51 protein-coding genes (2 of these 51 running past the window's edge) are annotated in these 56,789 nt (G+C 59.8%); 21 read left to right on the top strand and 30 right to left on the bottom strand.

Features of this window, described 5'->3' with window-relative positions; all coding sequences use genetic code 11:
• The 11 genes from atpB to rpmH all read right to left on the bottom strand — a co-directional run.
• On the bottom strand, positions 1 to 610 hold the 5' portion of the coding sequence (gene atpB, locus ACLEJQ_RS10355) for a F0F1 ATP synthase subunit A (protein WP_047703951.1). 260 nt of this gene lie to the left of the window's left edge; only the first 610 of its 870 coding nucleotides appear in the window; the start codon lies at positions 608 to 610; its stop codon lies beyond the left edge, outside the window.
• Positions 611 to 626: 16 nt separating this feature from the next.
• The gene (locus ACLEJQ_RS10350; protein ID WP_440794602.1) at positions 627 to 1,034 is read right to left on the bottom strand and encodes a F0F1 ATP synthase subunit I; all 408 of its coding nucleotides are present in this window, start codon (positions 1,032 to 1,034) and stop codon (positions 627 to 629) included.
• Between the two features lie 148 nt (positions 1,035 to 1,182).
• On the bottom strand, positions 1,183 to 2,055 hold the full coding sequence (locus ACLEJQ_RS10345) for a ParB/RepB/Spo0J family partition protein (RefSeq protein WP_440794600.1): 873 nt from the start codon (positions 2,053 to 2,055) through the stop codon (positions 1,183 to 1,185).
• A 9-nt stretch (positions 2,056 to 2,064) separates the two neighbouring features.
• On the bottom strand, positions 2,065 to 2,862 hold the full coding sequence (locus ACLEJQ_RS10340) for a ParA family protein (RefSeq protein WP_245145415.1): 798 nt from the start codon (positions 2,860 to 2,862) through the stop codon (positions 2,065 to 2,067).
• 18 nt (positions 2,863 to 2,880) lie between these two features.
• Positions 2,881 to 3,516, bottom strand: coding sequence for a 16S rRNA (guanine(527)-N(7))-methyltransferase RsmG (rsmG, locus tag ACLEJQ_RS10335; protein WP_440794790.1), 636 nt, complete (start codon positions 3,514 to 3,516; stop codon positions 2,881 to 2,883).
• 5 nt (positions 3,517 to 3,521) lie between these two features.
• On the bottom strand, positions 3,522 to 5,414 hold the full coding sequence (mnmG, locus tag ACLEJQ_RS10330; protein ID WP_440794598.1) for a tRNA uridine-5-carboxymethylaminomethyl(34) synthesis enzyme MnmG: 1,893 nt from the start codon (positions 5,412 to 5,414) through the stop codon (positions 3,522 to 3,524).
• A 542-nt stretch (positions 5,415 to 5,956) separates the two neighbouring features.
• Positions 5,957 to 7,327, bottom strand: a complete 1,371-nt coding sequence (gene mnmE, locus ACLEJQ_RS10325; RefSeq protein ID WP_440794596.1) for a tRNA uridine-5-carboxymethylaminomethyl(34) synthesis GTPase MnmE — start codon at positions 7,325 to 7,327, stop codon at positions 5,957 to 5,959.
• 79 nt (positions 7,328 to 7,406) lie between these two features.
• Positions 7,407 to 9,089, bottom strand: coding sequence for a membrane protein insertase YidC (gene yidC, locus ACLEJQ_RS10320; protein ID WP_440794594.1), 1,683 nt, complete (start codon positions 9,087 to 9,089; stop codon positions 7,407 to 7,409).
• 2 nt (positions 9,090 to 9,091) lie between these two features.
• The gene (gene yidD / locus ACLEJQ_RS10315) at positions 9,092 to 9,337 is read right to left on the bottom strand and encodes a membrane protein insertion efficiency factor YidD (RefSeq protein WP_010465488.1); all 246 of its coding nucleotides are present in this window, start codon (positions 9,335 to 9,337) and stop codon (positions 9,092 to 9,094) included.
• The gene (rnpA, locus tag ACLEJQ_RS10310; RefSeq protein ID WP_440794788.1) at positions 9,330 to 9,737 is read right to left on the bottom strand and encodes a ribonuclease P protein component; all 408 of its coding nucleotides are present in this window, start codon (positions 9,735 to 9,737) and stop codon (positions 9,330 to 9,332) included. The genes yidD and rnpA overlap by 8 nt, the downstream gene beginning before the upstream one ends.
• A 16-nt stretch (positions 9,738 to 9,753) precedes the next feature.
• Positions 9,754 to 9,888, bottom strand: a complete 135-nt coding sequence (gene rpmH, locus ACLEJQ_RS10305; RefSeq protein ID WP_003213577.1) for a 50S ribosomal protein L34 — start codon at positions 9,886 to 9,888, stop codon at positions 9,754 to 9,756.
• Between the two features lie 564 nt (positions 9,889 to 10,452).
• Here rpmH and dnaA point away from each other — a divergent pair.
• The 5 genes from dnaA to gabP all read left to right on the top strand — a co-directional run bounded on the left by dnaA (position 10,453) and on the right by gabP (position 18,361).
• Positions 10,453 to 11,976, top strand: a complete 1,524-nt coding sequence (gene dnaA / locus ACLEJQ_RS10300) for a chromosomal replication initiator protein DnaA (RefSeq protein WP_440794593.1) — start codon at positions 10,453 to 10,455, stop codon at positions 11,974 to 11,976.
• 39 nt (positions 11,977 to 12,015) lie between these two features.
• Entirely contained in the window at positions 12,016 to 13,119 is a 1,104-nt protein-coding gene (dnaN, locus tag ACLEJQ_RS10295; protein ID WP_030132563.1) for a DNA polymerase III subunit beta, read from the top strand.
• A gap of 20 nt (positions 13,120 to 13,139) precedes the next feature.
• Positions 13,140 to 14,243, top strand: coding sequence for a DNA replication/repair protein RecF (gene recF / locus ACLEJQ_RS10290; protein ID WP_440794590.1), 1,104 nt, complete (start codon positions 13,140 to 13,142; stop codon positions 14,241 to 14,243).
• Between the two features lie 5 nt (positions 14,244 to 14,248).
• Positions 14,249 to 16,666, top strand: a complete 2,418-nt coding sequence (gene gyrB, locus ACLEJQ_RS10285; protein WP_440794588.1) for a DNA topoisomerase (ATP-hydrolyzing) subunit B — start codon at positions 14,249 to 14,251, stop codon at positions 16,664 to 16,666.
• A gap of 300 nt (positions 16,667 to 16,966) precedes the next feature.
• Entirely contained in the window at positions 16,967 to 18,361 is a 1,395-nt protein-coding gene (gene gabP / locus ACLEJQ_RS10280) for a GABA permease (protein WP_440794586.1), read from the top strand.
• A gap of 134 nt (positions 18,362 to 18,495) precedes the next feature.
• Here the strand turns inward: gabP and ACLEJQ_RS10275 are convergent, their stop codons facing one another.
• Positions 18,496 to 19,230, bottom strand: coding sequence for a response regulator transcription factor (locus ACLEJQ_RS10275; protein ID WP_440794584.1), 735 nt, complete (start codon positions 19,228 to 19,230; stop codon positions 18,496 to 18,498).
• A 198-nt stretch (positions 19,231 to 19,428) separates the two neighbouring features.
• Between ACLEJQ_RS10275 and ACLEJQ_RS10270 the strand changes: the two genes are divergently transcribed.
• On the top strand, positions 19,429 to 20,943 hold the full coding sequence (locus tag ACLEJQ_RS10270) for an ATP-binding protein (RefSeq protein ID WP_440794786.1): 1,515 nt from the start codon (positions 19,429 to 19,431) through the stop codon (positions 20,941 to 20,943).
• A 159-nt stretch (positions 20,944 to 21,102) separates the two neighbouring features.
• Here the strand turns inward: ACLEJQ_RS10270 and ACLEJQ_RS10265 are convergent, their stop codons facing one another.
• From ACLEJQ_RS10265 to glyQ, 4 genes are all read right to left on the bottom strand, one after another.
• A complete protein-coding gene (locus ACLEJQ_RS10265) occupies positions 21,103 to 21,882 on the bottom strand; it encodes a lysophospholipid acyltransferase family protein (protein ID WP_440794582.1) in 780 nt (259 codons plus the stop codon).
• Positions 21,883 to 21,962: 80 nt separating this feature from the next.
• Positions 21,963 to 22,496 carry a D-glycero-beta-D-manno-heptose 1,7-bisphosphate 7-phosphatase gene (gene gmhB, locus ACLEJQ_RS10260; RefSeq protein WP_440794580.1) on the bottom strand — a complete coding sequence of 178 codons (534 nt, stop codon included), beginning with the start codon at positions 22,494 to 22,496 and terminating at the stop codon, positions 21,963 to 21,965.
• 3 nt (positions 22,497 to 22,499) lie between these two features.
• A complete protein-coding gene (gene glyS / locus ACLEJQ_RS10255; protein WP_440794578.1) occupies positions 22,500 to 24,554 on the bottom strand; it encodes a glycine--tRNA ligase subunit beta in 2,055 nt (684 codons plus the stop codon).
• Positions 24,551 to 25,504 carry a glycine--tRNA ligase subunit alpha gene (glyQ, locus tag ACLEJQ_RS10250; RefSeq protein ID WP_022641565.1) on the bottom strand — a complete coding sequence of 318 codons (954 nt, stop codon included), beginning with the start codon at positions 25,502 to 25,504 and terminating at the stop codon, positions 24,551 to 24,553. The genes glyS and glyQ overlap by 4 nt, the downstream gene beginning before the upstream one ends.
• 81 nt (positions 25,505 to 25,585) lie before the next feature.
• Between glyQ and ACLEJQ_RS10245 the strand changes: the two genes are divergently transcribed.
• The 4 genes from ACLEJQ_RS10245 (at position 25,586) to ACLEJQ_RS10230 (ending at position 29,059) form a co-directional block, all read left to right on the top strand.
• Positions 25,586 to 26,143: a DNA-3-methyladenine glycosylase I gene (locus tag ACLEJQ_RS10245; RefSeq protein ID WP_440794576.1), complete on the top strand. Its 558-nt coding sequence runs from the start codon at positions 25,586 to 25,588 to the stop codon at positions 26,141 to 26,143.
• Between the two features lie 42 nt (positions 26,144 to 26,185).
• On the top strand, positions 26,186 to 27,073 hold the full coding sequence (locus ACLEJQ_RS10240; RefSeq protein WP_440794574.1) for a lysophospholipid acyltransferase: 888 nt from the start codon (positions 26,186 to 26,188) through the stop codon (positions 27,071 to 27,073).
• Between the two features lie 576 nt (positions 27,074 to 27,649).
• The gene (locus ACLEJQ_RS10235; protein ID WP_440794572.1) at positions 27,650 to 28,009 is read left to right on the top strand and encodes a DUF6124 family protein; all 360 of its coding nucleotides are present in this window, start codon (positions 27,650 to 27,652) and stop codon (positions 28,007 to 28,009) included.
• A 261-nt stretch (positions 28,010 to 28,270) separates the two neighbouring features.
• Positions 28,271 to 29,059, top strand: a complete 789-nt coding sequence (locus ACLEJQ_RS10230; RefSeq protein ID WP_440794570.1) for an SDR family NAD(P)-dependent oxidoreductase — start codon at positions 28,271 to 28,273, stop codon at positions 29,057 to 29,059.
• 218 nt (positions 29,060 to 29,277) lie between these two features.
• Here ACLEJQ_RS10230 and ACLEJQ_RS10225 read toward each other — a convergent pair whose 3' ends face one another.
• Together ACLEJQ_RS10225 and ACLEJQ_RS10220 are read right to left on the bottom strand one after the other, a co-directional pair.
• Entirely contained in the window at positions 29,278 to 30,405 is a 1,128-nt protein-coding gene (locus tag ACLEJQ_RS10225; protein WP_440794568.1) for a diguanylate cyclase, read from the bottom strand.
• Positions 30,406 to 30,669: 264 nt separating this feature from the next.
• Positions 30,670 to 30,984 carry a lysozyme inhibitor LprI family protein gene (locus ACLEJQ_RS10220; RefSeq protein ID WP_440794566.1) on the bottom strand — a complete coding sequence of 105 codons (315 nt, stop codon included), beginning with the start codon at positions 30,982 to 30,984 and terminating at the stop codon, positions 30,670 to 30,672.
• A gap of 679 nt (positions 30,985 to 31,663) precedes the next feature.
• On the opposite strand from ACLEJQ_RS10220, the gene ACLEJQ_RS10215 reads away from it, so the two are divergent.
• Positions 31,664 to 32,431 carry a sulfite exporter TauE/SafE family protein gene (locus tag ACLEJQ_RS10215; RefSeq protein ID WP_440794564.1) on the top strand — a complete coding sequence of 256 codons (768 nt, stop codon included), beginning with the start codon at positions 31,664 to 31,666 and terminating at the stop codon, positions 32,429 to 32,431.
• 87 nt (positions 32,432 to 32,518) lie between these two features.
• Here the strand turns inward: ACLEJQ_RS10215 and ACLEJQ_RS10210 are convergent, their stop codons facing one another.
• From ACLEJQ_RS10210 to ACLEJQ_RS10200, 3 genes are all read right to left on the bottom strand, one after another.
• Positions 32,519 to 33,289, bottom strand: coding sequence for a MetQ/NlpA family ABC transporter substrate-binding protein (locus ACLEJQ_RS10210; RefSeq protein WP_440794563.1), 771 nt, complete (start codon positions 33,287 to 33,289; stop codon positions 32,519 to 32,521).
• 76 nt (positions 33,290 to 33,365) lie between these two features.
• Positions 33,366 to 34,028 carry a methionine ABC transporter permease gene (locus ACLEJQ_RS10205; RefSeq protein WP_440794561.1) on the bottom strand — a complete coding sequence of 221 codons (663 nt, stop codon included), beginning with the start codon at positions 34,026 to 34,028 and terminating at the stop codon, positions 33,366 to 33,368.
• Positions 34,028 to 35,035 (bottom strand): methionine ABC transporter ATP-binding protein, encoded by a 1,008-nt coding sequence (locus tag ACLEJQ_RS10200; protein ID WP_440794559.1) that lies wholly within the window; start codon positions 35,033 to 35,035, stop codon positions 34,028 to 34,030. The genes ACLEJQ_RS10205 and ACLEJQ_RS10200 overlap by 1 nt, the downstream gene beginning before the upstream one ends.
• A 171-nt stretch (positions 35,036 to 35,206) precedes the next feature.
• Here ACLEJQ_RS10200 and katE point away from each other — a divergent pair, with 171 nt between their 5' ends.
• Complete coding sequence (gene katE, locus ACLEJQ_RS10195) at positions 35,207 to 37,402, top strand: catalase HPII (RefSeq protein ID WP_440794784.1); 2,196 nt, start codon at positions 35,207 to 35,209, stop codon at positions 37,400 to 37,402.
• A gap of 252 nt (positions 37,403 to 37,654) precedes the next feature.
• Here the strand turns inward: katE and ACLEJQ_RS10190 are convergent, their stop codons facing one another.
• The 4 genes from ACLEJQ_RS10190 to zur are packed head-to-tail and all read right to left on the bottom strand — an operon-like array spanning position 37,655 to position 40,451.
• Positions 37,655 to 38,368: a PA5502 family lipoprotein gene (locus ACLEJQ_RS10190; RefSeq protein ID WP_440794557.1), complete on the bottom strand. Its 714-nt coding sequence runs from the start codon at positions 38,366 to 38,368 to the stop codon at positions 37,655 to 37,657.
• Between the two features lie 37 nt (positions 38,369 to 38,405).
• Positions 38,406 to 39,194: a zinc ABC transporter permease subunit ZnuB gene (gene znuB, locus ACLEJQ_RS10185; RefSeq protein ID WP_440794555.1), complete on the bottom strand. Its 789-nt coding sequence runs from the start codon at positions 39,192 to 39,194 to the stop codon at positions 38,406 to 38,408.
• On the bottom strand, positions 39,187 to 39,969 hold the full coding sequence (znuC, locus tag ACLEJQ_RS10180) for a zinc ABC transporter ATP-binding protein ZnuC (protein WP_440794553.1): 783 nt from the start codon (positions 39,967 to 39,969) through the stop codon (positions 39,187 to 39,189). Before znuC ends, znuB begins: the two co-directional genes overlap by 8 nt.
• A complete protein-coding gene (gene zur, locus ACLEJQ_RS10175) occupies positions 39,969 to 40,451 on the bottom strand; it encodes a zinc uptake transcriptional repressor Zur (protein WP_440794551.1) in 483 nt (160 codons plus the stop codon). The genes znuC and zur overlap by 1 nt, the downstream gene beginning before the upstream one ends.
• Positions 40,452 to 40,517: 66 nt before the next feature.
• On the opposite strand from zur, the gene ACLEJQ_RS10170 reads away from it, so the two are divergent.
• Positions 40,518 to 41,441, top strand: coding sequence for a zinc ABC transporter substrate-binding protein (locus ACLEJQ_RS10170; protein ID WP_440794549.1), 924 nt, complete (start codon positions 40,518 to 40,520; stop codon positions 41,439 to 41,441).
• A gap of 133 nt (positions 41,442 to 41,574) precedes the next feature.
• On the opposite strand, the gene ACLEJQ_RS10165 is transcribed toward ACLEJQ_RS10170, so the two are convergent.
• Positions 41,575 to 42,525, bottom strand: coding sequence for a homoserine kinase (locus ACLEJQ_RS10165; protein WP_440794547.1), 951 nt, complete (start codon positions 42,523 to 42,525; stop codon positions 41,575 to 41,577).
• Between the two features lie 59 nt (positions 42,526 to 42,584).
• Positions 42,585 to 42,872 (bottom strand): DUF2782 domain-containing protein, encoded by a 288-nt coding sequence (locus tag ACLEJQ_RS10160; RefSeq protein ID WP_025211087.1) that lies wholly within the window; start codon positions 42,870 to 42,872, stop codon positions 42,585 to 42,587.
• Between the two features lie 74 nt (positions 42,873 to 42,946).
• On the opposite strand from ACLEJQ_RS10160, the gene polA reads away from it, so the two are divergent.
• Positions 42,947 to 45,712 (top strand): DNA polymerase I, encoded by a 2,766-nt coding sequence (polA, locus tag ACLEJQ_RS10155; RefSeq protein WP_440794545.1) that lies wholly within the window; start codon positions 42,947 to 42,949, stop codon positions 45,710 to 45,712.
• Positions 45,713 to 46,071: 359 nt separating this feature from the next.
• Here polA and yihA read toward each other — a convergent pair whose 3' ends face one another.
• The gene (yihA, locus tag ACLEJQ_RS10150) at positions 46,072 to 46,713 is read right to left on the bottom strand and encodes a ribosome biogenesis GTP-binding protein YihA/YsxC (protein ID WP_440794543.1); all 642 of its coding nucleotides are present in this window, start codon (positions 46,711 to 46,713) and stop codon (positions 46,072 to 46,074) included.
• A gap of 191 nt (positions 46,714 to 46,904) precedes the next feature.
• On the opposite strand from yihA, the gene ACLEJQ_RS10145 reads away from it, so the two are divergent.
• The 7 genes from ACLEJQ_RS10145 (at position 46,905) to ACLEJQ_RS10115 (ending at position 54,223) form a co-directional block, all read left to right on the top strand.
• The gene (locus ACLEJQ_RS10145) at positions 46,905 to 47,195 is read left to right on the top strand and encodes a c-type cytochrome (RefSeq protein ID WP_440794541.1); all 291 of its coding nucleotides are present in this window, start codon (positions 46,905 to 46,907) and stop codon (positions 47,193 to 47,195) included.
• Positions 47,196 to 47,241: 46 nt separating this feature from the next.
• The gene (locus tag ACLEJQ_RS10140; RefSeq protein WP_440794539.1) at positions 47,242 to 47,853 is read left to right on the top strand and encodes a c-type cytochrome; all 612 of its coding nucleotides are present in this window, start codon (positions 47,242 to 47,244) and stop codon (positions 47,851 to 47,853) included.
• A gap of 215 nt (positions 47,854 to 48,068) precedes the next feature.
• A complete protein-coding gene (locus tag ACLEJQ_RS10135; protein ID WP_440794537.1) occupies positions 48,069 to 48,713 on the top strand; it encodes a thiol:disulfide interchange protein DsbA/DsbL in 645 nt (214 codons plus the stop codon).
• Positions 48,714 to 48,727: 14 nt separating this feature from the next.
• The gene (locus ACLEJQ_RS10130; RefSeq protein ID WP_440794536.1) at positions 48,728 to 49,606 is read left to right on the top strand and encodes an endonuclease/exonuclease/phosphatase family protein; all 879 of its coding nucleotides are present in this window, start codon (positions 48,728 to 48,730) and stop codon (positions 49,604 to 49,606) included.
• Positions 49,603 to 51,651, top strand: a complete 2,049-nt coding sequence (locus ACLEJQ_RS10125) for a diguanylate cyclase (RefSeq protein WP_440794534.1) — start codon at positions 49,603 to 49,605, stop codon at positions 51,649 to 51,651. The genes ACLEJQ_RS10130 and ACLEJQ_RS10125 overlap by 4 nt, the downstream gene beginning before the upstream one ends.
• A 103-nt stretch (positions 51,652 to 51,754) precedes the next feature.
• Positions 51,755 to 52,534 carry an N-acetylmuramoyl-L-alanine amidase gene (locus ACLEJQ_RS10120; protein ID WP_440794532.1) on the top strand — a complete coding sequence of 260 codons (780 nt, stop codon included), beginning with the start codon at positions 51,755 to 51,757 and terminating at the stop codon, positions 52,532 to 52,534.
• 75 nt (positions 52,535 to 52,609) lie between these two features.
• The gene (locus ACLEJQ_RS10115) at positions 52,610 to 54,223 is read left to right on the top strand and encodes an EAL domain-containing protein (RefSeq protein WP_440794530.1); all 1,614 of its coding nucleotides are present in this window, start codon (positions 52,610 to 52,612) and stop codon (positions 54,221 to 54,223) included.
• Positions 54,224 to 54,229: 6 nt separating this feature from the next.
• Here the strand turns inward: ACLEJQ_RS10115 and ACLEJQ_RS10110 are convergent, their stop codons facing one another.
• Both ACLEJQ_RS10110 and algB read right to left on the bottom strand, forming a co-directional pair.
• Positions 54,230 to 56,020 (bottom strand): ATP-binding protein, encoded by a 1,791-nt coding sequence (locus ACLEJQ_RS10110; RefSeq protein WP_440794528.1) that lies wholly within the window; start codon positions 56,018 to 56,020, stop codon positions 54,230 to 54,232.
• Between the two features lie 10 nt (positions 56,021 to 56,030).
• A protein-coding gene (gene algB, locus ACLEJQ_RS10105) for a sigma-54-dependent response regulator transcription factor AlgB (RefSeq protein ID WP_245145367.1) crosses the window boundary here: on the bottom strand, positions 56,031 to 56,789 show its 3' portion. 588 nt of this gene lie beyond the right edge of the window; the window shows 759 of its 1,347 coding nt (coding positions 589–1,347); the start codon falls outside the window, past its right edge; it ends in the stop codon at positions 56,031 to 56,033.

The raw sequence follows: 56,789 nt of genomic DNA, 5'->3' as shown, positions 1-56,789 counted from the left end.
AGTTCACCGGGATCAGCAGGGCTTGAACCAGGATGTTCTTGCTGCCGAACGGATGCAGGGTCAGTTCGCCGATGAAGCCGCCGATGCCCTTGACCTTGATGCTATAGAAAATGATCAGTGCGAAAACCGAGAATGCCATGCCCAGGGTCGCGTTCGGGTCGGTGGTCGACACGGCGCGGAATGGGATGTGGTGATCACCGGAGATCAGGATGGCCAGTTGAGGAATCCAGTCGACCGGTACCAGGTCGACGGCGTTCATCAGGAACACCCAGACGAAGATGGTCAGGGCCAGCGGTGCGATCACCGGGCTACGGCCATGGAAGCTGTCCTTCACGCTGCCATCGACGAACTCGACCAGTACTTCCACGAAGTTCTGCAGTGCGCCAGGCTGACCGGAGGTCGCTTTCTTCGCCGCCATGCGGAAAAGGAAGACAAAGATCAGGCCCAACGCGACCGACCAACCGAGGGTATCGACGTGGAAAGCCCAGAAGCCCATTTCCTTGGCCTCTGCTGCGGAGTGGGCAAAGCCCCAGCCGCCGTTGGGTAGCTGACCGAAAGTCAGGTTCTGCAAGTGGTGCTGGATATAGCCCGAAGCGGTTGTCTCTGCCATGGTTGCCTCAAACGCCCTAAGGTCTCGAAAGTCTTGTTCTCATCAGCAGGGGAGCGAACCAGCTGACCAGTTGGGTCAGCACGAAGACGCCGAATACAACCAGCGGCGCCAATGGCTTCACACCTGCAAACGTCAGTGCAAACAGCACTGCCGTCAAAATCAGTTTCCCCGCCTCGCCGGCATAAAAAGACCGGACGATAGCCTGGGCTGCTCGGGCGCCGGAAAACCGAAAGGCCCTGTGAGCAAAGTAAATATTGGGAAGCAAGGCTATCAGGCCTCCGCAAAGACCTGAGTATCCGGCGACGACGCCTTTCCATTGCCAGAGCGCCAACGTGGCGATCAGAACAACGATGAGCTGAGTCATCAAAACCGGGAAAACTGCCAGACGATGGAACGGCAAGCGGTTTGGCGTGCGGGTTTCCATCGCTTTTGCTCTCCAAGGGTCGGCTGCCATATTTCAATAACTTGGCATAATTTGTGCCGACAAAATGCGCGCAGAGTATAGGGGCGGTTCTGCCCCTATTCAACTGTCAGGTAGTGATTTCCGACTGGGCGCTACAAGCGCAATTGTTTCAGCGAATGTGTGCAAGGACACCTTGCAGCTCATCAAGGGAGTTATAACCGATCACCAGTTGCCCCTTGCCCTTCTTGCCGTGACGAATCTGCACCGCAGAGCCCAGGCGCTCGGCCAAACGCTGTTCCAGGCGAGCGATATCCGGATCAGGTTTGGGGGCTTCGACAGGGGCCGGTTTCCCACCGAGCCACTGACGAACCAATGCCTCAGTCTGGCGCACGGTCAGACCGCGTGCGACAACATGTCGCGCCCCTTCAACCTGTTGATTTTCCGGCAAACCGAGCAGCGCACGGGCGTGCCCCATTTCCAGGTCACCGTGGGACAGCATGGTCTTGATGACTTCCGGCAGCGCGATCAACCGCAAGAGGTTAGCGACGGTCACGCGGGATTTGCCCACCGCCTCGGCCACCTGTTGCTGGGTCAGCTGGAACTCCTGCTGCAAACGCTGCAGGGCCACCGCCTCTTCGATCGGGTTGAGATCTTCGCGCTGGATATTCTCGATCAGCGCCATGGCAATGGCGGTTTCATCCGGCACATCACGCACCATCGCCGGGATGGTTTCCTGACCGGCCTGCTGGCTGGCGCGCCAGCGGCGTTCGCCGGCAATGATCTCGAAACGTCCGCTGCCGATGGGACGCACCACGATCGGCTGCATGACGCCCTGGGTCTTGATCGACTGGGCCAGTTCTTCCAGCGCCTGCGGATCCATGTCGCGGCGCGGTTGGTATTTGCCACGCTGGATCAGGTCCAGCGGCAAGTGCTGCAGCTCACGCTCATCGGCCTGCACCGCCTGCTCTTCCAGGGAGCTGACGGTCGGACCACTGAGCAGTGCATCCAGTCCACGTCCGAGACCTCGTTTCTTGACGGCCATCAGGTTTCCTTAAGTTGGCTGGGCTGCAGCGATGCGTGGATTGCGGCGCTGGCGGCGAACCATCTCGCCCGCCAGGGCCAGATAGGCCAGTGCACCACGCGATTGTTTATCGTAGGCCAGGGCAGGCATGCCGTAGCTCGGCGCTTCGGCCAGGCGGATGTTACGCGGGATGACCGTGTCGTAGAGCTGCTCGCCGAAGTGTTCCTTGAGCTGGGCCGAGACGTCGTTCATCAGGCTCAGGCGCGGGTCGTACATGGTCCGCAGCAGGCCTTCGACCTTCAGGTCCGGATTCAGCAGTTCGGCGATGCGCTTGATGTTATCCACAAGGTCGCTCAAACCTTCCAATGCAAAGTACTCGCACTGCATGGGGATAATCACCCCATCGGCGGCCACCAGGGCATTGAGGGTGAGCATCGACAATGACGGCGGACAGTCAATCAGGATGTAGTCGTAGTTTTCCCGGATCGGCGCCAGGGCGCTGCGCAAGCGGCTTTCCTTCATCTGCATTTCCAGCAGCACCACTTCGGCCGCCGTCAAGTCACGGTTGGCCGGCAGCAGCTGATAACCGCCGTGTTCGGAAAAATGCATGGCCTGACCCAGATCGCATTCACCGATCAGTACGTCGTAGATGGAGTTTTCCAGGCCATGTTTATCCACACCGCTACCCATGGTGGCGTTGCCCTGTGGATCGAGGTCGATCAGCAGCACCCGACGCTTGGTCGCGACCAGGGATGCTGCGAGGTTGATGCAGGTGGTGGTCTTGCCCACGCCGCCTTTCTGGTTCGCTATCGCGAATACCTTAGCCATTCTTGCTTGTGTTCCCAATCATGCCGTGCGGCGCAGTATCAGCAGATGGCGTTGGCCTTGGCAACCGGGTACGGCCAAGGCGTGTTCGCTATCGAGGTGGAAGTCTGCCGGCAATGCTACCAGCTCATCGGCCGGATGAACGCCCTTCATTGCCAGCCAGCGCGTATCGGCGTCACCCAGGTGGCGAGTCCAGTTGCTGAAATTTTCCATGCTGCTGAACGCACGGGAAATAATCCCGGTGAACGGTTGCGTCGGCTGGAACGCTTCGACGCGACTGTGGATAACTTGCAGGTTATCCAACTGCAGCTCGAGTTTGACCTGAGTCAGGAAACGGGTTTTCTTGCCGTTGCTGTCCAGGCATGTCACTTGCGACTCGGGAAACAGGATCGCCAGAGGAATGCCCGGCATCCCGCCGCCACTGCCCACATCCAGCCAGCGACCGTTCTCGATGAAAGACATCACACTGAGGCTGTCGAGCAAATGCCGCGAGACCATTTCATCCGGATCGCGCACGGCGGTCAGGTTGTAGGCCTTGTTCCATTTGATCAACAGCGCCAGATAACCCAGCAATTGCGCATGCTGGGCTTCGCTCAGGCTGACGCCAAGTTGACGAGCTCCTGTGGATAACTCTTCAGCGTGTTGCGAGGTGACCATCGAACTCAAGCGCTTTGCTCCAGCTGGCGGCCGGCGCCGCGTTTTTTCAAATGAATCATCAACAGGGAAATCGCCGCCGGGGTCACGCCCGGGATGCGCGAAGCCTGGCCCAGAGTCTCCGGTCGGGTAGCACCGAGTTTGCTCTGGATCTCCTTCGACAAACCGGAGATACCCGTGTAATCGATATCCACAGGCAGCTTCGTATCTTCACTGGCGCGCAGCCGGGCGATCTCGTCCTGTTGGCGGTCGATGTAACCGGCGTACTTGGTCTTGATCTCGACCTGTTCTGCCACCTGCGGATCTTCTGCGCCCTGCCCGGTGACATCCACCAATCCGGCGTAATCGATTTCCGGGCGGCTCAACAGATTGAGCAGGTTGTATTCGTGGGTCAGAGGCGTACCGAATCTTGCGGCGATTGCATCGCCCTGCTCGGTACCGGGACGAACCCAGGTGCTTTTCAGGCGCTGCTCTTCCAGCTCGATGCCTTCACGTTTCTTGCAGAAGGCGGCCCAACGCACATCGTCCACCAGCCCCAGTTCGCGACCTTTCTCGGTCAGGCGCAGATCGGCGTTGTCTTCACGCAGGATCAGGCGATATTCCGCACGGGAAGTGAACATCCGATACGGTTCCTGGGTACCCAGGGTGATCAAGTCATCCACAAGCACACCGATGTAGGCTTCATCGCGCCGCGGGCACCAGCTGTCCTTGCCTTGAGCACGCAGCGCGGCGTTGGCACCGGCCAGCAGACCTTGGGCGCCGGCCTCTTCATACCCCGTGGTGCCGTTGATCTGTCCGGCGAAGAACAGACCACCGATGACCTTGGTCTCGAGGCTGTATTTCAGGTCACGCGGGTCGAAATAATCGTATTCGATGGCGTAGCCCGGGCGAACGATGTGGGCATTCTCCATACCGCGGATCGATTGCACGATCTGCAATTGCACATCGAACGGCAGGGAGGTGGAAATCCCGTTCGGGTACAGCTCGTGGGTGGTCAGGCCTTCCGGTTCGATGAAGACCTGATGGCTTTCCTTGTCGGCAAACCGATGGATCTTGTCTTCGATCGACGGGCAATAGCGTGGGCCGACCCCTTCGATCACGCCGGAATACATCGGCGAACGATCAAGGTTGGCCGCAATGATCTCGTGGGTGCGGGCATTGGTGTGGGTGATCCAGCAGCTTACCTGTTGCGGGTGTTGCTCTTTCGATCCCAGGAACGACATGACCGGGATCGGCGTATCGCCGGGTTGCTCGGTCATCACCGAGAAATCCACAGACCGGCCGTCGATGCGCGGTGGCGTACCGGTTTTCAGGCGACCGACACGCAGCGGCAACTCTCGCAGGCGCTGGGCCAGTGCGATCGAGGGCGGATCACCGGCGCGGCCACCGGAATAGTTCTGCATGCCGATGTGGATAAGTCCGCCGAGGAAGGTCCCGGTGGTCAATACCACGGAATCTGCGAAGAAACGCAGGCCCATCTGGGTAACGACGCCGCGTACCTGGTCTTGCTCGACGATCAGATCATCGGCCGCTTGTTGAAATATCCACAGGTTCGGCTGGTTTTCCAGGATTTCGCGCACAGCAGCCTTGTACAAGACCCGGTCGGCCTGGGCGCGAGTAGCGCGCACGGCAGGGCCTTTGCGGCTGTTCAATACGCGGAACTGGATACCACCCTTATCGGTGGCCATGGCCATCGCGCCACCCAGGGCATCGATTTCCTTGACCAGATGGCTCTTGCCGATCCCACCAATGGCGGGGTTGCAGCTCATGGCGCCGAGGGTTTCCACGTTATGCGTCAGCAATAGGGTCTTGGCCCCCATGCGCGCTGATGCAAGTGCTGCCTCGGTACCGGCATGACCGCCGCCGATGACGATCACTTCAAAACGGGAAGGGAAATCCACCACGCACCTCGTGCCTGCTTAATTCAGGTAATTCGGAAAATAGGTTTGGCTCTGGCCTTGGGGCGTTTTTGGAGCCAGGTCGGCAAGTATAGGGACTTCGCCCTTTCTAAAGAACCCTTTGCACAAAATTTAACCAGCTGTGGAGAACTGGGGGTAAAAAAAATAAAAAAGAAAGAAATTTATAAAACCTTTGTTTTTATGTTTATTCTTAGGCCGCGACCAATCTGTGGATAAAGCTTTGCAGGCCTTTTATTTCAATATGTACAGCGATCCAAAAGCCTGTGGTCATCTGGCAATGAGGGGCTTGGATAACCGGTGTAAGCCTGTGGATGAATGACGCTGTTATCCACAGAGGCAATTATCTTCAGTTTTGAAGGCCGTTTATCAACCGACCTCAGCGGCAGTTATTCACAGGGCTTACCCTCAAGAAATCATCGTCCACAGGCCAACCGCCATGTTGGGCAATCAGCGAAAAAGAGGGTGGGCCGGGTTCGCACTGACTCGATGCGCTTTCGAGTGCTCCCCCGGCTGGGTGGATGGGGTTATTTACCGATGCAGAAGCTGGAAAATATCCGCCCCAGCAGGTCGTCCGAGCTAAACGCCCCAGTGATTTCCCCTAAGGAATGCTGCGCCTGGCGCAAATCTTCGGCCAGCAGCTCTCCAGCTCCCGCCAACGTCAGCTGCGCACGACCGTGTTCCAAGGCGGCACTGGCATCGCGCAGCGCCTCAAGGTGCCGGCGGCGGGCACTGAAGCTGCTTTCCGAAGTTTGTTCGTAGCCCATGCAGGCCTTGAGGTGTTCACGCAGCAATTCCAGCCCTTCACCCGCCGATTTCGCGCTCAGGCTGATGGTCACGTGACCGTCATCACTGACTTCGAGGGCAATCGCTTCCCCGGTCAGGTCGGCCTTGTTGCGAATCAGGGTGACTTTCGCAGGATCGGGGCGGACCTCAAGGAATTCGGGCCACAAGGCAAAGGGATCATCTGCTTCAGGCGCAGTGGCATCCACCACCAGCAAAACCCGATCAGCTTCACCGATGGCCTTGAGTGCCCGTTCGACGCCGATTTTTTCCACCTGGTCATCGGTATCGCGCAAACCGGCAGTATCCACTACGTGCAGGGGCATACCATCGATGTGGATATGTTCACGGAGGATGTCCCGAGTGGTGCCAGCAATCTCAGTGACGATCGCCGCTTCGCGGCCGGCCAAGGCATTCAGCAGGCTGGATTTGCCGGCATTCGGTCGTCCAGCGATGACCACGGTCATTCCATCGCGCAGCAAGGCCCCTTGTCCTGCTTCACGCAGTACTGTGGATAACTGTTCGCGGACTTTATCAAGCATGCTCAGAACGTGGCCGTCGGCGAGAAAGTCGATTTCTTCTTCCGGGAAATCGATCGCGGCCTCGACATAGATCCGCAGGGCGATCAATTGTTCGGTGAGGTTATGCACACGCTGGGAAAAAGCCCCCTGCAAGGAGCGCAATGCGTTGCGAGCGGCTTGGGCGGAACTGGCTTCGATCAGATCGGCAATCGCCTCGGCCTGGGCCAGGTCGAGCTTGTCATTGAGAAAGGCCCGTTCGCTGAATTCCCCCGGCCGGGCCAAGCGGCAACCCAGTTCAAGGCAACGTTTGAGCAACATGTCCAGCACGATGGGGCCGCCGTGTCCTTGCAACTCCAGCACGTCTTCGCCGGTGAATGAATTCGGGCCCGGGAAATACAAGGCCAGACCTTCATCCAGAACTTGCTGGTCGTCGCTGAAAAACGGGCCGTAATGCGCGTATCGCGGCTTGAGTTCACGACCGCTGATAGCCTTGGCCGCGACACTGGCCAACGGCCCGGAAATACGGACGATGCCGACACCACCGCGACCTTGGGCGGTGGCAACGGCAGCGATGGTTTCACGCGGTGTGCTCATAAACCGATATCCAGACAAAAGTGACAGATAGCAAAACGCCCCACTAGGGGGCGTTTTGTGTGGTTATCCACAGAGCAAGTTACGCCTCGGCTTTTTTCGTCGCCGCTTCGATCTTACGCGTGATGTACCACTGCTGAGTGATGGACAACACGTTGTTCACAACCCAGTACAGCACAAGACCGGCCGGGAACCACAGGAAGAAGAAGGTGAAGATGATTGGCATCATTTTCATGACCTTCGCCTGCATCGGGTCCGGAGGGGTCGGGTTCAATTGCTGCTGGATAAACATGGTCGCGCCCATGATGATCGGCAGTATGAAGAACGGATCCTTGATCGACAGGTCGGTAATCCACAGCATGAACGGTGCCTGGCGCATCTCCACGCTTTCCAGCAGAACCCAGTACAGCGACAGGAACACCGGCATCTGTACCAGAATCGGCAAGCATCCACCCAGCGGGTTGATCTTTTCTTTCTTGTACAGCTCCATCATGGCCTGGGACATTTTCTGCCGGTCATCGCCATGCTGTTCTTTCAGGGCGGCCAGCTTCGGTGCCACTGCGCGCATGCGGGCCATGGACTTGTAGCTGGCAGCCGACAATGGGAAGAACAAGCCCTTGATCAGCATGGTCAGGAAGATGATCGACCAGCCCCAGTTACCGACGATGCTGTGGATATGTTGCAGCAACCAGAAGATCGGTTGGGCAATGAACCACAGGAAACCGTAGTCCACAGTCAGTTCCAGACCTGGGGACAACTCTTTCAGCACGGCCTGGCTCTTCGGACCGGCGTACAGGATCGCGCTGGTTTCGACTTTTCCACCGGGTGCAGCGGTCAATGTCGGACCGGTATAACCGATGATGAAATTGCCTTTGCTGTCTTTACGCGTCTGGACGATGTTGCTGTCGCCCTTCTGCGGAATCCAGGCAGTTACAAAATAATGCTGCAACCAGGCAACCCAACCGCCTTGGACGGTTTCCTTGAGCTGCCCCTTGTCCATGTCTTTCATGGACACTTTCTTGTACGGCTCCGAACTTGTCCACAGGGCGGCGCCCAGGTAGGTCGCGGTACCGGTGGCGGTGCTGGACGACGGATCATCACTGGCGTCGCGCTTGAGTTGCGCAAACATCGCGCCCGACCAAGGCTGGGCGCTCTGGTTGTCGATCAGGTAGGAGACCGTCACGTCATACAGGCCACGTTTCAAAGTGAAACGCTTGATGTAGTTGACGCCGTCCTTGCTGAACTTCAGGTCGACGACCAATTGATCCTGGCCGTCAGCCAGTTGATAGGTCTTCTTCTCGGCAGAGTAAACCGGGCGTCCAGCCGGGTTGGAGTCCGGGCCATTGGTGCCGATCAGGCCGCTTTGGGCCAGATAGGTCCGCTCGTTCCCGTTGTCGAACAACTGGAACGGGATTTCCGGATGATCCTGGCGACGCGGGTACAGCGGTAGCTTCAACTGCGCAACGTCACCACCTTGTGGATCGATTGCCAGTTCGAGCACATCCGTCTTGACCTGGATAAGGTCTTTGCTTGCAGCCGCGGGGGCTTCGGCGGGAGCGCTGGTTTCGCTTGCGGCGCGCGGAATGTCGTCGTTGCTGGCAGCGGCGTTGCCGGCAGGTACATCCGGCAGGCTCGGTGCTGTATTGCTGGCTGCAACATTCTGAGTCGGCAGGGCAGCCTGGCCATAGTCCTGGTTCCATTTAAGGACCATGACATAGGACACGATTGCCAGGGCGACGATCAGGATCGTGCGTTTGATATCCATGATTACTCGGCCATCGAAGAAGAACGGGAGGTAGGGATAGGCGGAACCGGGTCATAACCGCCGGGGTTCCACGGATGACAGCGACCTAAACGACGAAAGGTCAGCCAGCCACCGCGCAGGAGACCATGATTTTCTATGGCTTCATACGCGTAGCAGGAACAACTGGGGTAGAAACGACAGTGGCTGGCCATCAAAGGACTAATGGCGTAGCGATAAAACTGGATCGGAACGAGTGCCAGTTTACGCATCGGGACTGTCTACCCCTACAGTTTCGGTGCTGGCAGCTGGAGCGGATACCGGCTTGTTACGTGCCAGACGCTTCCAGAGCTTGCCGAAATGCTGAATCAATTCGGGGTTTTCTACGTCACCCAAACCTTTGCGCGCGACGATAACGATGTCCCACCCGACCAGGGCTTGCTGGTTCAGGCGAAACGATTCGCGCATCAGACGTTTGAGGCGATTGCGCTGAACGGAGAGCTTGACGCTCTTTTTCCCGATAACCAACCCAAGTCGGGGGTAATCGAGATCATTGTTGCGCGCAAGGAGCAGGAGATTTTTCCCCGGAACCTTGCCGGTAGGGGAGTCAAAGACTGCCTTGAAATGCCGGGGAGTAAGCAGACGCTTTTCCCGACTGAAGTCCTGACTCACCTCCAGTGCCGGATTATCAAACTGCCAGACGCGCACGACCTTTGGCGCGACGACGCGACAGGACGGCACGACCGTTCTTGGTAGCCATGCGAGCACGGAAACCGTGGGTACGAGCGCGTTTGATAGTGCTTGGTTGGAAAGTACGTTTCATGTCGTGTTACCTGGTTCGTCCACAACGGGCCGGAATGGCCCCCGTTTTAAGAGACCGGGGATTCTAGAGAAAGCAAGCCTCTAGGTCAATTTCCAACCAACGTTTCCTTTAAATAGATATCCGGCCTCAGGACGGCTTCCTCATCGGAGCCAGATATAGAAATAAAGAAGGGAATTATTTAAAGCTTTTCTGTAAAGCTTATAAAAGCTAGGTGGCCTGCCGTCTGTGGATAACCCCCTGCAGACCTTTGGATTCAAGCTGTACAGAGAATGACAACTACAGGGGAAAGCAGTGACAAGCCTGTGCTGCGCCCTCGGATAAGCTGTGAGCTGAAAGATCAGTTATCCACAGGCGGGTTATCCACCGGGTTTGACCCGGACTTGTACAAAGACCTCAAGCTTGGTTATCCACAGAGCTTATCCACTGACCGCCGGTCGCCTTTCTTGTCCGTAAGACATTGATAAATACTGGGCGAACAGCAACCTGCGTGTGGATAAGTGACCGACTGATCGCTACAATGGCCGCTTGTTTTTGCCTCACCGGCTTTCAACTTAGGGGATATCCGTGTCAGTGGAACTTTGGCAGCAGTGCGTAGATCTTTTGCGCGATGAGCTGCCTGCCCAACAATTCAACACTTGGATCCGTCCACTACAGGTCGAAGCCGAAGGCGACGAGTTGCGTGTCTATGCACCGAATCGTTTCGTTCTCGATTGGGTCAACGAAAAGTACCTGGGCCGGGTCATGGAGCTCCTCGACGAGCACGGCAATGGCATGGCGCCTGCGTTGTCCTTATTGATAGGCAGCAAGCGCAGCTCTGCACCGCGAGCCGCCCCCAATGCGCCGCTGGCGGCGGCGGCCTCCCAGGCTCAGGCGGCTGCGGCACCTGTCAATAACCATGCCGCGCCTGCCTCGACGCCTGCGCCGAACAAGCGCAACGCACAAAAGGTAGAAGAGGTCAGCGAAGAGCCATCTCGGGATAGCTTCGACCCCATGGCCGGCGCCAGCAGCCAGCAGGCACCGGTACGGGCCGAACAGCGCACCGTCCAGGTCGAAGGCGCACTCAAGCACACCAGCTACCTGAACCGGACCTTCACTTTCGAGAACTTCGTCGAAGGTAAATCCAACCAACTGGCCCGAGCGGCCGCCTGGCAGGTCGCGGACAATCCCAAGCACGGCTATAACCCGCTCTTCCTTTATGGCGGCGTGGGCTTGGGTAAGACCCACTTGATGCATGCCGTGGGCAACCATCTATTAAAGAAGAACCCGAATGCCAAGGTCGTGTACCTGCATTCCGAGCGCTTCGTAGCCGACATGGTCAAGGCGTTGCAACTGAACGCGATCAATGAATTCAAGCGCTTCTACCGTTCGGTAGACGCCCTGCTGATCGACGATATTCAGTTCTTCGCTCGCAAGGAGCGCTCCCAAGAAGAGTTTTTCCACACCTTCAACGCCTTGCTTGAAGGTGGGCAGCAGGTCATTCTCACCAGCGACCGTTACCCCAAGGAAATCGAGGGCCTCGAAGAACGCCTCAAGTCGCGTTTCGGTTGGGGCTTGACGGTGGCCGTCGAGCCACCGGAGCTGGAAACCCGGGTCGCGATCCTGATGAAGAAGGCCGACCAGGCCAAGGTCGAGCTTCCCCACGACGCTGCGTTTTTCATCGCTCAGCGGATCCGCTCCAACGTGCGTGAGCTCGAAGGTGCCCTCAAGCGGGTGATTGCCCACTCCCACTTCATGGGGCGCGACATCACCATCGAGCTGATTCGTGAGTCGCTGAAAGATCTTCTGGCCCTCCAGGACAAGCTGGTGTCTGTGGATAACATCCAGCGAACTGTTGCCGAGTACTACAAGATCAAGATTTCCGACCTGTTATCCAAGCGCCGTTCGCGCTCGGTAGCCCGTCCGCGCCAGGTGGCCATGGCATTGTCCAAGGAACTGACCAACCACAGCCTGCCGGAAATCGGCGATGTGTTCGGCGGCCGCGACCATACCACCGTGCTGCACGCCTGCCGCAAGATCAACGAACTTAAGGAATCCGACGCGGACATCCGCGAGGACTACAAGAACCTGCTGCGTACACTGACCACTTGATGACCACCAGCGCAGCTTATTAAGGCAAGGGACTAGACCATGCATTTCACCATTCAACGCGAAGCCCTGTTGAAACCCCTGCAACTGGTCGCAGGCGTCGTCGAACGCCGCCAGACCTTGCCGGTACTTTCCAACGTGCTGCTGGTTGTCGAAGGCCAGCAACTGTCGCTGACCGGTACCGACCTGGAAGTCGAGCTGGTCGGTCGCGTGCAGCTTGAAGAACCTGCCGATCCGGGTTCCATAACCGTGCCTGCGCGTAAGCTGATGGACATCTGCAAAAGCCTGCCCAACGACGCGCTGATCGACATCAAGGTCGATGAGCAGAAGCTCGTGGTCAAGGCCGGCCGCAGCCGTTTCACCTTGTCGACCCTGCCGGCCAATGACTTCCCGACCGTGGAAGAAGGCCCGGGCTCGCTGACCTGCAGCCTGGAACAAAGCAAGTTGCGTCGTCTGATTGAACGCACCAGCTTCGCCATGGCCCAGCAGGACGTGCGCTATTACCTCAATGGGATGCTCCTGGAAGTATCCGCTGGCGTTATCCGCGCAGTTGCTACCGACGGACACCGCCTGGCGATGTGCTCGATGCAGGCCGATATCGGTCAGCCAGATCGCCATCAGGTGATCGTGCCGCGCAAAGGTATTCTAGAACTGGCGCGCCTGCTGACCGAGCCGGACGGCAACGTCAGCATCGTGCTGGGCCAGCACCATATCCGGGCCACCACCGGTGAATTCACGTTCACGTCGAAACTGGTGGACGGCAAATTCCCGGATTACGAACGCGTGCTGCCCAAAGGTGGCGACAAGCTGGTATTGGGCGATCGCCAAGCCCTGCGCGAAGCTTTCAGTCGTACCGCGATCCTGTCCAACGAGAAGTATCGCGGTATTCGTTTGCAACTGGCCAATGGTCAACTGAAGATCCAAGCGAACAACCCGGAGCAGGAAGAAGCGGAAGAAGAAGTGGGCGTTGAATACAACGGCGGCTCTCTGGAGATCGGCTTCAACGTCAGCTATTTGCTTGATGTGCTGGGCGTAATGACCACGGAGCAAGTGCGTCTGATCCTGTCTGACTCCAACAGCAGTGCGCTGGTGCAGGAGTCCGATAACGACGATTCGGCTTACGTTGTCATGCCGATGCGTCTGTAATCATGCCCAGCAGAAGCTAGATGTCTCTAAGTCGCGTCTCGGTCACCGCGGTGCGCAATCTGCACCCGGTGACCTTCTCCCCCTCCCCTCGCATCAATATTCTTTACGGCGCCAACGGCAGCGGAAAAACCAGCGTCCTGGAAGCCGTGCACCTGCTCGGGCTTGCCCGTTCGTTTCGCAGCACCCGCTTGTTACCAGTGATCCAGTACGATCAATTGGCGTGTACGGTGTTTGGGCAGGTGGAACTGGCGGAAGGCGGTCATAGTGCGTTGGGGATATCCCGTGACCGGCAGGGCGAGTTCCAGATCCGCATCGACGGGCAGAATGCGCGCAGCGCCGCGCAACTGGCGGAAATCCTGCCGCTGCAGTTGATCAACCCGGACAGCTTCCGCCTGTTGGAAGGCGCGCCGAAGATTCGTCGACAATTTCTCGACTGGGGCGTGTTCCACGTGGAACCGCGTTTCATGAGCACCTGGCAGCGCTTGCAGAAGGCGCTGCGCCAGCGAAACTCTTGGCTGCGGCATGGTACACTTGACGCCGTTTCGCAAGCGGTTTGGGACAGGGAGCTGTGCCAGGCCAGCGCTGAAATCGATGAATACCGCCGCGCTTATATCAAAGCCTTGAAACCGGTCTTCGAGCAGACCTTGAGCGAGCTGGTTGAGCTTGAAGGTCTGACGCTCAGCTACTACCGAGGCTGGGACAAGGATCGGGAACTGAGCACCGTGTTGGCTGGCTCGCTGCAGCGGGACCAGCAGATGGGCCACACCCAGGCCGGACCACAACGCGCTGACTTGCGCCTCAGATTGGGCGCAAACAATGCCGCGGACATCTTGTCCCGGGGGCAGCAGAAGTTGGTAGTGTGCGCCCTGCGTATCGCCCAGGGGCACTTGGTCAGCCAGGCCCGTCGCGGTCAGTGTATTTATCTGGTGGATGACTTGCCGTCCGAGCTGGACGAAGCCCACCGCCGCGCATTGTGCCGCTTGCTGGAAGACTTACGCTGCCAGGTTTTTATCACCTGTGTAGATCACGAATTACTGAGGGAAGGCTGGCAAATGGAAACGCCGGTCGCTCTGTTCCACGTGGAACAGGGCCGTATCACCCAGACCCACGACCATCGGGAGTGAAGGCATTGAGCGAAGAAAATACGTACGACTCAACGAGCATTAAAGTGCTGAAAGGCCTGGATGCCGTACGCAAACGTCCCGGTATGTACATTGGTGACACCGACGATGGCAGCGGTCTGCACCACATGGTGTTCGAAGTCGTCGACAACTCCATCGACGAAGCTCTCGCCGGATACTGTGACGACATCAGTATTACCATTCACCCGGATGAATCCATCACCGTACGTGACAACGGTCGTGGCATCCCGGTAGACGTGCATAAAGAGGAAGGTGTCTCCGCCGCCGAGGTCATCATGACCGTACTGCACGCTGGCGGTAAGTTCGACGACAACTCCTACAAGGTCTCCGGCGGTCTGCACGGTGTAGGTGTCTCGGTGGTGAATGCGCTGTCCGAGGAATTGGTGCTGACGGTTCGCCGCAGCGGCAAGATCTGGGAACAGACCTATGTCCACGGCGTACCACAGGCGCCCATGGCGATCGTTGGCGACAGCGAAACCACCGGCACCCAGATTCACTTCAAGGCTTCCAGCGAAACCTTCAAGAACATCCACTTCAGCTGGGACATTCTGGCCAAGCGGATTCGTGAGTTGTCCTTCCTTAACTCCGGCGTTGGCATCGTCCTCAAGGACGAGCGCAGCGGCAAGGAAGAGCTGTTCAAGTACGAAGGAGGCCTGCGGGCGTTCGTCGAATATCTGAACACCAACAAGACTGCGGTCAACCAGGTGTTCCACTTCAACATCCAGCGTGACGACGGCATCGGCGTGGAAATCGCCCTGCAGTGGAATGACAGCTTCAACGAGAACCTGTTGTGCTTCACCAACAACATTCCGCAGCGTGACGGCGGCACCCATCTGGTGGGCTTCCGTTCGGCGCTGACCCGTAACTTGAACAACTATATCGAGCAGGAAGGCCTGGCGAAGAAGCATAAGGTCGCCACCACCGGTGACGATGCCCGTGAAGGCTTGACGGCCATCATTTCGGTGAAGGTTCCGGATCCGAAGTTCAGCTCCCAGACCAAGGACAAGCTGGTATCTTCCGAAGTGAAGACCGCGGTCGAACAGGAAATGGGCAAGTACTTCTCCGACTTCCTGCTGGAGAACCCGAACGAAGCCAAACTGGTGGTCGGCAAGATGATCGACGCCGCCCGCGCCCGTGAAGCGGCGCGCAAGGCCCGTGAGATGACCCGCCGCAAAGGCGCCTTGGACATCGCCGGCCTGCCGGGCAAACTGGCTGACTGCCAGGAAAAGGACCCTGCCCTCTCCGAGCTTTACCTGGTGGAAGGTGACTCCGCTGGTGGCTCCGCCAAGCAGGGTCGCAACCGTCGCACCCAGGCCATCCTGCCGCTCAAGGGTAAGATCCTGAACGTCGAGAAGGCGCGCTTCGACAAGATGATCTCCTCTGCCGAAGTCGGCACGCTCATCACCGCGCTGGGCTGTGGCATCGGCCGCGAAGAGTACAACATCGACAAGCTGCGCTATCACAACATCATCATCATGACCGACGCCGACGTCGACGGTTCGCACATCCGCACCCTGTTGCTGACCTTCTTCTTCCGTCAGTTGCCCGAGCTGATCGAGCGTGGCTACATCTATATCGCCCAACCGCCGCTGTACAAGGTCAAGAAAGGCAAGCAAGAGCAATACATCAAAGACGACGACGCCATGGAAGAGTACATGACGCAGTCGGCGCTGGAAGATGCGAGCCTGCACCTGAACGAAGACGCCCCCGGTATCTCTGGCGAAGCCCTCGAGCGCCTGGTCAACGACTTCCGGCTGGTGATGAAGACCCTCAAGCGCCTGTCGCGTCTTTATCCACAGGAGCTGACCGAGCACTTCATCTACCTGCCGGCCGTCAGCATGGAGCAGCTGTCCGATCACGCCGCGATGCAGGATTGGCTGGCCCAGTACGAAGCCCGCCTGCGTACCGTCGAGAAATCCGGGCTGGTCTACAAAGCCAGCTTGCGTGAAGACCGCGAACGTAACGTCTGGCTGCCAGAGGTCGAACTGATCTCCCACGGCCTGTCGAACTACGTCACCTTCAACCGCGACTTCTTCGGCAGCAACGACTACAAGACCGTGGTCTCCCTCGGTGCGCAACTGAGCACCCTGTTGGATGAAGGCGCTTATATCCAGCGCGGCGAACGCAAAAAATCGGTCACCGAATTCAAGGAAGCCCTTGAGTGGCTGATGGCTGAAAGCACCAAGCGCCACACCATCCAGCGATATAAAGGGTTGGGCGAAATGAACCCGGACCAACTGTGGGAAACCACCATGGACCCAGGCTCGCGCCGGATGTTGAAGGTAACCATCGAAGACGCCATTGGCGCGGATCAGATCTTCAACACCCTGATGGGTGATGCGGTCGAGCCACGCCGAGACTTCATCGAGAGCAATGCGTTGGCGGTGTCCAACCTGGACTTCTAATTCCTCGCCAGCACGTGCGATAAAAAAGCCAACGCCTAAAGCGTTGGCTTTTTTTTACGTCTTTATTCAATGCACCGTTCTGAAACCGAACGGTCAAAAACCGGGTAACCCGGTAACACTTTGGAACAAAGCCTTCATCCTCAACGACTTGCAAATCTTAGTAAACCCCCGGAACCACGGGATCTCAGTTTTTCTGGCGTAAAACTTGCGTGCTGAATAAACAACACATCGTTTTTTTAAATTTACAGAAGACGATGGCAAGAGGCGGTACGAATAAATCCAATTCCAAGGGTAGTCTCAATGAGTGGTACGCAAGCTTCCAACAACCTGGAGCAAGGGCTTAAGCCCCGTCATGTGACGATGCTCTCCATTGCCGGCGTGATTGGCGCTGGTCTTTTCGTGGGTTCCGGCCACGCAATCGCAGCGGCCGGGCCGGCTGTGCTGCTGGCCTATGCGGCAGCCGGTGCGCTGGTGGTGTTGGTGATGCGCATGCTCGGCGAAATGGCCGTAGCCTCGCCGGACACCGGTTCTTTCTCGACTTACGCGGATCGGGCGATCGGGCATTGGGCCGGTTTCACCATCGGCTGGCTCTACTGGTGGTTCTGGGTGTTGGTGATTCCGTTGGAAGCCAACGCGGCCGCGACCATCCTGCATGCCTGGTTCCCGAACGTGACGATCTGGGTTTTCACCCTGGTGATCACCCTTCTGCTGACGGTTACCAACCTGTTCAGCGTGAAGAACTACGGCGAGTTTGAATTCTGGTTCGCTCTGGTCAAGGTCATCGCAATCATTGGTTTCGTGGCCCTGGGCGCGCTGGCGATCTTCGGTTTGCTGCCGACCAGCCAGGTCAGCGGTGTTTCGCACCTGTTCGATACCCAAGGCTTCCTGCCAAACGGCATGGGTGCGGTACTGGGCGCGATCCTGACCACCATGTTCTCGTTCATGGGCACCGAGATCGTGACCATTGCGGCTGCCGAATCGAAGAATCCGGGCCAGCAGATTTCCACGGCGACCAATTCGGTGATCTGGCGGATCGGCCTGTTCTATCTCGTGTCGATTTTCATGGTCGTGTCGCTGGTGCCATGGAACGATCCGATGCTTGCCAGCGTGGGTTCCTACCAGACCGTGCTGGAACGCATGGGCATCCCCAACGCCAAGCTGATCGTCGATATCGTGGTGCTGGTTGCGGTGACCAGCTGCCTGAACTCGGCGCTGTACACCGCTTCGCGCATGATGTTCTCGTTGGGCAAGCGTGGCGATGCGCCGGCGGTTTCCCAGCGCACCAACAAGAGCGGTACGCCTTACTGGGCAGTGATGCTATCGACCGCTGCCGCGTTCCTGGCAGTATTCGCCAACTACGTGGCTCCGGCCGCCGTGTTCGAATTCCTGTTGGCGAGCTCGGGCGCCATCGCTCTTCTGGTGTACCTGGTTATTGCGGTGTCGCAGTTACGGATGCGCAAGCAGCGTATGGCCCGCGGCGAAAAAATCGCCTTCAGCATGTGGCTGTTCCCTGCTCTGACCTACGCGGTCATTGTGTTCATCGTCGGAGCGCTGACCATCATGCTGTTCCAGGAAGCCCATCGCGTGGAGATCCTTGCGACTGGCCTGCTTAGCATTCTGGTGGTGGCGTGCGGATTGCTGTTGCAGCGTCGTCGGGGTACGGACGCAGGACGCCTGGCGCAAACGATCGGGTGAAAACTCATTGTGGCGAGGGAGCTTGCTCCCGCTGGATCGGGCTGGGGCTCCAGCGTGGAGCGCTCAATAAAAGGGGCTGCTTTGCAGCCCAGCGGGAGCAAGCTCCCTCGCCACGAATTCAATCAGTCGCTTCTCTAGCTTGCGACTGATGCTTCACTCCCCACCGTCACACTTTCCAACCGATACCCATATCCGTAGATCGTCACCAACTGCCAACCCCGATCCGCTGTCAGCCCCAACTTATTGCGCAGGCGATAGATATGCGTGTCCAGCGGTCGGGACGAGGTCATTTCCTCGTGGGTCCAGAAACGTTCGTAGAAATATTCCCGGGACAGTGGCCGGCCAAGGTTGGCGAACAGGCAGCGGGCCAGCCGGTATTCCCGTTCAGTCAGGCTGATGGGGACGTCGGCGCGGGTGACGGTCAGCTCGGCGTCGTCGAACGCCAGGTCGTTGAAAACCAAGACTTCACTGGCTGGCGTGCGTTGCAGGTTGTGGCGACGCAGCACGGCGGTGACCCTGGCCTTGAGTTCGTTGGGTCTGAAGGGTTTGCTCACATAGTCGTCGGCGCCGGCGTTGAGGGCCTGGACGATGTCATGTTCGCCGTCACGGCTGGTGAGCATGATGGCAGCCGGCGGCGCGTCCATGTGCTCGCGGGTCCAGCGTAACAGTGCCAGACCGCTGATATCCGGCAATTGCCAGTCGAGGATCAACAGATCGAAGGTTTCCCGGCGCAGCTGTCGCAACAGGTCCTCGCCGCGCTCGAAGCAGTGCATTGTCCAGGCTGGCTCGCCCCTGGCGGAAATGTGGTGCAGCGTCTGTTCTACCCGGCGCAACTCGGCCGGTTCGTCATCCAGTATGGCGATACGCATGGAACGCGATTTCCTTATCTCGGAAGTAACGGACAACTCAGGTGGCGCTGCATGGCAATGGCCCCTGTCGCTGGCTTGCGACAATACCGGCTCGCGACAGGCAGGGAAAGGCAGCAGCGCACCGCCCATCGAGTCCGCTATAGTCATGAGCTTTCAGCTTGTCGGTTCGCCTCCTCCTCCATGAAACATTATCCTGCCATGAACCACCCGCGCCGCCGTGAAAGTCGTGAGCCTACCCAGGTCCAGCGCTTGTTTCGCCAATTGGTGCGCGAATGGTTGTGGATAAGTCTGCTGCTGTTGCCACCGACGGCCCTGCTCTCTTACACCAGCCAGACTCGCGACGGTGCAGGCGCGGCCGCGTTGTCGGTACTGCTGGTGGCGGGTGTGTTGGGGCTGCTGTTGTTGCGTCCGCGTCTGGCGCTGTGGTCGACGGTCGGTGGAATGAGCCTGGCCTTGTTGATCAGTGCCCTGCTGGAAGCAGAGGACTGGGAGTGGTCGCCCATGGCCAGTGTGTTGGGCATGCTGTTTGGCTATCTGATCTGGAACTGGCGGCGCCTGAGCGTGGTGCTGGCCTATTTCGGCTGGGAACTGGCGCGCCTGGATGCGGAGCCCAAGGTGTTTCCCGAACGCCGTCGTGCGCCTTATACCGGCAGTGACCGTTTGCAGGGCCAGATCATGGCCCTGGAACAAGCCATGAGTCGAACCCGAGATACCCGGCGCTTTATTGCCGACGGCCTGGAATACCTGCCCGTGGCAACCATGATCTGCGATCCCCAAGGCAAATTGCTGCTCGGCAACCGCAGGGCCCGTGATCTGTTCGGTCATGGCCTGGCCGGTGGCGATGTGGTGGAGTACCTCGCGCAATTGGGTTATCCAGGGCTGGAGCGCGGCGCGCAGCATCGTTTATCGACCTTGCCCTTGGTGGAGTTCCGCGACATTCGCGAACGCAGCCTGCGTCTGGAACGGGCGGCGCTGTTGCCGGTGGAAGGTGATGCACCGATTGGTTGGTTGCTGAGCCTCACGGATCTGAGCGCCGAACGCGAAGTTGAAGAGCAGCGCAGCGTGATGCTGCGCTTTCTATCCCACGACTTGCGTGCGCCGCACTCGGCCATCCTGGCGTTGCTGGACGTGCAGCGGCATCAGGCGGGCGGCGATCAACCGGTGTTTGATCAGATCGAGCGTCAGGTCCGGCGTGCCTTGGAACTGACTGACGGCTTCGTGCAGTTGGCCAGGGCCGAATCCGAGGCTTATCAATTTCAGCCGACACTGTTTGCAATGCTGGTGCTGGATGTGATCGACCAAGCCTTGCCCCTGGCCCAGGCCAAGCGCATCCGCTTGACGCATCAACTGGACAACGAAGAGGTGATGGTCAGGGCGGACCAATCCTTGCTGACCCGGGCGCTATTCAATCTGTTGGAAAACGCCATCAAGTACAGCGCACCCGAGACCTGTATTTCATTGCAGGTCTACGGCAGGGAGGATTGGCTGGTCTGCGAAGTCATGGACCAGGGCAAGGGCATTGAACCGCAGGAGTTGCCGGACCTGTTCTGTCAGTACAGACGGTTTTCGTCAGCTCACGGCGTGGATGGTGTTGGCTTGGGGCTGTCCATGGTCAAGGCTGTGATCGATCATCACGGTGGGCAGATCGAATGCCGGAGCGTGGTGGGTGAGGGCACCACATTCAGTATGAGGCTTCCGATGCTGGAAGATTGAAGGACCGCAGCGTCGTTGTAGCTGCGATCCGAAACGCTATAAAAACTTATGCACCTGCTCTGAGGTTTTATGTGTTTATGAAATATGTATATAAAACATAGAGTTACTGCATAAGAATCGAAGTTTCAGGAAAAACGGTACACAGGTTATCCACAGAACTCAAACAGCAAGTTGATCGGTCGCCGCCGGTGCTGCGGCTGCCGGAGGCAACGAACCCATCTCGCGTTGGGTCTGTTCGTTCCAGGTCTGGACCCGGTCATTGAGATCGGCGATAGCGCGAGGCCCCGTGCCTTCGGCGTACATCGGTGCGCCGATGATTACCGTGATGGTTCCTGGCTTTCTGTTCCACCCAGCCTTGGGCCAGAATTTGCCGGCATTGTGTGCAATCGGCAATACAGGAAGCCCGGCGTTGACCGCCAATGCCGAACCGCTGCGGGAGAATTTGCCCACCGTTCCATAAGGCACGCGGGTGCCCTCGGGGAATATCAGTACCCAGACATTGTCCTTGAGCAATTCGTCCCCCTGCTTCGCCACTTGCTTGAGCGCAACCTTGGGGTTGTCGCGATCAATGGCAATCGGTCGCAGCATCGCCATGGCCCAGCCGAAGAAGGGCACGAACAGCAGCTCGCGCTTGAGGACCTGGCTCAACGGTTCGAAATAGGCAGAGAGAAAGAACGTCTCCCAAGTGCTCTGGTGGTTGGACTGGATCACGCACGGGCGGTCAGGCACGTTCTCGGCGCCCTTCACTTCATAGTGAATGCCCAGGAAAACCCTGCTCAGCCACAGGGCGCAGCGGCACCAGTACACGTTGATGAAACGGTAGCGCGCCTTGAACGGCAGGAAAGGCGCGACAAAAAAACTCAAGGTGCACCACAGCAAGGAGCTGGTGCCCAACAGCAGGTAAAAGAGAAAGGTTCTGATGGCCTGCAATATCGACATAGCGGCGTTTACCGTTGCGGGCAATGCCCGCCTGTTCAAGCGCTTCCCGAACAATCCCTGATCAGGATGTCTTGGGAGCCCTAGTTGTGGATAAGTTCAGCGGCAATCGCCGCCAGATCGTCAAAAATCAAGGTGCCTACCGGCAGGGTCTTGCCCAAGGTCTTCTGGCCTTTTCCGGTCTTTACCAAAACTGGCTGACAATCGACGGCCTTGGCCGCCTCCAGGTCACCGAGGCTGTCGCCGACGAACCACACACCCGCCAGTGCCACGTCGTAATGCGCGGCAATGGTTTTCAGCATGCCCGGCTTGGGCTTGCGGCAATCGCAGCCTTCATCCGGCCCGTGTGGGCAATAAACGATCAAGCCGACCTCGCCGCCCTGCTCCGCCACCAGTGCACGCAAACGCTCGTGCATGGCCTCCAGCACGGCCAGGTCGTAGTAACCGCGAGCAATGCCCGACTGGTTGGTGGCGACCGCCACCGTCCAGCCGGCCTTGCTCAACTGCGCGATGGCTTCGATCGAGCCTTCGATCGGCAACCACTCCTCCACCGATTTGATGTAAGCGTCGGAGTCGTGATTGATCACCCCGTCCCGATCGAGAATCAGCAGTTTCAAGGATTACCCCAGCAGCGAAATGTCGGCAACGCCGAGGAACAGGCCACGCAGACGCGCCAGCAGCGCGTAGCGGTTGGCCCGTACATTGGCGTCTTCGGCATTGACCATCACTGCTTCGAAAAACGCATCCACCGGCTCACGCAAAGCCGCCAGGCGTGCCAGGGTTTCGCTGTACTGACGCGCCGCCGCCATCGGCTGGACCGCCTGGTCCGCCTGCTGGATCGCCGAGTACAGGGAGAACTCGTTGGCGTTGTCGAAGTACTTGGCTTCGACGGTGCTCGCGATGTTGCCTTCGGCCTTGCCTAGCAGGTTCGACACACGCTTGTTCACCGCCGCCAGCGCCGCCGCTTCCGGCAGTTTGCGGAAGGCCTGCACCGCCTGTACGCGCTGGTCGAAGTCCAGGGCCGAGCCTGGCTTCAGGGCGCGCACCGACAGGTAGGTCGCGACATCGACGCCTTCGTCTTCGTAACGCGCACGCAGGCGGTCGAAGATGAATTCCAGCACCGCATCGGCCAGGCCGGCGGCCTTGACCTTGCTGCCGAACGCATTGACGGCAAAGGCCACGGCGTCGTTCAGGTCCAGGTCCAGTTGCTTGTCGATCAGGATCCGCAACACGCCCAACGCCGCACGACGCAGGGCATACGGGTCTTTGCTGCCGGTGGGCAGCATGCCGATGCCGAAGATGCCGACCAGAGTGTCGAGCTTGTCGGCGATTGCCACGGCTGCACCGGTCAGGGTGCTTGGCAGTTCAGCGCCGGCGCCGCGGGGCATGTACTGCTCGTTCAGCGCCAGGGCCACGTCTTGCGGCTCGCCGTCGTTGAGGGCGTAGTAGTAGCCGGCGATACCTTGCATCTCCGGGAACTCACCGACCATCTCGGTGGACAGGTCGCACTTGGACAGGATGCCGGCACGCGCCGCACGCTGGGCGTCGCCGCCGATACGCGGCGCAATGTACGCCGCCAGCTTCGACACACGCTCTGCCTTATCGTAGACGCTGCCGAGTTTTTCCTGGAACACCACGTTCTGCAGGCGCTCGTTGAAGCTTTCCAGCGGCTGTTTCTTGTCTTGCTTGAAGAAGAACTCGGCGTCGGTCAGGCGCGGGCGAACGACTTTTTCGTTACCGGCGATGATCTGTGCGGGGTCCTTGCTCTCGATGTTGGCCACGGTGATGAAACGCGGCAGCAATTTGCCTTCGGCGTCCAGCAGGCAGAAATACTTCTGGTTGTCCTGCATGGTGGTGATCAGCGCTTCCTGGGGCACTTCAAGGAAACGTTCCTCGAACGAGCACACCAGCGGCACTGGCCATTCCACCAGGGCGGTCACCTCGTCGAGCAAATCCTGCGGCACGATGGCGGTGCCTTCCTGGCGGGTCGCCAGCTCTTCGGTGCGCTTGCTGATCAGTTCGCGGCGCTCGTTGGCGTCGGCCAGCACGTAGGCGGACCGCAGGTCGGCCAGGTAGTTGGCCGGCGAAGTAATGCGCACGCTGTGGGGGTGATGGAAGCGGTGACCGCGGGAGTCGCGACCGGCCTTCTGCGCCAGGATCGTGCAATCGATGACCTGATCACCCAGCAGCATCACCAGCCATTGGGTCGGACGTACGAACTCTTCCTTGCGCGCGGCCCAGCGCATGCGCTTGGGAATCGGCAAGTCATTGAGGGAGTCTTCGACGATGGTCGGCAACAGGCTGGCGGTCGGCTTGCCCTTGATGCTCTGGCTGTAGCGCAGCTTCGGACCGCTCTGGTCGATTTCGCTCAGGTCCACGCCGCACTTCTTGGCGAAGCCCAGGGCGGCCTGGGTCGGATTGCCGTCGGCATCGAACGCAGCCTGGCGTGGTGGGCCGTCGAGGTTGATGCTGCGGTCCGGCTGCTGGGTCGCCAGGCCGGTGATCAACACAGCCAGGCGACGCGGCGCGGCATAGACGTGTTTGGTTTCGAAGTTCAGGCCGGCAGCTTGCAGGCCTTTGTCGATGCCGGCCAGGAACGCATCGGCCAGGGTATTCAGGGCTTTGGGTGGCAGTTCTTCGGTGCCCAGTTCAACCAGAAAATCTTGAGCACTCATTGTGCAGCCTCCAGCTTAGCCAACACTTCATCACGCAGGTCCGGGGTCGCCATCGGGAAGCCCAGCTTGGCACGGGCCAGCAGGTAGGCTTGCGCAACCGAACGCGCCAGGGTGCGTACACGCAGGATGTATTGCTGGCGCGCCGTTACGGAAATCGCCCGGCGTGCGTCCAGCAGGTTGAAGGTGTGGGACGCCTTCAACACCATTTCATAACTCGGCAGCGGCAGCGGCTGATCCAGCTCGATCAGGCGCTTGGCCTCGCTTTCGTAGAAATCGAACAGTTCGAACAGCTTGTCGACGTTGGCGTGTTCGAAGTTGTAGGTCGACTGCTCCACTTCGTTCTGGTGGAACACGTCGCCGTAGGTCACTTTGCCGAACGGGCCGTCGGCCCACACCAGGTCGTAGACCGAATCCACGCCTTGCAGGTACATCGCCAGGCGTTCCAGGCCGTAGGTGATCTCGCCGGTGACCGGGTAGCACTCGATGCCGCCCGCTTGCTGGAAGTAGGTGAATTGGGTCACTTCCATGCCGTTGAGCCAGACTTCCCAGCCCAGGCCCCAGGCGCCCAGGGTCGGCGATTCCCAGTTGTCTTCGACGAAACGGATGTCGTGCACCAGTGGGTCGAGGCCCACGTGCTTGAGGGAGCCCAGGTACAGTTCCTGGAAGTTCTCCGGGTTCGGCTTCAGGACCACCTGGAACTGGTAGTAATGCTGCAGGCGGTTCGGGTTTTCGCCGTAGCGGCCGTCAGTCGGGCGGCGGCTGGGCTGGACATAGGCGGCGTTCCAGGTTTCCGGGCCGATGGCACGCAGGAACGTGGCAGTGTGGAAAGTGCCGGCGCCTACTTCCATATCGTAGGGCTGAAGTACCACGCAACCTTGCTCGGCCCAGTATTGCTGGAGGGCGAGGATCAAGTCTTGGAAGGTACGCACGGCTGGCGTAGGCTGGCTCACGAAATTCACCTGTTTCTTGGGCTGCGATTTAAAGAGCGGGAGTATACCCGATTCGTTCGTGCGCACGCCCCCTGGAGCCTTATGCCACGCTGCTTTTGGTGTTCTGACGATCCGCTGTACATGGCTTATCACGATCAGGAGTGGGGCACGCCGCTGCGCGATGCGCAGGGTTTGTTCGAGTTGCTTTTGCTCGAAGGGTTCCAGGCCGGCCTGTCCTGGATCACCGTGCTGCGCAAACGCGAGCATTACCGCAAGGTGCTCTACGGCTTTGACGTACACCGCGTGGCGCAAATGAGCGATGCGGAAATCGAAGATCTGATGCTTGACCCCGGCATCATCCGCAACCGCCTCAAGCTCAAGGCCGCCCGCCGCAACGCCCAGGCCTGGATGGCGCTGGAGGATCCGGTGGCATTCCTTTGGTCATTCGTCGGTGACAAGCCGCTGATCAACCATTTCAAGGACCGCAGCGAAGTGCCGGCCATCACCCCCGAAGCCCTGGCGATGAGCAAAGGCCTGAAAAAAGCCGGGTTCACCTTCGTCGGCCCGACCATTTGCTACGCCTTCATGCAGGCCTCGGGCATGGTCATGGATCATACCCAGGATTGTGACCGCTACGCCGAGCTGGCAAACGGCGGTTAGAATAGCCGGCTCGCGACACGCCCATGAATTCAGGAGTGACCTGTGGATAAGTTGAAAGGCGCCTTGCTGGTCGGCGCTCTGCGGTTGTTTGCGCTGCTGCCTTGGCGCGCGGTGCAAGCGGTGGGGTCGGCCATCGGCTGGCTGATGTGGAAGCTGCCCAACCGTTCCCGCGATGTGGTGCGGATCAACCTCGCCAAATGCTTTCCCGAGATGGACCCGGCCGAGCGAGAGCGTCTGGTGGGCCAAAGCCTCAAGGACATCGGCAAATCCCTGACCGAAAGCGCCTGCGCCTGGATCTGGCCAGCCCAGCGTTCCATCGAACTGGTGCGCGAAGTCGAAGGCCTCGAGGTGCTTAAAGACGCGCTGGCCTCCGGCAAAGGCGTAGTCGGCATCACCAGCCACCTGGGCAACTGGGAAGTGCTCAACCACTTCTATTGCAGCCAGTGCAAACCGATCATTTTCTATCGCCCGCCGAAGCTCAAGGCGGTGGATGAGTTGCTGCAAAAGCAGCGCGTACAACTGGGCAACAAAGTCGCGGCGTCCACCAAGGAAGGCATCCTCAGTGTCATCAAGGAAGTGCGCAAGGGCGGCCAGGTCGGCATCCCCGCCGACCCGGAACCGGCCGAATCCGCCGGTATTTTCGTGCCGTTCTTCGCCACCCAGGCCCTGACCAGCAAATTCGTCCCGAACATGCTCGCCGGTGGCAAAGCGGTCGGCGTCTTCCTCCATGCCCTGCGCCTGCCCGACGGCTCCGGCTACAAAGTCATTCTCGAAGCCGCGCCAGACGCCATGTACAGCACCGACACCGAAACCGCCTGCGCCGCCATGAGCCAGGTGGTCGAACGCTACGTGCGTGCCTACCCGAGCCAATACATGTGGAGCATGAAACGCTTCAAGAAGCGCCCGCCGGGCGAAGCCCGCTGGTACTGAAGGCCCACCACTTCACCAGATCAGCCCCACCGGGATTCAGGGTGAATGCAGAATCTGCACACAACCGAGAACCCCTGTGGGAGCGAGCCTGCTCGCGATAGCGCCCTGACAACCACACCATAACCAACTGACCCCAATCCCCTGTGGCGAGGGAGCTTGCTCCCGCTGGACTGCACAGCAGTCCCACCCCAAATCACCCTTTCCTACAACCAATCCCTACCCAAAGCCCCCTCGTTTATCTCCTTGCCCAAATCCTTCCACCACCCCACACATCCTTGCGCCTTTACCTACAACTACGCCAGAATCCGCCCGCTTGTGCGCCTTGCCCCCCGGGTTCTATTGTCTTCCTGCCACTGCCCATCAGTGGTCGGGTTTAGTAGCTCGTGGTTTTCCCGCAAGATGCATGAGTTCTCCACTCAGGCAGGTATCCCAATTCCTGTCCTTTGATGGTGGCTGTGCGCAGGGCGCTTCGGCGCGCCGGCAATGCTGGAATCCCCGGTCTACTAACCTGCGTACAGCCGCCACCCCTTCTTTTAGTAGGGAAGAGGTTGCGGCCTAACCGAAGGATTCCAGCTTATGTTCAAACCAACGCCCAATCCGCCCAAGGCGGACCAAGCCTCCTCGCACACCAAATCCAAAACCAGGAAACTCGACGAAACCGCCGAGCGCGTCCTGGAGCACTACCTGTCGCCAAAACCGGCAGAACCCAAAGACGTACCCAAACCCGGCCAGATATTCACCGTCGCCAAAGACGTCGACAACGAATGCCTGCTCGCCAACCTCAGCGAAACCCTGGCTTCGGCCGAGGCGATGATTGCCGATCTGGCGTTTGACCTGAATGGTTCACGACGTCATTCGGCGCTGGGGATTCAGCAGCTGATTGAGCTGAGTTCGATGATGGCGAATCGGGTGTTGGATAACGTCGAACAGCGATAACCGGGAAACACAGCAAACCCGGCCTCCTGCGTCGGGTTTGCCGGCTATTTCCGCTAATGGTGTGGTCGGCTTCCTGATAGCGGGTTGTTCACGAACAGGCGAAAACTCTCAATCGTGTCCATGATTACTGCCTGCGATATTGGAGCTGTCGGGTGGTTGTGTATTCGAAATGTCTGAAAGGTCATTTGAATCCCTCGGATCATCATCCGTCCAAGAAATAATCCACGATCCCTCTGGTCCATTCATCAAGGAGTCCCTCCCATGAAAATCGACTTCACCGGCCGTCACGTCCTAGTCACCGGCTCCACCAGCGGTATCGGTTTCGCAACGGCCAAAGGCTTCCTCGAATCCGGTGCCAACGTGGTCATCAATGGTCGCAGCGAGAGCAGCGTCAAGGACGCCTTGCAGCGCCTGGGCGACCTCGCCTCCAGAGCCACGGGCTTCGTCGGCGATCTCAGCAACGAGTCCGGTTGCCAGGCGCTGGTTGCCAAACACCCAAGCTTCGACGTCGTCATCAACAACCTGGGCATTTTCAAGCTGGAAGACTTTTTCGAAACCCCGGATAGCGAATGGCAGCGCTTCTTCGAAACCAACGTGATGTCCGGTGTGCGGGTTTCCAGGGCCTATGCGCAGGGCATGGTCGAGCGCGGCTGGGGGCGGATTGTGTTTGTTTCGTCCGAATCGGGCGTGAATATTCCGGCCGACATGATCCACTACGGCTTCACCAAAACTGCCCAGCTTTCCATCGCTCGCGGCTTGGCCAAGCGTCTTGCAGGCACCGGCGTTACGGTGAATTCGGTGTTGCCCGGGCCGACGCTTTCCGAAGGGGTTGCGCAGATGCTCCAGGCGGATGTCGAGCGCACTGGGGAAAGTCTGGAAAAGGTGGGGGCGGATTTCGTCAAACAGCATCGGAGTACGTCGATCATTCAACGGGCGGCGCGTGTTGAGGAAGTTGCCAACATGATTATTTATGCCAGCTCGGAGCAGGCTTCGGCTACGACTGGGGCGGCGTTGCGTGTGGATGGCGGGGTGGTGGATAGCATTGTTTAGCGGGCTGCATAAAAACGGGGGCTGCGATCATGTGCAGCTCCGTTCTCAACAAGGCCACCGGGTTCGTCCAGTTGGAACGCATTCACCGGTTTGCGACGGCTGCGCCGCCGAGCGGGAGCAAGCTCCCTCGCCACGGGACCGCGTGCTCCTTGAGCTATGGTGTAGCTGTAGATCAACGCGTCAGCGGTAGCCCACATTTGCCCAGGGCAAATCGAACCCTACTGTTCCACCGCCACCTGATTACGCCCCAACGCCTTCGCCCGATACAACGCCTTATCCGCGTTGTTCATCAAGCTGTGCAGATCCTTATGCCCCGCCTCCGTCGAGGCCACGCCAAGGCTGGCGGTGACACGGTGAACAGGCTCGATCATCAATTCTCCAATCGTCTGCACCAGTTCTTCGGCAATCTCGATGGCAACCTCAATCGAAGTATCCGGTAGCAAAACCGCGAACTCCTCTCCTCCCAGCCGTCCGTGGATATCCGTAGAGCGGAACGACGAACTGATCACCCGTCCCATCTGACGCAGCACCTGATCCCCGACCTGATGCCCATAGGTGTCGTTGATGTGCTTGAAGTGGTCCATGTCCAACATCACCGCGCATAGCCCGAGCCGATTGGCTTCGCATTCGTCGTAGAGCTGTTGGGCGTGTTCGAAGAAGGCGCGGCGGCTTTTCAGGCCGGTGAGTTCGTCGGTCTGGGCGGCGCGGGTTGAGATGCTGTTGGCCTGTTCCATTTCGCGGGTCAGGCGAAAGGCGGTTTCCAGGGCTTGGGACATTTTGTGGGTGGCGCGGGCGGCGAAGGCGGCGAATACGATGATCGAGAGGGCCATGCCGATTTGAAGTGTGGACGGCTGAAACAGCAACCAGGCGGTGCACGGCAACAGGACCAGGCCGATGGAAACCAGTGTCATGTCGCGGTAGGCCGAGTAGCAGGACACGGCGCTGACGCACATGCCGACGGCGAAGAGCATGACCAGGGCCTGGGACAGAAGATCGTCGGCCGGCATGACCATGAACGCCCCGCCGCCCCAGATGCTGGCGGAGAGCACCAGGGTGATCCAGTATTTGCGTTCCCAGCGTTGGGGCGTTCGTTCGCTTTTCGGGCTGCGGAAATAGATCACGAACATTGAGATGCGCAGCAGCGTCGAGGCGGTCAATATCGCCAGCCAACCAAGGATCAGGCTATGTCCCAGGCGATCCCAACACAGCCAACTGAGCATGATTGCGGCAAGGTAGCTCCCCAACACCGCGGAGACGGATTGGCGGAACAGTTGCTGCAAGCGGTCCGTTCGTACCTGTTCGGCGATGAATGAATCCTGGCCTTTGCAAGATCTTGGGCCATCCATGTGTTCCACCTGATCGTAATGCAGCTAAAGTGGCGATTGTGGCACCCTGCCACTAGCGTAAACAACTGAAATACACCACAACCCCGATTGAACCAAACCCGTGGCGAGGGCGCTTGCTCCCGCTGGGTTGCGAAGCAGCCGTAACTAATCCTACAGACAATCGGCCAAAGAAAAACCCGACGCTTGACGTCGGGTTTTCGGTACGACTCTTCGCTTGTCCGATCGCGACTTCTAAGCGATAGATGTCAGCGGCTCTTGGCCAAATTACTCGACTTGCGACAGCTTGGCGTCGTCGCAACCGGCCGCACGGCACTCGCGCTCGACAGCTTTGAGGATGACGATACGCGCCTCGGTCTTCTCGTTGGCGCAGTCCAGGTAAAGCAGGCCATCGTTGGAACAGGCGTTGTCGCGAATCTTGATCCACTGGATCTGAGCGGCTTTCACCTTTTTCTTTTGTTCCGGGTTCAGCGCACTCATGGTCTTCTTGTATTGATCGTTGATTTCCTGATCCGACTGAACCATTTTCAGCGACGCGCAATAGGTCCTGTCATAGGCGTTTCTGGGGTTATCGCAGCTCATCGCAGATGCTGACGCGGATGCCATTGCCAGCAATGCCCCAACCAACAAAGACTTGATCACTTACTTCTCTCCCTGAATGCCCCCTAGTGATTAGAGGTCGCGGCGGGAATTTATCATGAGGGGTGTAAAACAATGAAGCAGATCCTAGGGTTGGCAGCGTAGACGGCAGGCGAAACGCCATACGCCGAAACGCTGCCTAGGCGGTTCGTATGAAAATTTGAACGCAATGGCTCATGGAAACCCGCTTTGGAGATTTCCAACCCAGGCGCGAGTTGTCCCCGTCTTAAACGGGCCCACCGTGGCGAGGGTGCTTGCTCACGCTGGGCTGTGCAGCCGCCGCAACCCAGCCAGCCCCCTTTCCCACAGACCAACCTCCAATCACAACCCAAAAAGCGCTCCTGGTTAATCCCCCGTCACTAACCGTTCCACCAAGCTACCCATCCTTGCGCCTTTGCCTACACCTACGCCGGAATCCGCTGGCTTGTCCGCCTGGTCCAGGTTTTCTATCGTTTACCTGCACTTAATGGTGGCTTGGACGTTGGATCGTTGCCCGCCGCAACCTTCAGGATTAATCAAAAATCAATGGTATATAAAGAATAGTAAAAAAACCTATGCAGGCGTGAGTTCGTGATTGGGAAATAATGCATAGTGAATCCAGGGGTTCAAGGACGGGTGATTTATGCAAGTTGAATATGCCATGGTTGCGTTGGGCTTTTTTGCTTTTTGCGGGGGGATGATAGATGCGGCCGTGGGAGGCGGCGGGTTAGTGCAAGTGCCAGCTCTCCTCCAAGCATTGCCCCAGTACTCGTTGAGCACTGTTTTTGGAACCAATAAGCTGGCTGTTCTTGCAGGAAATATTTCTTCTATATTCAGTTACCTCAAGAAAATAAAAATCGTTTGGAGGCTCATGCTTCCAACGATGGCTTCAGCTTTTGTATTCTCCTTTCTGGGCGCACTTTCCGTTTCGCTCGTGCCAAAAGCGATTATGGAATATGTTGTCTTTTTCATATTGGTAGCGATGGCTATCTATACATTTGCAAAAAAAGATCTAGGGCGTGTTCACTCAAACGTTCAGTGTGGAACCAGAGAAGTCTTATTAGGGATTTTTTTTGGTGGGTTGGTAGGGTTTTACGATGGGGTTTTTGGTCCTGGCAGTGGTAGCCTTCTGTTATTTATTTTTGTCAAATATTTTGGCTACGATTTCCTCAATGCGTCGGCCTCAGCAAAACTGATCAACTTGGGAACGTTTAGCGCGGCGCTATTATTTTTTATACCTTCAGGACATGTACTGTGGGCCATCGGTGGATGGGTTGCGGTGTGTAATATGGCGGGTGCTCTAACAGGCACTTTTTTGGCCTTACGGTATGGGAGTGGATTAATTCGTATATTGTTTCTTTTCTTACTGGTGTTTCTTATCGGCCGGATGGGGCTATCCATATTGCTATGACTGAGTTCCGAGAAATGGCATCAACATTCCAAAAAAAAAAGGGGCTGCATTCCCCCGCAGCCCCGTTTTTTTTACTACCCGATCAAATCAGAACGCCGGCAAAACCGCGCCTTTATACTTCTCCAGAATAAACGCCTTCACTTCCGGGCTATGCAGCGCCGCCTCCAGCTTCTTCATCGCTTCACTGTCCTTATCATCCTCACGCGCCACCAGGATGTTCACGTAGGGCGAGTCGCTGCCTTCGATCACCAGGGCATCCTTGGACGGATCCAGTTTGGATTCCAACGCGTAGTTGGTGTTGATCAGCGCCAAGTCAACCTGGGTCAGCACCCGCGGGATGGTCGCGGCTTCCAGTTCACGGAATTTCAGGCCCTTGGGATTCTCGATGATGTCTTTGGTGGTCGAGAGGATGTTGGTCGGATCCTTCAGCGTGATCACCTTGGCTTTTGCCAGCAGCAGAAGCGCACGGCCACCGTTGGTGGCGTCGTTAGGGATCACCACATTGGCGCCGCCCGGCAGTTCTTCCAGTTTCTTGTACTTGCTGGAGTACGCGCCCAGAGGTTCCAGGTGCACGCCGGTCACGCCCACCAGGTGTGTGCCCTTGGCCTTATTGAATTCATCCAGGTACGGCTTGTGCTGGAAGAAGTTGGCGTCCAGGCGTTTTTCGGCAACTTGTACGTTCGGCTGGATGTAGTCGGTGAAGACCTTGACCTTGAGGTCCACGCCTTCCTTGGCCAACGCCGGTTTGACGAATTCGAGGATTTCCGCGTGGGGCACCGGCGTGGCCGCGACGGTCAGGGTGTCGGCGTGGGCGGAAAACGCTGCGACGGCAGCGAAGGCAACCAGTAATTTCTTCATTCAGCTAACTCCTTTGGGCGCCCGCTTGCGGCGCCTGCCAGCGAATGGCTGGCTCATGGTTTATGGGCGCGAGGCCTTATTTTCTTGAAAAATGCACAACCAGTTTGTCGCCCACGGTTTGCAGGACTTGGACCAGCACCAGCAGCAACACCACGGTGACTACCATCACGTCGGTCTGGAAACGCTGGTAACCGAAACGGATCGCCAGGTCGCCCAAGCCACCGGCGCCGACCACGCCGGCCATGGCCGTGTAGGACACCAGCGTAATGGCTGTCACTGTAATCGCGGCGAAGATGCCCGGGCGGGCTTCCGGCAGCAGGGCGTTGACGATGATCTGTCGGGTCGTTGCGCCCATGGCCTGGGTTGCTTCGATGATGCCGCGATCGACTTCGCGCAGGGCGGTTTCCACCAGGCGGGCGAAGAACGGTGTCGCACCGACCACCAGCGGCGGAATCGCTCCGGCTACGCCCAGCGAGGTACCGGTGATCAATACCGTGAACGGGATCATCACGATCAACAGGATGATGAACGGTAGCGAACGCAGGATGTTGACGATCAGCGACAGCAGCGCATAAACGCCCTGGGCTTCGAGCAACTGACGCGGGCTGCACAGGAACAGCAGCACCCCCAGCGGCAGGCCGAGCAGTACGGTAAACAGCAGCGAACCGAACAGCATGAGGAAGGTGTCGCCGGTGGCCAGCCAGATTTCCAGCCAGTCGATATTTGCAAAAAATTCCATCAGCGCAGCACCTCCATGTGGACATCGGCTGCGGTGAAGCGGGCAAACGCCGCGTCCATGTCACCGCCGGTGATGGCGAGGGTCAGTTGCCCGTAGGGGGTGTCTTTGATGCGGTCGATGCGACCGGCCAGGATGCTGTAGTCCACCCCGGTTTCCCGAGCGACGGTTCCGAGCAGCGGCGCGTAGGTCGCGTCGCCCTGGAATGTCAGACGCACGATGCGACCCGGTACGTGGGCGAAGTCGTCGCGCTGTTCGCTTTCGTCGATCTGCTCGTCCTCCTGGACGAAACGCTTGGTGGTCGGGTGCTTGGGGTGCAGGAACACCTGGGCCACCGGGCCTTGCTCGACGATCACACCGGCGTCCATCACACCGACTTCATCGCAGACCCGACGGATCACGTCCATTTCATGAGTGATCAGCACGATGGTCAGCTTCAGCTCGCGGTTGATCTGCGCCAGCAGTTGCAGCACTGACGCAGTGGTCTGCGGGTCGAGGGCGCTGGTGGCCTCGTCGCACAGCAAAATCTTGGGCTTGGTCGCCAAGGCGCGTGCAATGCCGACGCGCTGTTTCTGGCCGCCGGACAATTGCGCCGGGTATTTCCTGGCGTGGTCGGACAAACCCACGCGAGCCAGCAGCTCGGCAACGCGCTGGTCGATTTCATGGCGTGATAACTCGCCGGCCAGGGTCAGCGGCAGCGCCACGTTGTCGGCAACGGTCTTGGAGGCCAGCAGGTTGAAGTGCTGGAAAATCATCCCGACCTGCTGACGGAAACGCCGCAAGCCGTTGGCGTCCAGGGCAGTGATCTCCTCGCCGTCGACGATGATCTTGCCGCCGCTGGACTCTTCCAGGCGATTGATCAGACGCAGCAGGGTACTTTTTCCCGCACCGGAATGGCCGATCAGACCAAAGACCTGGCCATTCTCAATCCTCAGATTGGTCGGATGCAGGGCGGGGATATCCTTACCGGCAACCCGGTAGGTTTTATGGACGTTTTGAAACTCGATCACGTAGCGAACCTTGTGAGGCGCGTTGGAAAAGGGTCAGCGGTTAGCCGGGCGCGCATTTTAGCCTGTCCGTATAGAGGTACTTAGCATTTATTTGCGATTGGGCCAGTGATTTGGCAATAAGACGATCAAAGGACATAAAAAAGGAACGCAGCGCAACGGTGTCGGTCACTCATTAAACCACTCAAGAATCCTGGCCCTGGCAGGGATGCAAAAGAGGAGTTACGCCTGATGAGTACCCAAAAGCCCACCGGCACCGAGAGCCAACTGGCCGGAACCGACACCCTGGATCGCAGCAATACCAATGCCAAGCTCGAGAGCCTGGAACAGTTCCGCTCCGACGCCACCGAGCAGGCGTTGCGCACCAACCAGGGCGTGAAAATCTCCGACAACCAGAACACCCTACGCGTCGGGGCTCGCGGGCCGTCGCTGCTGGAAGACTTCATCATGCGTGAGAAAATCACGCACTTTGACCATGAGCGCATCCCGGAGCGCATCGTTCACGCCCGCGGCACCGGCGCCCATGGTTACTTTCAGAGCTATGAAGCGCATTCGGCGTTGACCAAGGCCGGATTCCTACAGGATCCGGCGAAAAAAACGCCAGTATTCGTGCGCTTTTCCACGGTGCAAGGTCCACGGGGTTCCGGTGACACCGTGCGTGACGTACGTGGCTTCGCCGTGAAGTTCTTCACCGACGAAGGCAACTTCGACTTGGTAGGTAACAACATGCCGGTGTTCTTCATCCAGGACGCGGTGAAGTTTCCCGACTTTGTCCATGCGGTAAAACCCGAACCGCACAACGAGATTCCTACTGGCGGCTCGGCCCATGACACGTTCTGGGATTTCGTTTCGCTGGTGCCGGAATCGGCGCACATGGTGATCTGGGCGATGTCCGACCGGGCCATTCCGAAGAGCCTGCGCAGCATGCAGGGTTTCGGCGTGCACACCTTCCGCATGATCAATGCCGAAGGTCGCAGCAGCTTCGTCAAATTCCACTGGCGGCCCAAGGTCGGGACCTGTTCACTGGTGTGGGACGAAGCCCAGAAACTGGCGGGTAAAGATACCGACTTTCACCGTCGCGATCTCTGGGAGGCGATCGAGATGGGGGACTACCCGGAATGGGAACTGGGCGTACAGATCGTCGCCGAGGAAGACGAGCATAAGTTCGACTTCGACCTGCTCGACCCGACCAAGCTGATCCCGGAAGAACTCGTGCCCATCACGCCATTGGGCAAGATGGTGCTGAACCGCAACCCGGACAACTTCTTTGCCGAGGTTGAGCAGGTCGCGTTCTGCCCAGGGCATATCGTGCCGGGTATCGACTTCACCAACGACCCGTTGTTGCAAGGCCGGCTGTTTTCCTACACGGATACGCAGATCAGCCGACTCGGCGGGCCGAATTTTCATGAGCTGCCGATCAACCGGGCGATCACCCCGGTACACAACGGCCAGCGCGACGGCATGCACCGCAGCACCATTGACAAGGGGCGCACCTCCTACGAGCCGAACTCCATCGACGGTGGCTGGCCGAAGGAAACCCCGGCAGGTCCGGCGGATGGCGGATTCGAGAGCTATCCGGAGCGGATCGATGCCTACAAGATCCGCCAGCGCAGTGACTCGTTCGGCGATCACTTCTCCCAGGCGCGGTTGTTCTACAAGAGCATGAGCCCGCACGAGCAGGAGCACATCATCGCCGCCTACAGCTTCGAGCTGGGCAAGGTGGAGCGCGAGTTCATCCGGGCGCGGCAGGTCAATGAGATCCTTGCCAACATTGATCTGGAGCTGGCGGCACGGGTTGCGAAGAACCTGGGGTTACCGGCGCCGACTGCTTGCACAGTCGATGTGCCGACGCCTTCGCTGGAGAAATCGCCGGCATTGAGCCAGGCGAACCTGTTATCGGGTGACATCAAGACGCGCAAAGTCGCGGTGCTGGTCGCGAACGGGGTGGATGGGGCAATTATCGATGCGCTCAAACAGGCCCTGAAGGCCGAGGGTGCTCACGCCAAAGTGCTCGGGCCGACTTCCGCGCCGGTGACCACGGCCGATGGGCTGCCTCTGGCAGTGGATGCATCCATGGAAGGCATGCCGTCGATTGCTTTCGACGCGGTATTCGTACCGGGCGGCGCAGAGTCGATCAAGGCCCTGAGCCGGGACGGCGTGGCGTTGCATTACGTGCTGGAAGCCTACAAGCATCTGAAGGCCATCGGGCTACATGGTGAGGCTCGGCAGTTGCTGGTGGAGTTGAAGCTGGAGGTGGATGCAGGCTTGATAGAGGATGCAGAGGCGAGCGGTTTTTCGCGGTTTTTTGCGGCGATTGCACAGCATCGAGTTTGGGCACGGGAGCCCAAGGCCAAGGCGGTACCGGCTTGATGAGTGGCGGCAGGTAGGAAGCCATCGCGAGCAGGCTCGCTCCCACAGTGGATTTGGTGTGAATACAGATTTGGTATCCGCCAAAGAACCCTGTGGGAGCGGGTTTACCCGCGAAGGCGGCGGTACGTTCAACATCTGCCTGGCTGACCCACCGCCATCGCGAGCAGGTTCGCTCTCAAAGTGGATTTGGTGTGAATACAAATTTTGTATCCACCACACCCTACTGTGGGAGCGAGCCTGCTCGCGATGCTTTTAATGCTTGCGCGGTGTGAGGACCATCTGCGCCGGTACGCTACGCAAAATCTGTTTGCGCAGTTTCAGTTCAAACCCGGGGTCGAGCTTTTTGACCCGCTTGGTCAGCAGGTTCGCTAACCACGGGTAATCATCGGTACGCGGCACCTGGAGGCTGACGTCACACTGATAAGCCACCACATCAGCGGCGATAGCATCCAGTTGCCGACGCATTTGCTGAATATCGCCAATATTCAACGCAACCGTGGTGCTCTCCGCGCTCGGGTCGATGAGCTTGGCGACGGGTTTGGTCTCGGCGGCCTTGAGGTCGGCTTCGGCCTTATCCAGCTCGGCTTTCCGGGCTTCGGCAATGGCGTTGTTGACTTCACCGGTCAGCGCCGGGGCCTTGGGCATTAACGCGCGGGCGCGGCTCAGGGCCGTCGCGGCGGCGTTCACATCGCCTTTTTGCAGGTCGATCTGGCTGCGACGCAGATAGGCCTCGGCCAGTTGCCGTTGATACGGCTCCAGCGACGGGTCTGCGGACGACTGTGCCTGCAACGCGGCAAGCTGTTCTTCAGCGGTGGCCAGCTCATTGGCGGCCAGGCTTTGTTCCAGCTGTGCGATGGCCGGGCCCCGGGTATCGGGAGCCTCGGTGACCGGCGGGGTGCTCTGGCAAGCACCCAGCAGCAGGGAAAACGCGACAAGGAGCAGATAACGGGAGGCGAACGGCTTCATTCCTGCGACTCTCTATTTGCGCAAAAAGCGAGCAAGTCTACACCCCTCGACGGGGCAGGACAAAACTCAGCAGAAACAGCGCAGCGGCACTGACCACGATTGACGGGCCGGCCGGGGTGTCCTTGAACCAGGAAAGCGCCAGCCCGCCACACACCGCAAGCATGCCCAGCAGGCTCGCGCCCAGGGCCATCTGTTCCGGCGAGCGGGCGTGACGCTGTGCCGCAGCCGCCGGAATGATCAGCAACGAAGTGATCAGCAACACACCGACGATTTTCATCGCCACCGCGATGACCACTGCGATCAGCAGCATCAACGCCATGCGCAGGCCTGTCACGGGCAGGCCTTCGACCCGCGCCAGTTCCTCATGCACGGTAATCGCCAGTAACGGACGCCACAACGCCACCAGCAACAGCAACACCCCCGCGCTGCCACCGAGGATCCATGACAAGTCCACCGGGCTGATCGCCAACAGGTCGCCAAACAGGTAGGCCATCAGGTCGATGCGCACCTCGTGCATGAAACTGAGCACCACCAAGCCGAGGGACAGCGTGCTCGGCGCCAGGATGCCCAGCAACGTGTCGGACGCCAGCGGTTGGCGTTGCTGCAGGGTTACCAACACCACCGCCAGCAACAGGCAACCGACTGTCACCGCCACCGTCGGGCTGACGTCCAGCAGGAACCCCAGTGCCACGCCGAGCAAGGCGGCGTGGGACAAGGTGTCGCCGAAATAGGCCATGCGTCGCCAGACCACGAACGAGCCCAGGGGACCAGCCACCAACGCCAAGGCCAGGCCTGCAAGCAGGGCGTACAACAGAAAATCAGCCATGCTTGCAGCCATCTCCATGAACGTGGGGGGTCACCGGTGCACCGATGACCACTGAACCGTGCAGGTCGTGGGCATGGTCATGGTGGTGGTGATAGATCGCCAGGCTGGGGGCATTCTTGCCGAACAGCTCGACGAACGCCGGGTCGCCGCTGACCTGCTCCGGGTGTCCGGAACAGCAGACATGGCGATTGAGGCAGACGACCTGATCGGTCGTGCTCATCACCAGGTGCAGATCGTGGGACACCATCAGCACGCCGCAGCCGTGACGGTCGCGCAGGCGAGTGATCAGGCTGTACAGCTCGGCCTGACCGGCCACATCGACGCCTTGCACCGGCTCGTCGAGCACCAGCAGCTCAGGCTCGCGCAGCAAGGCACGGGCCAGCAGCACGCGTTGCATTTCGCCGCCGGAAATACCTTGCACCGGGCTGTCGATCACCTGTTCGGCGCCCACTTCATTGAGCGCCGCCAGGGCGCGTGCGCGGTCCACGCCGGGCACCAGGCGCAGGAAGCGCAGGACCGACAGCGGCAGCGTCGGGTCCACGTGGAGTTTTTGCGGCATGTAGCCGATCCGCAGCTTCGGCTTGCGCCAGACGCTGCCGCTGTCCGGCTTGAGCAAACCGAGCACGGCGCGCACCAGCGTCGTCTTGCCGGCGCCGTTGGGGCCGATCAGCGTGACGATCTGCCGTGGCTCGACGCTCAGGTGGATGTTATCCAGCACGTTCTGCCCGGCGAAAGTCACGGCCACCTGTTCGAGGCGGATCAAGGCATTGCTCATCAGGCCCCCTGGCAACCGGAGCAGAGGCCGACCACTTCGACGGTCTGGGTGTCGACCACGAAGCCGACCTCCTCGGCGCTGGCGACGATGGCATCGCTGATGGACTTCTGTTCCAGCTCGATGGCGGCGTGGCATTCGCGGCAGATCAGGAACTGGCCCTGGTGGGCGTGCTCCGGATGGTTGCAGCCGACGAAAGCGTTCAGCGAGGAAATGCGATGCACCAGGCCGTTTTCCAACAGGAAATCCAGCGCACGGTAAACCGTTGGCGGTGCGGCACGACGGCCGTCCTGCTCGCTGAGCACGGCCAGAATGTCGTAGGCGCCCAACGGCTTGTGGCTTTGCCAGACCAGTTCCAGCACCCGTCGACGCAGGGCGGTCAGGCGCAGCCCCTGGCGCGCGCAGATGGCGTCGGCCTCGGACAGCGCGCTGTGCACGCAATGGGAGTGATCGTGGGGGCGACTGGCAAGGGGTGTAATAGGCATGGGCAGCGACGAGTTCAGTGAGAGACGTTATTATGTTACCGGTTCTCGCCTCGTTGAGTGGTCATCGTGTCCCGATTTTTTTCGCTGTTTGTCGCTTTTGTCGCAAGTTTTCTGCTGATCGGCCCGGCCCAGGCCGACGTCAAGGTCCTTACCAGCATCAAGCCCTTACAATTGATCGCCGCGGCGGTGCAGGACGGCGTGGGTACTCCCGAGGTGCTGTTGCCACCCGGTGCGTCGCCCCATCACTACGCGCTGCGCCCCTCCGATGTACGCAAGGTGCAGTCGGTGGACCTGCTGTACTGGATCGGCCCGGACATGGAAGGCTTCCTGCCGCGAGTGCTGAATGGGCGTACGCTGCCCTCCGTTGCTGTGCAGGAACTGCCGGGGCTCAAGCTGCGGCACTTTGCCGAGGACAGCCATTCCCATACCGACGATGACGGCGATGAGCACGATCATGACCACCGCCCCGGCACCATCGACGCCCACCTGTGGCTGTCTCCCATCAATGCCCGGGTGATCGCGGCGAAAATGGTCGCCGACCTGAGTGCGGCCGATCCCGCCAATGCCGCTCGCTATCAAAGTAACCTGAAGGGCTTCAGCCAGCGTCTCGATGCCTTGGACGCGCGCCTGAAGTCGCGTTTGGCCGGGATCGCGGGCAAACCCTATTTCGTGTTCCACGAAGCGTTCGACTATTTCGAAGACACCTACGGGCTCAAGCACGCCGGGGTCTTCGCCGTGGCCGCCGAGGTCCAGCCCGGCGCTCAGCACGTGGCGGCGATGCGCACGCGCTTGCAGGCGGTAGGCAAGACCTGCGTTTACAGCGAACCGCCCCTGCGCCCGCGTCTGGCCGAAACCCTGGTGGCCGGGTTGCCGGTAAAACTGGCGGAACTGGATGCGCTGGGCGGCTACACCCCGGCAACGGCGCAAGGGTATGAGCAGCTATTGGAGAAGTTGGGGAATGATTTGGCGGGGTGTCTGGAGTCACTTTAATCCCCTGCTTTGCAGAACCTCGTGGCGAGGGAGCTTGCTCCCGCTCGGTTGCGCAGCGACCGCAAGATCTTGGGGCTGCTGCGCACCCCAGCGGGAGCAAGCTCCCTCGCCACAAGAGCGCTCGGCTTTGCTGTTACAGGGCGAACGGCAACAGTGTGTGAACATCCTGCCGCTGCCCCAACCGCTGCTGGAACTCCATCGGGTCATGAATCAGTACATCCTGCCCGGCAAACGACTCAGCGGCGATCAACCGCGACAACCAGAACCGCACGCAGGCCACGCGCAGCATGGTCGGCCATAGCTCGGCCTCGGCGGCGGTGAATGGTCGCAGCGCCGCGTAGGCCCCCAGCAGCGCCCGCGTCCGGGCGCCATCGAGCACGCCGTCGTCATTCGAGCACCAGTCGTTCAAGGCGATGGCGACGTCATACAGCATTGGCCCGGAGCAGGCGTTGTAGAAGTCGATCAGCCCGGTGAGGTGCGTGCCTTCGAACATCGCGTTGTCGCGAAACAGGTCCGCGTGGATGTTGGCCCGAGGCAGCGCCAGGATCGCGGTCTTTTGCACGGCGATTTCATCCAGCGCTGCTTCAAGCAGCCCCCGGGCCTCGGTGTCCAGGTGTGACAAGAGCTTGGCGCCCTCCTCCTGCATCCAGTCCAGCCCGCGGTCGGTCTTGCGCTTGATCATGTTGTCGCGGGTTGCCAGGTGCAGATGCGCCAGCAATTCGCCGACCTGGGCGCAGTGCTGCGCGTTGGCCTGCTTGATGTGCTTGCCCGCCAGGCGCGGTTGCAGCAACGCGGGCTTGCCCGCCAGCTCGCGCAGCGCCACGCCGTCGGTGGTGCGCAAGGCGTAAGGCACCGGCAGGTCGGCCTCGTGCAGCACATCCAGCAGCTCGATGAAGAACGGCATTTCCTGGACCGGGCCGCGCTCGACCAGGGTCAGGACGAATTCGCCCTGCTCCAGGCTGATGAAGAAATTGGTGTTTTCGCTGCCGGCGGCGATCCCCTGGAAATCAAGCAGACGGCCAAGCCCATAAGGGGCGAGAAAGGTTTCCAGCTCGGGCCGAGCCAGGGGGGTGAACACAGACATGGTTAGAACTGCCAGTACGGGCGCCCTTCAGCGGGCGCCGGTTGAAGTCGAGAGCGGCATTACCACTCAAAGATTTTCCACGAGGGGATCAGCATATCCGGCTGGTCCGAACGAATGAAGTTTGCATCGCTACCGTCGGCACGCACCAGGAAATAAGGCTTGCCGTTCTTGGGCGTGACCTTGATCGCGTACAGGAAACCGTTTTGCCGATACTCCTGGATAGTCTTGTCGCCCTCCGTGCGAATGGTGACGTCCGGGTCGGCCGAAGGTGCATCGTCCGCCGCCATGACGGCCAACGGGGTAATTGCAAACAAGCCAGCCAGTAACAGGCGATTTAATGTACGCATGATAACCTTGTCCCTTTGTCGTCAACGGTCCCGCTATTCTAGCCCCGGACCCGCCGAAAAGGTTGATCGTGCTCATGAGCCAAGCTCCCCTCGTCCTGGTGGACGGTTCTTCTTATCTGTACCGCGCCTTTCACGCGCTGCCACCTTTGACTACCTCCAAAGGCCTGCCGACCGGCGCGGTCAAGGGCGTGCTCAACATGCTCAAGAGCCTGCGCAAGCAGTATCCGGACAGCCCCTTCGCTGTGGTCTTCGACGCCAAGGGTGGGACGTTTCGCGATGCGCTGTACGCCGAATACAAGGCCAACCGCCCGAGCATGCCCGACGACATGCGCGTGCAGATCGAACCGCTGCATGCCAGCGTCAAGGCCCTGGGCTTCCCGCTGCTGTGCGTGGATAACGTCGAGGCCGATGACGTGATCGGCACTCTGGCTCGCAGCAGCGCGGCGGCCGACCGTCCGGTGGTGATCTCCACCGGCGACAAGGACATGGCGCAGTTGGTCGACGGTCACATTACCCTGGTCAATACCATGACCGGTAGTTCGCTGGACGTGGCTGGCGTGAAGGAGAAGTTTGGCGTCGCTCCGGAGCAGATCATCGATTACCTGGCGCTGATGGGCGATTCGTCCGACAACATTCCGGGCGTTCCGGGCATCGGACCGAAGACCGCGTCCGGCCTGCTTGTGGGCGTCAACGGCGGCCTGACCGAGCTGTACGCGCAGCTTGACATCGTGCCGACGCTGCCGATCCGTGGCGCCAAGACCCTGCCCGCCAAGCTTGAAGAGCACAAGGAAATGGCTTTCCTTTCCTACGAGCTGGCCACGATCAAGACCGACGTGCCGCTGGATATCGGCCTCGACGACTTGAAGATGGGCGAGCCGGATCACGAGAAGCTCGCCGAACTCTACACCCTGCTGGAATTCAAGAGCTGGTTCGAAGAAAACCAGCGTGACGCCAAGCGTTCCGGCCAGGAAATCGCCGAAGTGGCCGACGAGCAGCCGAGTGCCGAAGCCAAATACGAGGTCATCCTCGATCAGGCGCGCTTTGAGGCTTGGCTGAGCAAGCTGGAAAAAGCCCCGCTGTTTGCCTTCGTCACCGAAACCAACGGCACCGATGCCCAGCACTCGCAGCTCGTAGGCTTGTCGTTCGCCGTGGCGCCGTTCGAAGCTGCCTACATCCCGCTGACTCATTCCTACATGGGCGTGCCGGAGCAGTTGGACCGCGACACCGTGCTCAAGGCCCTCAAGCCGCTGCTGGAAAACCCCGACAAGCCCAAGGTCGGCCAGCATGCCAAATTCGAGACCAATATCCTCGCCAACTGCGCCATCGGTGGTGATCAGGACAACGGTATTTACGTTCAGGGCATCGCCTTCGACACCATGCTGGAATCCTACGTCCTGGACTCCACCGCGACCCGCCACGACATGGACAGCCTGGCCCTCAAGTACCTGGGCCAGAGCAAGACGGACTTCCAGGACATCGCCGGCAAAGGCGTCAAGCAGCTGACCTTCGACCAGATCGCCCTGGAACTGGCCGGCCCTTACGCCGCCGAAGACGCGGACGTGACGTTCCGTCTGCACCAGGCGTTGCAGGAAAAACTCGCTGCCACGCCAAGCCTGGGCAACGTGCTCAATGAAATCGAAATGCCGCTGATGCCGGTCCTGGCGCGCATCGAGCGCCAGGGCGCGTTGGTGGATGCCAATCTGCTGGGCGTGCAAAGCGTCGAGCTGGGCGAGAAACTGGTGGCGCTGGAGCGTGAGGCGTTTGCCATCGCCGGCGAGGAATTCAATCTCGGTTCGCCGAAGCAATTGGGCGTGATCCTCTACGAAAAACTCGGCTTGCCGGTGCTCAGCAAGACCGCCAAGGGCCAGGCGTCCACCGCCGAAGCAGTGCTGGCCGAACTGGCCGAGCAGGATTACCCGCTGCCCAAGGTCCTGATGCAGTATCGCTCGCTGAGCAAGCTCAAGAGCACCTACACCGACCGTCTGCCGGAACAGATCAACAGCCGCACCGGCCGCGTGCACACCAATTATCAACAGGCTGTCGCCGCCACCGGGCGCCTGTCGTCCATCGACCCGAACCTGCAGAACATTCCGATCCGCACCGCCGAAGGCCGGCGGATCCGCCAGGCGTTCGTCGCGCCGGAGGGCTACAAGCTGCTGGCGGCGGACTATTCGCAGATCGAACTGCGGATCATGGCGCACCTGGCGAAAGATGAAGGCTTGCTGCATGCATTCCGCAATGACCTGGACGTGCACCGGGCAACGGCGGCCGAGGTTTTCGGCGTCGAGTTGGAAGCTGTCACCCACGACCAGCGGCGCAGCGCGAAGGCGATCAACTTCGGCCTGATCTACGGCATGAGCGCGTTTGGCCTGGCCAAGCAGATCGGCGTCGACCGCAAGCAGTCCCAGGCTTACATCGACCGCTACTTCGCCCGTTACCCGGGCGTGCTGGCGTACATGGAGCGCACCCGGACTCAGGCCGCAGAGCAGGGGTTCGTCGAAACCATCTTCGGTCGCCGCCTGTACCTGCCGGACATCAACGCAAAAAATCCGGCCCTGCGCAAAGGCGCCGAACGCACGGCGATCAACGCACCGATGCAAGGCACGGCAGCGGACATCATCAAGAAGGCCATGGTTGCGGTTGATCGTTGGCTGACCAGCTCCGGACTGGACGCGAAAGTCATCCTGCAGGTCCACGACGAACTGGTGCTGGAAGTGCGCGAAGACCTGGTCGAACAGGTCAGTACTGAAATCCGCCAGCACATGAGCGCGGCCGCCACCCTGGACGTGCCGCTGCTGGTGGAAGTGGGCGTAGGCAACAACTGGGATGAGGCACACTGAGCCCAGCAATGAACCCCGTGGCGAGGGAGCTTGCTCCCGCTTGAGTACGAAGCGCTCACAAGTTTCTGGGGCAGCTACGCCAGCCAGCGAGAGCAAGCTCCCTCGCCACAGCGAGCACCGCGCGACCGGCAAAAACGTTTCAGTTCGGAAAAGTCCTACGGTTATTTCCAAAAATAATCTGAACTAAACCCGTGAATTGCCACTCAGAGATTCTGAATGGCTGGTGAAGCCCTTCAATGCTCCTATGTTGTGTTAAGTGTTGGCAGATATCTGGACCCCGCCCTAGCGGTCCGGAACTTGGACCCCGAACTTCCCCCTCCCCATACGAAGTCCGGGGTTTTTTTTGCTTGCGATTTGGCTTATTCAGCCGCGTCGCTGCCCTTGTCCGCCAATTCCATCCAATCGGCCAAGACCGTGTAGGCCTCTTCCAGGCCCATGCGCTTGGGCGCCGAGAACAGCTGGATGGTGATCGCGTCGCCCCAGCCCTTACGAATCTGCGACTGCACCTTGAGTAATGTGTTCTTTGCCGCGCCGTAGGTCAGCTTGTCGGCCTTGGTCAGCAGGATGTGCATGGGCATGCCACTGGCAACGGCCCAGTCGAGCATCAGCGTGTCGAAGTCGGTCATCGGATGGCGGATGTCCATCATCAGAATCAACCCCTTCAAACTTTCGCGGCTGCCCAGGTAGGCTTCCAGGTGACGCTGCCAGTGTTGCTTGAGCGGGATCGGCACCTTGGCGTAGCCGTAGCCGGGCAGGTCGACCAAACGGCGTTCGTCGTCTAGCTTGAAGAAATTCAACAGTTGCGTGCGGCCTGGGGTTTTCGAAGTGCGGGCCAGGCTGGCGTGGGTCAGGGTGTTCAGCGCACTGGATTTACCGGCGTTGGAACGACCGGCAAATGCCACTTCGAAGCCTTCGTCGTCAGGACATTGATCGACTTTGGCGGCGCTGAGCATGAAGGTGGACTGTTGGCACAGACCAAGGATGGGGTTTTTCAGTTGCATGGGATTTCCGATGTGGGCGGCGTCGGGAAAGGACGCGGCAAGCGGTGTCGTTTCCGTTTCAGTGGCGCCAGTATATAATGCCGCAGATTTTGTGTGCGCTTTGTCCCAGCGTAGGATGAGGCTCACGGGAGCGATTGACCGAAATTGCGCACTAGAACGCAGCTCGCTCTCAACCCTGAAAAGGTCGTTTTATGACGAAATGGCTGCTAGCTGCCGGTGTCTTGATGCCGCTTTACAGCGCTCAGGCTACACAGGATCCGGAAGCTGTGTACGACCGTGTTTGTGGTGCCTGTCATTCTGGCCAACTCCCCATGGCGCCCCGCAAGGGCGATCGGGAAGCTTGGACGCCGAGGTTGGCGAAAGGTATGGAGACGCTGGTGCAACACGTGACCCAGGGTTTCAAGGCGATGCCGCCGCGTGGTTTGTGCATGGACTGCAGTGCCGAGGATTACCGAGCCATCATCCAGTGGATGAGCGAGTGATCCCGGTCCATAACTCTTTAACCCTTAGCCGTAGTTGGATTAGCTGATGAACAAACTGATCGTGAGTCTGCTGTTGACCTTGGGGATGACCGGCGTAGCCCACGCCGCTGGCGATGCCGCTGCCGGTCAGGCGAAAGCGGCGGTATGCGGGGCCTGCCATGGTCCGGACGGCAATAGCATGGCGCCCAACTTCCCGAAACTGGCGGGCCAGGGCGAGCGCTACCTGAACAAGCAGTTGCACGACATCAAGTCCGGTAAGCGCACGGTGCTGGAGATGACCGGCCTGTTGAACAACCTGAGCGACCAGGACCTGGCGGATATCTCGGCCTATTTCGCCAGCCAGAAGGGCAGCGTCGGCGCTGCCGATCCAAAACTCGTGGCACGCGGCGAAGCCCTGTTTCGCGGCGGCAACCTGGATAAAGGCCTGCCATCCTGCACCGGTTGCCATTCGCCGAACGGCGCCGGCAACGCACCGGCCGGTTTCCCGCACCTGGGTGGCCAGCATGCCCAGTACGTGGCCAAGCAGTTGACCGATTTCCGCAAGGAAGAAGGCGGTCGTGCCAACGACGGCGACGCGATGACCATGCGCACCATCGCCAAGAAGCTGAGCGACGAAGACATTGCCGCCTTGTCCAGCTACATCCAGGGTCTGCACTGAGTTGAAACTGCATCAGGGCTCTGCGTCGGGCGTTGCGAGGGGGCTACACCTCTTGCAACGTTAACGCTCGATTAATCTGTCGATGCAAGCATCAAAAGGGTGGCTTTGGCCGCCCTTTTTTGTGGCCGCTGCCGTTACACTAGCGAACCTGAACCCGCCACGGCCTGTCTGAACAACACGCCCCGCGAGGCCATTTTATTGTCCAGGAGTAAAGCATGCGTAATCTGATCATCAGCGCCGCGCTCGTCGTCGCCAGTCTGTTCGGCATCGGCGTCCAAGCCAATGCCGACGAATCGAAGGCCCCCTACGTCCAACTGAACAATCCTGTTCCGGTGGCGGTGCCTGGCAAGATCGAAGTGGTGGAGCTGTTCTGGTACGGCTGCCCGCATTGCTACGCGTTTGAGCCGGTCATCAACCCATGGGTCGACAAACTGCCTTCTGACGTCAATTTCGTACGCATCCCTGCCATGTTCGGCGGCCCGTGGGACGCCCACGGCCAGATGTTCCTGACCCTTGAGAGCATGGGTGTGGAGCACAAGGTTCACGCCGCTGTGTTCAATGCCATCCAGAAGGAAGGCAAGAAGCTGGTCAAGAAAGAAGACATGGCCGATTTCCTCGCGACCCAAGGCGTGGACAAGGACAAGTTCCTGGCCACTTTTGACTCCTTTGCCATCAAAGGCCAGATTGCCAAGGCCAAGGACCTGGCGAAAAAATACGAAATCACTGGCGTACCGACCATGATCGTCAACGGCAAATACCGCTTTGACATCGGTTCTGCCGGCAGCGCGGAAAATGCGCTGGCGCTGGCTGACAAGCTGATCGCCAAGGAGCGGGCTTCCGGTAAGGCTGTCGCCAACTAAGCGCGGCTACGCCCATGGCCCGCTGGAGCAGCGAACGCATCGTTGGCCTGCATGAACCGCAGGTCAACGAGCATCACCTCACGTCCACGGGCCTGCCCGCCGACAGCCGTTTACGGCTGCTCAGCTTCAATATCCAGGTGGGCATCAGCACCGAGCGCTACCGACATTACCTGACGCGGGGCTGGCAACATCTGCTACCGCACACCGGGCGCGCCGACAACTTGCAGAAAATCGGCGATCTGCTGAAGGATTTCGACCTGGTGGCGCTGCAAGAGGCCGATGGCGGGAGCCTGCGGTCCGGCTACGTCAATCAGGTCGAGCATCTGGCTCAATTGGGCGCATTTCCCTACTGGTACCAACAACTCAATCGCAATCTGGGACGTCTCGGCCAGCACAGCAATGGTGTGTTGAGCCGCCTGCGACCCTGGGCGATCGAGGATCATCCGCTGCCCGGGCCCAAGGGGCGCGGGGCGATCCTGGCGCGTTTCGGCGAAGGGCCGGAGGCGCTGGTGGTGGTCATGATGCACCTGGCGCTGGGCGCCAGGACCCGTACGATGCAGTTGGCCTATATCCGCGAGCTGATCGGTGGCTACAAGCACCAGGTGCTGATGGGCGACATGAATACCCACGCCAACGACCTGCTGCAAACGTCACCGTTGCGCGATCTCGGCCTGCTCGCACCTCAATTGCAGGCAACATTCCCCAGCTGGCGCCCCCAACGCTGCCTGGACCATATTCTATTGAGCCCGAGCCTGACCCTTGAACGCGTCGAGGTGCTGGCCCAACCCATTTCCGATCACCTGCCGGTCGCGGTCGAGATTCGTTTGCCGGGTTCGCTCACGGCCGATGCATTTCCCGCGCTGAGTCCTGCCCCTCGCGGATCCGAAGAATGAGCGACGACGCCGAACGCTGGAGAGAAAAGTACCTCAAGAGTATCGAACAGCAGGAAAAGCTCGAGCGCCGCTGGGACGCCCGGCTCGACTTGCTGCGTCGCGGGCTGGTGCGCAGCACCTTGGCTGCCGAGGGTACTGACAAGGCTGTCGATCAGTGCATGAAAGAAATGCGCGAAGTGGTGCGCGCCGACGACATGGACGCGGGACTGGCCGCCTTGCTGCCGCGCCTGGAGAAAGCCGTACTCGATTCCGAGCAACGCCGCGAGACGCGGATCGAGCAGATGAACGCCGCCTTGACGGCCCTGGTAACCCAGTTGCAAACCTTGCCGCTACCCAAGGAAGTCAGCCGTCCCCTGAAGAAGTTTTCCAAGCAGTTGGAGGATCGGGTCGGCCAGGCACGCGAGATTCCGCTTTTGCTCAGTGAATTGAGCAGCTTGCAGGGCAAAGCGCTCAGCGCACTGGAAACCCCGCAAGAACCGAGTCGCCCAGGCCTGCTGCAACGTTTGTTTGGCGGCCATGGTCACGACGAAGCCGCACCCCAGCCGCAAGAGGCCGCCCCGACCAGCGTGGCACCCGTAGCGGAAACGGCGCAGCCGGTATCTTTCACGCCCGTACAGCCTGCAGCGGATGCACAATCCATTACACCGGCACCGGCACCGGCACCGGCACCGGCACCGGCACCGGCACCGGCACCGGCGCAAGCTCCCCTGTTGAAAACGGAATCCGAGTCGCTCACCCAAACTGAGCCGGACGCCGAACCTGCCGCCGCTCCGATACCGGTTCCCGAAGTCGTCGAGTCTACCAGCGAGGCCGTTGAATCTGCTCCTGAGGAACAACCGGCATCGGAAGCCGTCCTCGAAAACCCGGACGAGCTGATGCCCGAGGAGCCGGCTCCGGCCCCGCCCGACACACCGCTCGTTCCAGCCGAATCGAGCGAGTCCACGCCACCAACCGAAGCGACCGACGCTCACTACGCCCTGCCCGACTCGCCGGAACCCTCCTACAGCTCGGTGGCCAGGCATATCGAAGACACTCTTTTAGGCCTGTTGGGCGACCTGACCTTGCCAGAGCGTCATCGACCCCAGGCCGAAGCCATGCGTGAGCGCCTGCAAAATGGGCTGAACTGGTACGAGTTGCTGCCGATCCTCGATGACCTGGCGGTCCTCATGCTGGCGATCACCGACAGCGGCCAGCATGAATTCGAAGCGTACTTGCAGCGCCTCAACGATCGGCTCGAGTCATTCCAGAGCAGCCTGCGCGCCGCCAGCGAAGATCATGCCGATGGCCTGTCGGCCTCTCGGGAAATGGACACGCAGATTCGCGAGCAAGTGGATGGCCTGCAAAGCAGCGTGCAACAAGCCGACGACCTCGAAGGCCTCAAACAGGTGCTGGAGAACCACCTTGAAGGCTTGCTCGGAACCATGGATCAGCACCAGAAGCAGCGGGATCTGCGCGAGCAGGAGGTTTCGGCTCGCCTGAAAAGCTTGGCCGAGCGCGTTGCGCTGATGGAACAGGATGCTCTGATCGTTCGTGAAAACCTGGAAGAACAGCGCCAGAAAGCCCTGGTCGATCCCTTGACCGGACTGCCCAACCGCGCCGCCTGGTCCGAGCGTCTCGAACAGGAAGTCACCCAATGGCAGCAACACGGCAACAGCCTGCTCCTGGCGATGCTCGATCTGGACCACTTCAAGCGGATCAATGACAACTACGGCCATCTGGCCGGTGACCGGGTGTTGAAGCTCATCGCCTCGGTCTTGCGTAAGCGCCTGCGTGGCGGCGATTTCATCGCCCGGTTCGGTGGCGAGGAATTTGTCCTGCTGGTGCCGGATACCCCGCTGGCGACCGGCATCCAGTTAGCCGAGACGCTGAGGGCTGCCATCGAGGCTTGCCCGTTCCACTTCAAGGGCGAGCCGGTGACCGTAACGGTGTCCATGGGCATGACGGCTTTCAAAGCCGGTGAAAACAGCGATCTGGTGTTGAAAAGAGCCGATCAGGCGCTGTATCGCGCGAAAAATTCTGGGCGCAACCGCGTGGAACTCGGCTGAGGCCATTTTTGTTCCATTTAGTTTAATATCGCGGCATGTACCGGATCATCCCGAAGCGATACGTTACACTGTTGCATATTTTCAGCGCGTACAGCATTTCACCATGAAGTTTTTCTCGCTCATTGTTGCTCTATTGACTCTGGCCGGCTGCACCAGCGGGCCGCGGCTCGATACCAGTCATCCCTCGGTCAACCATGACAACCGTATTCAGTTCGTCGTGGTCCATTACACCTCGGCTTCCCTGGAACGCTCCCTGGCGCTGTTGACCCACGGGGAAGTCAGTGCCCATTACCTGATCGGCGACGACAAGAACGCGACTATTTATAAGCTGGTGGATGAGAGCCGTCGCGCCTGGCACGCCGGGGAAAGCGAGTGGGAAGGACGGACCTGGCTCAACTCCAGCTCTATCGGCATTGAAATCGTCAATCCGGGCTACGTCGATACGCCGACCGGGCGCCTTTGGTATCCGTACAGCGAAGCCCAAGTCCAGGCCCTGATCGTCCTGCTCAAGGACATCATCCAGCGCAACGGCATCAGCCCACGCAGCATCATTGGCCATAGCGACATCGCGCCGTTGCGCAAACTCGATCCGGGTCCGCTGTTTCCCTGGAAGCGCCTGGCACAAGCGGGTCTGGGTGTCTGGCCGGACGAACAGGCCGTGGCGCGCCAGCAAGCGTCCTTCGCGTCGCAGTTACCCGCAGCCAGCTGGTTCCAGGCTGAACTGGCCCGTCTCGGCTACCCGACGCCCCAGACTGGCGAATGGGATGTGGCCACCCGCCATGTATTGGCCGCGTTCCAGATGCACTACCGGCCGTCCCGTTTCGATGGCACGCCGGATGCGCAAAGCGCGGCGATTTTGCAGGTGCTCAACCAGACAAAATAATGACGCCCGTCTGACGGATCGGGCCAAATTCAAATCAGCAGCTATAACTCATTGGTAACTTTCGGATTACCGCTGATGACGGCTGCCCGCGAAACCTTGCAGAGCTGGTTGCATCGCCCCTTGTTCCTGGCGATGGTGGCGGCTGCCTTGAGTACGGCCCTGCTGCTGGCGGGGAGTCTGTTCGTAGTGATGCAACAGATCCAGCAACGCGAGAGCGAGCAGATGAATGCCCAGGGCGAGCGCTTCCTGCAGCGCCTGGAGCAACTGTTCGGGCAGTTGCGCGAAGGCCTCGACGACTTGCAGAACCAGCCACTGCGCGGCTGCGACGACGAGATGATCGCGACATTACGTCAGGTCAGCTTCAATTACCGCTTCGTGTACGAAGCGGTATATATCGATGGCAGCGGCGTCTGCTCCAATCGTCCGCGCCAGGGCGGCCTGGCAGTCACCCGTGCGCCCGACCTGCGCGGACCGACCTACAGCTACTGGCTGAACACGACGTCCGAACCCGATGAAGACCGCGCTGTGTTGATGCTGGGGCGCGGTAATTTTCGAGTCGCCACCTCTCGCGGGCATCTGACCGATGTGGTCGATCTGCCGTCTGGCAGCAGCCTGCTGGTGGTCCTGGATCATGGCAGGCGCGCCATCCCGGTGTTGGGAAGCGACCAATACTGGCCGCCGACTGAGCCCTGGCCGCCTCAAAGCCATAAAGCCCTGCAAGTCACCCAGACCCGACTGATTTATCGGATGCCCACCGACAGCCCGGAATATCAATTGGTGCTGATCGCCCAGCGCAAGGGTTTTCACGTTCCGGACAACGCCTGGTGGATGCTGCCCGTCAGCCTGGCGCTGGGCCTGGGCATCGGTTTCCAGGTCTTCCTGCTGGCGCGCCAGCGTCAGTCGATGGACGCCGAACTGCATGGCGCCATCCGCCGCGGAGAATTGCAGGTGCTCTACCAGCCGATCTTCGACCTGAACAGCCGCAATTGTGTGGGCGCGGAAGCCTTGTTGCGCTGGCGACGACCGGACGGCACCCTGACCAGCCCGGATCTGTTTATCCCGATGGCAGAAGACACCGGGCAAATCCGCCAGATCACCGATTTCGTGCTGCAACGGTTGTTTGACCAGTTGGGTCAGCTATTGCGGGCCAATCCGCAGCTCTACATCTCGGTGAACCTGGCGGCCTGCGATGTGATGGTGCCCCGTATCGGCGAAGTGATCGCCCGTCTGCTGGCGCGACACCGGGTGTCGGCGCGCCAGATTGCCTTCGAGGTGACGGAGCGCGGGTTGGTCGACGCATTGGTTGCGCGGGATAACCTGCAATCGCTGCGCGACCTCGGGCATCAGGTGCTGATCGATGATTTCGGCACCGGTTACAGCAGCCTGGCGTACCTGCAAACGTTGCCGGTGGACTACCTGAAGATCGACAAGGCGTTTATCGACGCCTTGGGACACGATGCCGCCAGCAGCGGTGTAGCCCCGCATATCATCCGCATGGCCCACGCGCTGGAGCTCAAGGTGATCGCCGAAGGTATCGAATACGAAGCCCAGGCGTCCTACCTGAGCAGCGAAGGGGTGAAGTTCGGCCAGGGTTGGCTGTTCGCCCATGCCCTCAGCGCAGTGCAGCTCATCGAGCTGATTACCCGTGGCCGACGCCTGCTGTCCCGGCGCCTGGACGACGAGGCCTGAGGGTCTTCAGACCGCCAGCGCCATGTAGAACTGCGTGCCCTGCCCCGGCCTTGAGTAAACGCCCATGCGGCCGCCATGCAACTGGACGATTTCCTTGCACAATGCCAGGCCAAGGCCGGCGCCGCCCTTCTTGCGTCCCACCTGGACGAAGGGCTCGAAGATGCGTCCCTGCTGGCCGTAGGCAATGCCCTCGCCATTGTCTTCGACGCTGATGATCACGCGCTCGCCGTGGCGACGAGCCTGCAAGCGAATCTGCCCGTGATCGCCGGTGTGGCGCATCGCGTTATCGATCAGGTTATCCAGCACCCTCTCCAACTGCGACGCATCGGCGTGCAGGTGCGGCAGCGGCCCCTGGAGTGCTACCAGCAATTCGATCCCCTTGGCTTGCGCCTGGGCTGCAAAGCGCAGCCGGGCTGCTTCCAGCAAATCCTCGATGGAACACGGTGCCAGCACCAGTTTTTGCAAACCGTTCTGGTAGCGCGAGAATTTCAGCAGGTCATTGATCAGTTGCATCAGCCGCTGCATCTCTTCGGTGACGGTGTTGAGCAGGTCCGCTTCACGAGATTCCGCCGGAAAGTGCAGGCGCTCCTGCAACAGGCCGAACGCCATGTGCATGCCCGTCACCGGCGTGCGCAGTTCGTGGGACGCCCGCAGGACGAACTCGCTGCGCACTCGCTCAAACGCCCGTTGCTCGGTGACGTCGTGCAGCACCATCACGGCGCCGAGGATATGTCCCTGGGTATGGCTCACGGGGGTGAGGCTGTAGGTCAGCACGCGGGATTCGCCGTCCACCTCGATGCTCAAGTCTTCCGGCGCCCGCTCCAGCGTTCCACCGCGCAGCACCAGTTGCAGCTCATCGTCCAGCTCAAGGCGCCCGAGCGCCTCGCCCAGGCCCATGCCCAGGCGTTCGCCGTCCCAGCCCAGCTGCCGTTGGGCCACCGGATTGAGGTGTTCCAGCCGGCCCTGGCGGTCGATCATCAGCAAGCCGTCGTCGATGCTGTCGAGCACCGCTTGCAAGCGCTGCTGGCCGGCCAGCAGTTCATCGACGTTGGTGGCTTGATGTTCGCGCAATGCCTGGGCCATGACGCCGAAACGCCGGGTAAGCAGATTCAGCTCCGCAGCGGTGGAAACCGGCAGCGTCACTTCGAAATTGCCCTGGCCGATGTCGTCCGCAGCGGCGGCCAGCGCCTCGATCGGCGCGCCGAAACGCTTGGCGATGCCGTGGGCGGTGATGAAGCCGATGATCAATACCGCCAACCCCACCAGCCCCAATAGACCGGAAATCAACAGCGCCCGCTCGCGAGCGCGGGTCTGGGTATCGCTGATATTGTTCAATGCCTGCCGGTAGCCTTCGATCAGGCCATTGCGCAGGACATTGAATTTCTCCGTGAGCGTCTGGATGCCTGCAAGTTGTCCGTCAGGCTGGCGCGATGCGCTGAAGGCATCGAGAAATTCCATGTAATCGGCCTTGGCCTTGGTGAAGCTGAGCGCGGTGCTGTCCAGCTCCCGCTCATGGGCGATGCCTTCATCGATCAACGCCAGGTATTGCTGTTTGGAGGCTTCCAGCGATGGGAGGTCGGGCTTTTCGTCGAGCATGATCATCAACTGATCGCCCAGGGTCTGGCGCAGCTTGAGCCCAAGATCCAGCAGTATGAAATTGTCGCGTACCGATTGTTCCTGGGTGCTGGCCATCTGCATCACGCTGACCAGGCCCAGCAACAGCCCCAGCAAGGCCACAGTGATCAGCGCCGAGATACTGAGGAACAGCCGGGTGCGCAGCTTCATCGCCAATTTCATAAGGTGTCGCTCACAGGTTGTACTGCTTGCGTTTGCGATACAGCGTGGAGGCATCGATACCCAGGGTCTTGGCGGCCTGATCAAGAGTGTCGGCCGTTGCCAGCACGGCGCCGATATGGGCTTTTTCCAATTCATCGAGGCTCAGCGCGGCGCCGATGCGCGGTGCGTTGTTCACCGGTTGCTCGGCCATCCCCAAGTGGCTGATTTCGACCTTTTCCTGTGGGCAAATGATGCTGGCGCGTTCCACCACGTTGCGCAGCTCCCGGATATTGCCCGGCCAGCGATAGCCCAGCAGCGCTTCGCGCGCCTCGTCGCTGAAGCCACGGGCCGGGCGCGCATATTCCTTGACGAAGCGGGCCAGGAAGCGGTCGGCCAGGGTCAGGATGTCCTCGGCGCGCTCGCGCAAGGGCGGCAGGTGCAAGGTAATGACGTTCAGGCGATACAGCAGGTCTTCGCGAAAGCGTCCGTCGCGCACCATGTCTTCGAGATTGAGGTTGGTTGCCGCAAGGATCCGTACGTCGGCACGGCGGGTGACGGGGTCCCCTACCCGCTCGTATTCCTTATCCTGGATGAAACGCAGCAACTTGGGCTGCAAGGTCAGGGGAAAATCGCCGATCTCGTCGAGAAACAGCGTACCGCCGTCGGCTTGGTTGACCCGCCCCAGCGTGCTCTCGCTGGCGCCGGTAAAGGCGCCGCGGCTATGGCCGAACAATTCGCTTTCCATCAGTTCGGCGGTCAGCGACGGGCAATTGATGGTCACGCAGGACTT

The sequence above is a fragment of the Pseudomonas sp. SMV71 genome (assembly GCF_052042015.1).
Lineage (GTDB): Bacteria > Pseudomonadota > Gammaproteobacteria > Pseudomonadales > Pseudomonadaceae > Aquipseudomonas.
Note: the sequence above shows the minus strand (reverse complement) of the source record. Positions and strands in the feature narration are given on the sequence as shown.

What these genes read in the sequence shown, in the direction of transcription:
- ACLEJQ_RS10215 (WP_440794564.1), top strand. Translation starts at nt 31,664, where the DNA reads ATGCAAGTTGAATATGCCATGGTTGCGTTGGGCTTTTTTGCTTTTTGC.
- ACLEJQ_RS10235 (WP_440794572.1), top strand. Translation starts at nt 27,650, where the DNA reads ATGTTCAAACCAACGCCCAATCCGCCCAAGGCGGACCAAGCCTCCTCG.
- ACLEJQ_RS10130 (WP_440794536.1), top strand. Translation starts at nt 48,728, where the DNA reads ATGGCCCGCTGGAGCAGCGAACGCATCGTTGGCCTGCATGAACCGCAG.
- ACLEJQ_RS10115 (WP_440794530.1), top strand. Translation starts at nt 52,610, where the DNA reads ATGACGGCTGCCCGCGAAACCTTGCAGAGCTGGTTGCATCGCCCCTTG.
- ACLEJQ_RS10210 (WP_440794563.1), bottom strand. Translation starts at nt 33,289, where the DNA reads ATGAAGAAATTACTGGTTGCCTTCGCTGCCGTCGCAGCGTTTTCCGCC.
- ACLEJQ_RS10120 (WP_440794532.1), top strand. Translation starts at nt 51,755, where the DNA reads ATGAAGTTTTTCTCGCTCATTGTTGCTCTATTGACTCTGGCCGGCTGC.
- ACLEJQ_RS10350 (WP_440794602.1), bottom strand. Translation starts at nt 1,034, where the DNA reads ATGGAAACCCGCACGCCAAACCGCTTGCCGTTCCATCGTCTGGCAGTT.
- ACLEJQ_RS10160 (WP_025211087.1), bottom strand. Translation starts at nt 42,872, where the DNA reads ATGCGTACATTAAATCGCCTGTTACTGGCTGGCTTGTTTGCAATTACC.
- yidD (WP_010465488.1), bottom strand. Translation starts at nt 9,337, where the DNA reads ATGCGTAAACTGGCACTCGTTCCGATCCAGTTTTATCGCTACGCCATT.
- ACLEJQ_RS10165 (WP_440794547.1), bottom strand. Translation starts at nt 42,525, where the DNA reads ATGTCTGTGTTCACCCCCCTGGCTCGGCCCGAGCTGGAAACCTTTCTC.
- ACLEJQ_RS10145 (WP_440794541.1), top strand. Translation starts at nt 46,905, where the DNA reads ATGACGAAATGGCTGCTAGCTGCCGGTGTCTTGATGCCGCTTTACAGC.
- rsmG (WP_440794790.1), bottom strand. Translation starts at nt 3,516, where the DNA reads ATGGTCACCTCGCAACACGCTGAAGAGTTATCCACAGGAGCTCGTCAA.
- ACLEJQ_RS10270 (WP_440794786.1), top strand. Translation starts at nt 19,429, where the DNA reads ATGAACCACCCGCGCCGCCGTGAAAGTCGTGAGCCTACCCAGGTCCAG.
- rpmH (WP_003213577.1), bottom strand. Translation starts at nt 9,888, where the DNA reads ATGAAACGTACTTTCCAACCAAGCACTATCAAACGCGCTCGTACCCAC.
- ACLEJQ_RS10230 (WP_440794570.1), top strand. Translation starts at nt 28,271, where the DNA reads ATGAAAATCGACTTCACCGGCCGTCACGTCCTAGTCACCGGCTCCACC.
- glyS (WP_440794578.1), bottom strand. Translation starts at nt 24,554, where the DNA reads ATGAGTGCTCAAGATTTTCTGGTTGAACTGGGCACCGAAGAACTGCCA.
- ACLEJQ_RS10245 (WP_440794576.1), top strand. Translation starts at nt 25,586, where the DNA reads ATGCCACGCTGCTTTTGGTGTTCTGACGATCCGCTGTACATGGCTTAT.
- dnaN (WP_030132563.1), top strand. Translation starts at nt 12,016, where the DNA reads ATGCATTTCACCATTCAACGCGAAGCCCTGTTGAAACCCCTGCAACTG.
- ACLEJQ_RS10140 (WP_440794539.1), top strand. Translation starts at nt 47,242, where the DNA reads ATGAACAAACTGATCGTGAGTCTGCTGTTGACCTTGGGGATGACCGGC.
- ACLEJQ_RS10345 (WP_440794600.1), bottom strand. Translation starts at nt 2,055, where the DNA reads ATGGCCGTCAAGAAACGAGGTCTCGGACGTGGACTGGATGCACTGCTC.
- recF (WP_440794590.1), top strand. Translation starts at nt 13,140, where the DNA reads ATGTCTCTAAGTCGCGTCTCGGTCACCGCGGTGCGCAATCTGCACCCG.
- znuB (WP_440794555.1), bottom strand. Translation starts at nt 39,194, where the DNA reads ATGGCTGATTTTCTGTTGTACGCCCTGCTTGCAGGCCTGGCCTTGGCG.
- ACLEJQ_RS10190 (WP_440794557.1), bottom strand. Translation starts at nt 38,368, where the DNA reads ATGAAGCCGTTCGCCTCCCGTTATCTGCTCCTTGTCGCGTTTTCCCTG.
- mnmE (WP_440794596.1), bottom strand. Translation starts at nt 7,327, where the DNA reads ATGAGCACACCGCGTGAAACCATCGCTGCCGTTGCCACCGCCCAAGGT.
- ACLEJQ_RS10340 (WP_245145415.1), bottom strand. Translation starts at nt 2,862, where the DNA reads ATGGCTAAGGTATTCGCGATAGCGAACCAGAAAGGCGGCGTGGGCAAG.
- ACLEJQ_RS10225 (WP_440794568.1), bottom strand. Translation starts at nt 30,405, where the DNA reads ATGGATGGCCCAAGATCTTGCAAAGGCCAGGATTCATTCATCGCCGAA.
- ACLEJQ_RS10205 (WP_440794561.1), bottom strand. Translation starts at nt 34,028, where the DNA reads ATGGAATTTTTTGCAAATATCGACTGGCTGGAAATCTGGCTGGCCACC.
- ACLEJQ_RS10135 (WP_440794537.1), top strand. Translation starts at nt 48,069, where the DNA reads ATGCGTAATCTGATCATCAGCGCCGCGCTCGTCGTCGCCAGTCTGTTC.
- ACLEJQ_RS10265 (WP_440794582.1), bottom strand. Translation starts at nt 21,882, where the DNA reads ATGTCGATATTGCAGGCCATCAGAACCTTTCTCTTTTACCTGCTGTTG.
- zur (WP_440794551.1), bottom strand. Translation starts at nt 40,451, where the DNA reads ATGCCTATTACACCCCTTGCCAGTCGCCCCCACGATCACTCCCATTGC.
- ACLEJQ_RS10220 (WP_440794566.1), bottom strand. Translation starts at nt 30,984, where the DNA reads ATGAGCTGCGATAACCCCAGAAACGCCTATGACAGGACCTATTGCGCG.
- yidC (WP_440794594.1), bottom strand. Translation starts at nt 9,089, where the DNA reads ATGGATATCAAACGCACGATCCTGATCGTCGCCCTGGCAATCGTGTCC.
- gabP (WP_440794586.1), top strand. Translation starts at nt 16,967, where the DNA reads ATGAGTGGTACGCAAGCTTCCAACAACCTGGAGCAAGGGCTTAAGCCC.
- znuC (WP_440794553.1), bottom strand. Translation starts at nt 39,969, where the DNA reads ATGAGCAATGCCTTGATCCGCCTCGAACAGGTGGCCGTGACTTTCGCC.
- ACLEJQ_RS10110 (WP_440794528.1), bottom strand. Translation starts at nt 56,020, where the DNA reads ATGAAATTGGCGATGAAGCTGCGCACCCGGCTGTTCCTCAGTATCTCG.
- yihA (WP_440794543.1), bottom strand. Translation starts at nt 46,713, where the DNA reads ATGCAACTGAAAAACCCCATCCTTGGTCTGTGCCAACAGTCCACCTTC.
- ACLEJQ_RS10275 (WP_440794584.1), bottom strand. Translation starts at nt 19,230, where the DNA reads ATGCGTATCGCCATACTGGATGACGAACCGGCCGAGTTGCGCCGGGTA.
- polA (WP_440794545.1), top strand. Translation starts at nt 42,947, where the DNA reads ATGAGCCAAGCTCCCCTCGTCCTGGTGGACGGTTCTTCTTATCTGTAC.
- ACLEJQ_RS10125 (WP_440794534.1), top strand. Translation starts at nt 49,603, where the DNA reads ATGAGCGACGACGCCGAACGCTGGAGAGAAAAGTACCTCAAGAGTATC.